The sequence below is a fragment of the Sulfurospirillum barnesii SES-3 genome (genome assembly GCF_000265295.1).
Taxonomy (GTDB): domain Bacteria; phylum Campylobacterota; class Campylobacteria; order Campylobacterales; family Sulfurospirillaceae; genus Sulfurospirillum; species Sulfurospirillum barnesii.
This window is the reverse complement of record NC_018002.1, coordinates 1,094,919-1,152,589: the sequence shown is the minus strand read 5'-3', so window position 1 is coordinate 1,152,589 and position 57,671 is coordinate 1,094,919. Positions and strand designations below refer to the sequence as shown.

Genomic DNA, 57,671 nt, shown 5'->3' with positions numbered 1-57,671 from the left:
ATAATCATCGGAATGCTAGGTGGAATTAAAATACCAAGTGCACCACCTGCCATAATTGTTCCCATCGCTAAACGTTTATCATAGCCTGCTGCTAACATCGGTTTTAGGGCAATACTACCTGAACTCATAATACCAGCCCCAATGATACCCACCATCGCTCCAATCATCGAACAGATAAACACAACGCTAATCGCCAATGAGCCACGAAGTTTACCAATGACCATTTGACTTGCTTTAAACATGGCATCGCCAATACCCGAATGGGTCAAAAGCTGCCCCATGTAAATATAAAGCGGGATGGCAAGTAAAATAAAACTAAAAAATGTTGACTCAACCGTTGTTGGAATCACATTAAAAATGCCCTCTCCCCACGTAAAATAGCCAATGAGCATGGCAATGCCACCTAAGGCTAATCCAACAGGAGCACCTAGGGCGAAAAAAATCAAGATAGAGCATAATAGAACAATCGTTAATAACTCAATACCCATTGGTTACTTCCTTTTCAAACAATTCTCGACCCGTTATTAAGTGATACAACTCTAGGATTATATCTTTCACTAACTGCATGATAAAAAGTGTACTGGCGATACATAACATGACCCAAAAATGCCACATGGCTGGAGCCCACTCACTTTCACGACGATAGTCATATTCTATAGCTTCATTAAATTTTCCAAAACTAACATAAAAAACGATAATAAGAAAAAAGATTCCCAAAGAGAATGAGATAAGATTAAAAATATTTTTAACATTTGGAGAGACGGTTATATAGAGAATATCAACATTGATATGCGCTTTTCGTTGTTGAGCGTACGCTCCACCAAGTGCAGCAATATAACCAAATAAAAAAAGAGAGGTGTCGTACGCCCATATCGTAGGCGCATTAAACAAATACCGTGCCGCTACTTCAAACACGACAATAAAGGCAAGAACGGGCATCATTACTGATGCCCCCTTGCCCAACCACATAATAATTTTATCGACCACGATGCAAAATAATTTCAAATTTTGTATCAACATGGTTGGCTCCTGTTCTCAAAATTGAATTATTGTGCTTGAGTCTTTTTAAGAATATCAATCAACTCTTTGCTGTATTTATCCGCAGCTGCGTATTCATCCCACAAGCCTGCACCTGCTTTTTTCCATGCAGCTTTATCCGCATCTGAAGGGGCAGGACTCCATTGTAAACCTTTGGCTTCCATTTGAGCAATCGCTTCACTTTCCCATTTTTTAGACATCGCTAATTGTGTTTTTGCATGCTCAACTGTGGCTTCTTGAACAGCCTTTTTTAAATTATCTGGCAATTTATTCCAAGCAGCCTTATTGACTAAAATAGGCAATACTTGCGCACCTGCTAGTGGTAATTTGTACATGTATTTTGCGACTTCTACGTGGTTACCATCTCTATGATCAATCATGTTACTACCGATTGAGCCATCAATAACACCCGTTGCTAAACTGGTATAAATTTCACTCCATGCTAAAGAGACAGGCGATGCGCCAAGGTTTCTAAGGAATTTACCATACGCTCCTGGTGCTCTAATTTTAAGACCTTTGAAATCTTCTACAGAGTTAATAGGTTTTTTGGTGATAATATAGACCGCTGGTTGAATGTAAGGCTCTAGCCAGACAAGTCCTTGAGAACCATACGCTTGTGTTAGGACTTTGTCCCAGCCATCATTATGAAAGAGCTTATACAATTCATCAGGATTGTCTGTTCCACCAGGTAAACCAATTTCCACAACACCTGCTGGTAATTCACCTGCGTGCATAGATTGGAACGGTGCTGCCATGGTAATTAAGCCTGATTTTGCTGCTGCGAGTAAACCTGAGGTACCAACGCCCTCTCCTGAATAAAGAACTTGAACTTTGATTTTACCCTCAGTTCTTTTCTCTATGTCTTTAGCAAGTCCTTCGTACAATTCACCAAAGGCAGTACCTCTACCATAAAGGTTTGCAAATCTCCAATTATAATCCGCTGCTGATGCAGTATCCACGATAGCCATAACTCCTAATAGCGCAATGACGGAAGTCGTCACTATGTTTTTCTTAATATTACGGATGAAATTCAACATTAATACATCTCCTTCTGTGTTATTGATTGTAATTTTGTATTCGCTCTAAAAAATAATGATGCGTCTAGAAGTACTGCTTCCTCCTTGTATGGTTTATTTTTGGACTACGTGTGCAAACAATTCACTAAATTTGTCTAAGCCTTCATTGGCAATAGCATCACTCATGGTAAGGGCAGGTAAGAAACGAATGACATTTCCATTAAAGCCGCATGAGAGTAAAATGAGTCCAAATTGCGTCGCATTGGCAATGATTTTTTGTGTCAATTCGACATTGGGTTTTGTATAATCACCCTCCATCATCAACTCTAAGGCTATCATAGCGCCTTGATTTCTTACATCGCTGATAAGCTCTGGGTATTGTGTTTTGAGGGCATTTAACCTTGTGTTAAACAATGCGCCAAGCTGATTTGAGCGTGTCAAGAGATCTTCTTCTTCCATGATTTCTAAAACGGCTAAGGCTGCAGCACATGCCACGGGTGAACCACCATAGGTTCCACCAAGTCCTCCAGGAATTGGGGCATCCATAATATCAGCTTTTCCCACAACGGCAGAAAGAGGATACCCTCCAGCAATACCTTTTGCCATCGTCATCAAGTCAGGCTCAATCCCAGAGTATTCGATGTTGAACATTTTGCCTGTTCTTCCAAATCCAGATTGAATTTCATCCACAATCATGACAATACCATGCTCATCACACAGTGCTCTTATGGCTTGCAACAGTTCTAAAGGTGCAGCATAAAAACCACCCTCACCTTGTACAGGCTCAATGATAAACGCGGCAATATCCTCAGGAATAATGTCAGATTTAAAAAGATTTTTGATAGCTTTAAGTGTATCTTTGACTGTGGTATCGGTTTGTACGCATGGAAAAGGTATATGATAAATATCGCCCGCAAAAGGACCAAAAGCTTTTTTGTAAGGAGCAGTTTTGCCCGTAAGTGCCATCGTTAAGTTGGTTCTGCCATGAAAACCTCCGTTAAATGCCACAACACCACGACGTCCTGTATAGGCTCGTGCAATTTTGACACAATTCTCAACGGCTTCTGCACCGGTTGATACAAAAATAGCTTTTTTTTCACTCGGTCCTGGAGCAATTTTAGTGAGTTTTTCTGCCAATTCTACGGCCACTTCATACGGGTTGACCATGACGCATGTGTGACTAAAATTTTCAATTTGTTTTTTGACCGCATCAATGATTTTTGGATGGCTATGCCCTGTATTACACACCGCAATACCTGTTCCAAAATCGATGTATCGATTCTCTTCCACATCCCATAACTCGGCATTTTTAGCACGTTTTACAAAAATAGGATACGCATTCCCTTGTCCTCGTGCAAATGCTTTATTTTTTCTCTCCTGAAGCTCTTTGTTCTTCATTGTTCCACCTTTTGTATTGGTTTTTAACTACCAATGATTTTTGAAAACTACTGGTAAGCTTTTTTATCTTGATTATAAAGGCACACAACAATTCAAATAACTTTAAATTGTCATACTTTTATAATTAACAACCCTATCATAATAAAATTGCAATACGCAAGAGTACCATATAAAAATTCCTATTTTTGCGTCACGAGTGATTAAAATGTAACCACGCTTCACAAGGAAAATCAAAAGGGAATCCTTAACTTTTGAGGAGATAATTTAAGAGATTTAGGAAGACTTTTTAAGCTTGAGAGTTTACATGTAAAAGCATTGGGTACATCAAAAATGTACCCATAAGAGATGGACTTAAGATTTAAATTTTGCTAATTCGTTATTGAGAGTTTCTGTTAGTTCATGGAGGTGTTCACTTGCCCCTGCAATCTCTTCAACACTACGTGTATTGGTATTGGTCAGTGCACTTATCGCTTCGATGTCTTTGGTGATTGCATCAATCTGCGTGGATGTGTCAATATAATCTTGCACGGTCTTTTTCGTATTGCTAATGGTTCGACCAAGCACACCCGTAACCTCTGAAACATTGGACTGAACATTAATAGAAATATCAGAAATTTTATTGATATTGAGCGAATTGGTATTCATCTCCATGCTCGCACCATTAATGGATTGTGTAACCACATTTATGGTTGCGTTAATTTCAACCAAAGACTTTTGGGTCCGCTCGGCAAGCTTTCGTACTTCATCGGCAACTACAGCAAAGCCACGCCCGTGTTCACCTGCACGTGCCGCTTCTATCGCAGCATTCAGCGCTAATAAATTGGTCTGATCAGCAATATCATTAATCACATTAAGAATATTTTTAACTTCTGTGGTGTTATCGCTTACCAGGGTGAGTTTGTTGGCAAGTTCAACCTCATTATGCGCTGTATTTTGGAGCAGTGTTGAGAGATTTGATACATTTTCTTCCACTCGTTTAAGACTATGTGTCACCTCTTCTAATTCATTTTTGGAAGCTTCAGCACTTGAGATAGAAGCTTGCAGATAATTTTTTAAAGCAAGTGCATCTGTGGTTGTTTTCCGCACAATCATCGCCTCTTCTTCAGCACGTTTACCCACATCAATAGCAGAGATAGAAAGCTCATGCGCTACGGAGGCATTTTCCGCACTGTTGGTTTTTGCAGTTGTGATGATGGTATGAATCTTATGAATGAACAGATTAATATTTTCACCAATTTTGCCCAATTCATCTTTGGAGTGAATGACAAGACGTTGCGTCAAATCGCCATCATTACTTGAGAGATTTCTAATAACATCATTGAGCTTTATCAAAGGTTTAAACTGAGCGTTGAGGATAAATTGCAATAAAAAGAGTGAAGCTACAACCATAATCAGACCTGTAAAAAGAAGGGTTATAAACATCTCTTGAATAGGTTTAAACGCTACATCTTTTTCTATTGATATAAAAACAATCCAGCCATTAACCAGTTTATTAAACGCTAAAAATTTCTCTTTTCCATCACTTGCAGTGTATTCGTATGTACCTGTTTCATTATTTTTCACTAAAGATTCAAGATTTTTAAGCGAAGCGGTAGCGTTATAAAGCACTTTGCCAATTAATTCTTTTTTGGGATGTACCGTTCGCTCTCCTAGTTCATTGATGGCAAAAGCATACCCACCTTCAAACTTAATTGTATTGATTTTTTCAATAACGTGTGTTAAATAGACATCGTTAGAGACAACGCCTTTAAATACGCCATCAACCATAACAGGTGTTGCAATGGAAATTGTGGGCTGCCCCGTAGTTGCATCGGTATACACATCGGTGATGACAGACTTTTTCTCCGCTTTCGCCTTGATGTACCACGGTCGTTTTCGAGGGTCGTACCCCTCTTTTGCTTTTGTCTCATCGCTATAGACCATTAAGCCCGTCTCTTCCACGCCCATATATGCCATAGCCGCTTTCGTCTTTACTGAGGCAGTTTTAAGGTAAGGCTTCATCGACGCTTCCGTAAAAACGTCTAAACGAGAGAGCGTTTCAGCTGTTGTCTCTAAGACGGCTTGTTGTTCACTAAACCATGCATTAATATCTATCTTTAAAGCATTGGCTTTACTTAATTGTGTTTGCCCTATTTCCGTGCGTAGCGCCTCTTTTGCATTGTTAAAACTAAAAATCCCTAAAATCAACAGAGAAATCCCTAAAAACAGCCCTGAAGAGAGGGCAATTTTTTGTTTAAATCCAACCTGCATAACACTCCTTTGTGTACCATGACAATATCAATGTTTCATCCAATCATGCAAGTATCATACTAAAGCAGCATTACCAAATTATTACTATATAAACATAGCATAGAACAATTTAGCTATGATACTGAAACGATAAACGTGCTAAGGGAGAGACAATGAGACGATTTTTGATGCGTATCTCTTTGGGGTTCATCTTTGCGAGCCTTGTGTTAAATGCCGTTCTGGTACTGCTGTTTTCATGGACGTACACAGCGCTTACTCAAGAGACACTCATCGCCACGGTTTCCTTTAGCAAACCTTATGAGAGCAGTGGGTTTCATATCGCTCATCTAAATGGCGAAGATGGCAAAGTGGTTGGAGACTTTAAAATCTATGGTGAGCAGTGGCGCATCGATGCTAAATTTATGAAAATGAAATACTGGTCAAATCTTTTAAAACTAGACTCTCGCTACGTTTTAGAGCGCTTTGAAGGACGTTACAAAAAGAGTGAAGACCAAAACACTCAGCAAAAACTCTCACACGATCTAGGCGAAAACACCTTACTAGACCGATTCACCCTATTTGGCTGGAATCCCTTCGTCGACATCGAATACGGAAGCTCCGTTTATCAAGAAATCACACTCAATCAACGCTTTGAAATCTACAAAACCCCAACAGGCTTTGTAGTGCGAAGAGCTTCTTTACCAGCGGATGTGAATACACTTCAGAAATGATTTTTTAGTTTTACATGTAAAGCTAATATTATCGAAGTAATGGACTTTTTTGATACAATAAAATAAAAAATTTAAGGAAAGAAAAGATGAGTGAAAAAGAGCTAATTTTGCAAAAATTATCTGTCTTAAAAGCTCAACTTGCACCCAACTATCATATCACATCACTTGCTCTTTTTGGTTCAATGGCAAGAGGCGAGGCGACAGAAAAAAGCGATATTGATGTACTCGTCGATTTTTCGCAAACTCCTGATTTATTGACTTTTATCGAACTCGAAGAGAAACTAAAAAGTGCACTGGGTAAAAATGTTGATTTGGTGCCCAAACGAAAACTAAGAGCTGAACTCTCCCAAACCATTCTCCAAGAAGCGATTGCGGTATGAAACGCAATTATATTTTATACCTTGATGATATTCTCAAAAGCATTCACAAGATAGAAACATTCACCGCTGGCTATGACTTTGAACGCTTCAAGGCTGATGATAAAACAGTAAGCGCTTGTGTTCGTGAAATAGAAGTTATCGGTGAAGCCACCAAACAAATCCCCGATGAAATAGCCTCCAAATACCTCCAAATTCCTTGGTCACTCATGGCAAAAATGCGTGATAAGCTCATTCATTGGTACTTTGAAATCGATGAAGAGATTGTTTGGAAAGTGATTACTGAGCAGTTTCCAACGCTTAAAGTTCAAATAGAGGTGATGAAAAAAGAGTTGGTGGCAAGATAAAAGTTAAAAATTTAGTTCCGATCCTTTTTGTTTTTTGTTATCAACTGCTTTTTGAAGCTTAGTGATGACAAAAAAGCTCTTCTGTTTAACTAACAGTTTGGGTTTGATAAATGTATTATCGAAGGAAAACAATGAATACATCGTATGAAGAAAAAACATTTGAAAATTATTTTAATGCAGAATTGGGTAATTTAAGTTCTGTCTATTTCCCTCTTGGTCAGACACAAGAAGGAGTCATAGGTGCAGATTCTGTAGCATATTCAAAAAATAGGCAACTATGGAAGATGTTCGGTTATCCTTGGTTTTGGTTTCAGCCACCTTACAGAGGTAGAAATTTACAGGATATTGCACAGGAGATGGAGTATCATACAAAAGCAAGTATTCACAATATACCAAAAATAAAAACCAACTTATTATTTCAGTACAAAAGATCTGAATATTTGATATTACCTTCGAGCGGACAATGGAGTCATTGGAAACAACCATATTTTAGATATGAAATATATCCAAAACAGCAAAAATTACTTGAGCATCTTGAAGGTCAGTTTGGACAACAAGCATTGGTTTTATATGCTGCACCTGCTATTAAAAATGTGGAAGAATTAGTAGAAGCAAGTATGAAAAAACAGATAATTGAAAAAACAAACTTTCAAAAAGTGTCAAACTTGTCAGGGCATCATAAAAATACATTTGTTCAAGCGGGAACAATCTCAAAAGCATTTAGTCAACCAGAAAAAATTGAAAATGTTGATTTACTAAAAACTTTAAACAATATAGATGGTCAAGATTTTAGTTTTGACAAATTAACTTCATTTACATCAACAGTCAATGAAGTTATGAGAGAAAGCAATGAGTATAATCGTTCATTCAATTTATTGATGGAGCAGTATTCAAATCTTCAAGAATATAGAACTTTTTATGGATTAATGCAAATGAAAGTTTTTAAAGAATTAACTGGTATTCAGTGGTCAATGAGTTTTGAATATTAAGAAAAATATTTATTTTCTTTGTTGATAAATTAAATCAAAGATAGGAGTCCGAGCTAAACTTTTAACTTTTTGTTAATCCATTTTCAATAATCTCTTCCATCTTAGAACTGTCAGCATATTGCACACACAAAATTGATGCTTCGATATAGGCATTATTTTCAATAGTCATGGAATAATCAATAAAATTATAACCATTGTAAAGGCAAAGCATATCGATGAAAAGGCGGAGTATTCGACCGTTTAGTTCATAAAAAGGATGCAAGGCTATCAGCTCACTTTTGTAGTATGCCAGTTTTTTTGCAAATTCTTTTTTATCTTTACATGTAAGAAGATAAGCGTCCTTTTTGAGTTCGGTAAAGATTCTTGTAGACTCGCTTGGAAGGTACTATGCTAGGCAAAATTGTGAGTCGCCTTTGCTCATATTGACCGTGCGATACACTCCTGCAAAATCGTACAAAGACTCAAATGTTTTTTTGTGAAGATTGATGAAATAGGTTTCATCGAAGAGTGTTTTTTCAGTGATTTGGGAGGGAAATTTTTCGTAGGCTTGAAAGAGAAGATTGTTTTCTATTTCGTGGATAATATCTGCATCAGCAATGCCTAGTTTGTTTTTAGGAACATCCGTTCCTTCAATGTAGATAGGACTCTCATCAAGCCGATATTTTGACATTGTACTTTGCCATAATCTCTTTAGCTTGTTGTTGCAAAAGTTTAGATGCAGGCTTGTAGCCTTCTATACTTTGGGAGATTGAAACAACTTTTTTGATCGTTTCTTTTGAAATTTCGCGTGATTTCATAACCCGTTACCTTTGTTTTACAGATGTCTAATTGTATCAAATTTTTAAATATATAGAGACAAATTTCGTTACAATACCTCCTCCAAAAATCTTTACATGTAAAGCAAGGAATTTAATTTTATGAATCCACTTATTCCCATTTTAGTCCAAAAAACAGGCATTGCCAAAGAAAATATCATCAACATTTTAAAACTGTTAGAAGAGGGCTCAACCATTCCTTTTATTGCCCGTTACCGCAAGGAGATGACGGGTGGGGCGAGTGATGAGCAGCTTCGTGTGTTTGAGAACATTTATGCCTATGCGAAGAAACTCCATGAGCGCAAAGAGGAGATTTTGCGGTTGATTGCGGAGAAAGCTCGGTTGAGCGATGAGGTGAAAAGTGCGGTGGAAAAAGCGCAAACACTTCAAGTCCTAGAAGACATCTACCGACCTTTTAAAGAGAAGAAAAACACCCGTGCGGCTCTTGCGATTGCGGCAGGTTTGACGCCTTTGGCGGACATTTTAGAGCGTGCCGAACTTGAAATAGAAGCGTTTGAGAAAAAGGCGCAGGGTTTTGTGAATGAGAAAAGGGGGAGTGTCAAAGAGGCGATTGCAGGGGCGCAAGATATTATTGCAGAGCGTTACAGTGATGATGCGAAAGAGCGAGAGTATTGGAGGGCGCAACTGCATGATTACGCCTCATTTGAGATCAAAGCAACCAAAACGCTCAAGCCTGATGGACTTTACGCCAAATTGGCAGGAAAAAGTGAGCGCATCGCCTCCATTCCCTCCCACCGCTACCTTGCGATGATGCGTGGTGTGAGCGAAAAAGAGTTACATGTAAAGATACTGCACGAGATGGAACGAGTGGAAAGTGCTGTTGATCGTTACCGCATACCACGCAATGCTAAAAGTTCCAAAAGCTATCTTTTGGAAGCCTATTTGGATGGGTTTAAACGACTTTTGTTTCCTTCATTAGAGCGTGAAATTCATGTCATTGTCAAAGAAAGAGCCGATACACAGGCGATTGCGACCTTTGGGAAAAATCTCTCTCAACTGCTTAACACACCACCCGTTACTAAGCGTGTGATTTTAGGCGTTGACCCAGCGTATCGCACGGGGTGCAAACTGGCTGTCGTGGATGAGCATGGCACGTATATCACGCATGCGGTTATCTACCCAACACCGCCCCAAAGTGACTATGAAAAATCCGCTAAAGTCATTAAAGAGTTTACGCAAAAATACCACATCACCGCCGTGGCGATTGGCAATGGTACGGGCTCTCGTGAGAGCCAAGAGTTTTTTGCACGTTTAAACCGTGAAGAAGGATTGAGTCTTGCCTACACGGTGGTTTCTGAAGCGGGTGCTTCCATCTATTCGGCTTCAAAAATTGCCACAGAGGAGTACCCGAACCTTGACGTGACCATCCGTGGGGCTATTTCCATCGCACAACGTCTGCGTGATCCTATGGCAGCACTGGTGAAAATCGACCCAAAATCGCTAGGAATAGGTCAATACCAACACGATGTCGACCAAAAACAGTTGGAGAAAAAACTGAATGAAGTCATCGAAGATTTGGTAAACCGCATCGGGGTTGATCCCAACAGTGCGTCCATTTCTTTGCTTTCGTATGTGGCAGGTGTGGGCGCAAAGCTTGCCAAAGCAATTGTTGAGCATCGTGAAAGCAAAGGAGCGTTTAAAAGCAAGTCGGAGCTTTTACATGTAAAGGGTTTGGGTGCGAAAGCCTACGAACAATGTGCGGGATTTTTCCGCATTCGTGAGGGCAAAAGCGTGCTTGACAACACGGGTGTTCATCCTGAGAGTTACGCCATAGCACAAAAACTTTTAGCACGTTCTGATTTGGCGACACTTTCTAAGGAGCAAATTATCGCTTTAGCAAAAGAGCAAGGCATCGGAGAAGTCACGCTTCAAGACATTGTGGCTGAGCTTTTAAAACCGGGGTTTGATCCTAGAGAAGAGTTGCCTCCCATTGCCTTTCGCTCGGATTTGACAGATATTAACGAACTTAGCGAAGGCTCTATCGTCTCAGGCGTAGTGCGAAATATCGCCGATTTTGGAGCGTTTGTGGACATTGGACTTAAAAACGATGGGCTGATTCACATCTCGCAGATGAGTGATAAACGCATCGCCCATCCTTTGGAAGTCTTAAGCATCAATCAGCAACTCATGCGCATTCGTGTGTTGGAAGTCGATAAAGAAAAAGGCAAGGTAAGCCTAAGCCTCAAAGAGAATTAGGCTTACATGTAAAGAAGAAGCGACGCTTTATCGCTTCCTTTTTTTAGGCTTTTGGGTGAATCATCTCGGATGGAATAACGTACTTATCAAAATCACTTTCACTTAAAAGTTCCAACTTCACGCACGCCTCTTTGAGGCTTAAACCCTCTTTATGCGCCAATTTTGCCACTTTCGCCGCATTTTCATAGCCAATGTAAGGATTGAGGGCGGTGACGAGCATCAGTGAATTATTGAGGTTATGCGTGAGTTTTTCCGTGTTGGCTTCAATTCCTTGCGCACAATGAATGCGAAACGAATCCATCACATCGCTTAAGAGCCTCACTTGCTGTAAGAAATTGTAGATGATGACAGGCTTAAAGACATTCAGCTCAAAATTACCCTGACTTGCCCCAAACGCAATAGCAGCGTCTGCTCCAAAGACTTGGCATGTCACCATCGTCACGGCTTCGGCTTGCGTGGGATTGACTTTACCTGGCATAATGGAACTGCCTGGCTCATTTTCAGGAATACTGAGCTCCCCTATGCCACACCTAGGCCCTGAGGCGAGCCAACGAATATCATTGGCGATTTTCATTAAATTGGCGGACAAACCTTTGTTTGCTCCACTGGCAAACACAAGGGCATCGTGTGAGGTGAGCGCATGAAATTTATTGGGGGCGGAGACAAACTGCTTTTGTGTCAGTTTTGAAAGCTCCACACTAACCATTTCACCTAGTTTTGGATGGGCATTAATACCCGTTCCCACCGCCGTTCCACCAATGGCAAGTTCTCGCAAAGACTCTAATGCAAGGCGAATATGCGAGGCACTGTGTTCTAGCATACTTTTATACCCGCTAAACTCTTGTCCTAAGGTCAGAGGTGTGGCATCTTGAAGGTGGGTTCGCCCTATTTTGATGATGGAGGCAAACGCTTTTTCTTTTTCCTCCAACACCGCTTGCAATTTGGCTAAGGATGGCAAAAGTTTCTCTTCCACTTCTATGACACTGGCAATATGCATCGCTGTGGGAAAGGTGTCGTTAGAGCTTTGAGACATATTGACATGGTCATTTGGGTGCACGAGTTTTTCCTTGCGAAAATCCCCACCTAAAATCTCCGTCGCACGATTGGCGATGACTTCATTAAGGTTCATGTTGGTTTGAGTACCACTGCCTGTTTGCCAAATGGCTAAAGGAAACTCTTCATCAAACTTCCCTGCTAAAATCTCATCGCACGCCTGAATAATCGCTTCGGCTTTTTTGGCATCAAGCTTGCCTAGGTTCTGATTGACCGTTGCAAGAGAACGCTTCAAATAAGCAAACGCACGAATCAATTCATGAGGCATTTTCTCCGTCCCTATGCGAAAATTCTCCAAACTACGCTCGCTTTGTGCTCCCCAATAACGCTCATTAGGAACTTTAATCTCACCCATCGTATCTTTTTCAATGCGATACTCCATGAAAACTCCTTTGATGAAAAAATAATCATAGTATCGTACAATAAAGATTATATTTTGATAAACATTTTCAGAAAAAAATAATTTTTATATTTTTAGAAACGATGGGGTATACTATCCGTACTTTTGTATAGTTTTGGAGCTATCCTTATGATATTACTAAGCTTAAAAGATGCTATGAAAATCTACCAATACTCGTTTATGAAACATCCAAAATTTGGTCTTGATTTGCATCGTGACAATGTAGACATCGATGGCGTTGCCATTTTAGAAAAAGATGTCAATTTACAAAAAAAGACCGCACTAAAATTTGACTTTTATGCCCTACTTTTGTGCCTTGATGGTGAACTTATACGCCACCTTAATCACTACACCTACACAATTACAAAACATACCTTACAACTCATTCCCCCCAATACCATCTACTCTTTTGAAAACATTACAGAAACAACAGAAATTTACATTTTACTCTTTAGTGAATCTTATATTAAGGCGTATCAAGAACATCACATTAGCCCAACAATTCAACAGCTCTTTGATTATCACCATAATAATCTAAGCCCCGTGCATCTTTCTACCTCTATGTATACACGTATTCTTAATTTATATATGGATATTAATACCGAATTGCATGAAAAACAAGAAGGGCATCATTTACTCATACGCCTCATTATTTTAAAACTGCTTATGCTTTTAAAACGTGAAAAAATGGCACAAAAAACGGCTATTGTCTTTACATCACGTGCACAACACATTACGCATTGCTATTTAGAACTGATTGAAAAACACTTTTTAGAGTATAAAAAAGTATCAGACTATGCACAATTGCTTCATATCTCATCCAAACATTTGGGCGAAACCATCAAAGAGACTTTGGGTAAAAATGCCCTCTCGTGCATTCATCATCGCCTTTTTAAAGAGGCACTTTATTTGCTAGAATATACCAATTTATCCATTGCAGCCATTGCTTCTATGCTTGGATTTCAAACACCTTCTGAGTTTTCACGCTTTTTTAAATCGTATCATACAATGACGCCCAAAGCATTTCGGTTGGGTCTTTTTCACTAAGGTTCTTCTTTCTCCATCTTTTTGTTTATAAAAACGACTTTTTGCGCTTTTTTTTTCGAATATTTAGTGATAACATTACTAAGTACTATATATTATTAGGAAGGAGAAAAGTATGAGTATTTCGAAACAATTGATTACAATGCTAAGCATTGCGATTTTGGGAATTTTAGCTGTCTTTAGCATAGGTTTTACAAAAATGGAGCAGGTCTATACACAAACCAATACATGTAATGTCAATTCTTTACCCAGTATTTTACTGCTTAGTGATTTACAACAAGCCATGTATCGCATGCGCCTTACAGGACTTCAACATATACTAGCAGAAGATCTTAAAACCAAAAAAGCCCTTGAAGAGACCTTTTCTAAGTACAAAAATGAGTTTGAACAAGCCAATAAACATTACGAACGCTTTTTAGTCGATGATAAGGATAAAGCCTTGCATGCAAAAGAACAAGAGTATTTCCAAAAATACACCAATCTTGTAGCAAAGGTTTTTGCACTCTCCAATGAAGGCAAAAAAGATGAGCTGAATAAATTTCTTGAAGAAACAGCAAATATTCCACGTACGTTAATGAATACCACAGATGAACATATGCAATACAACCAAAAATTAGCACAAGAAGATGCTATAGATGCCGTTAATGAAAAAAACAGTGCTACATTTATCATGATTGCGTTATCCCTTTTGGTTGCTATTGTGATTCTAATTTTAAGCTTTATGATTCGAAAAAATATTATGCACGGTGTTTCACTGATTCATGATAGCATTATTGGTTTTGTCACGCATAAAGATTTAAAATTTCGCATTCACTATGGTAAAAAAAACGAAATTCAAGAGATTGTCAATAGCTTTAATGACTTGGTCTCTGCCTTAGAAGGAATTATAGAAGATGTGAAACGCTCCTCAGCTGAAAATGCTTCTGTTTCACATGAACTAGGTACCACCAGTATGCAAATAGGACGCAATGCAGAAAACAGTACGGTCATTGTCAACAATACGATTGAAGAGATTGTCTCTATTAAAAAGTTTGTACAAGAAACCGCACTGCTTTCTGAGGAGATGAAAAAGAGCATTGGTATTGCAGGGAATAAACTAGAATCAGCTAAAAATGAAGTCATTAAGCTTAAAGATGAAGTCGAACTTGCTAGCGAAGAGGAGACGCTATTAGCAGGGCAGTTAGAGCAGATGAGCAAAGATGCAGAACAAGTGAAGCAAATTTTAACGGTGATTTCAGATATTGCCGATCAGACCAATCTTTTAGCGCTGAATGCCGCCATTGAAGCCGCACGAGCAGGAGAACACGGGCGTGGCTTTGCGGTGGTTGCCGATGAAGTGCGAAAACTAGCAGAGCGTACCCAATCTTCCCTTATTGAGATTAATGCGACGATTAATATCATTGTTCAATCCATTGTCAATTCATCTGATAAAATGAGTAAAAATGCACAAAATATTAGACGCCTTGCGGGGGTTTCAACCACGGTGGAAGAGACCATTATTGAAACAACAACGGTGATGGATGAGAGTGTTCAATCCGTTAGTATTAGTGCCAATAACTCCACAAAAATAGCCAAAGATACCGATAAAATTGTCGATTTAGTGACAAATATTAATACCATTACCTCAGAAAATGCAAGAAGTGTAGAAGAAATTGCCGCCGCTGCTGATCATCTGTCAAAATTAGCAGAAAATCTCAATATAAAACTCTCTCAGTTTCAATAAAATATAATCCTTTACATGTAAAGAAAAATTTCTTTACATGTAAACTCTTTTTAAAGCGTTTTGAGTGCTTCTTTAGCGTATTTAACGCCCAATTCATAAGCCTTATTATTGGCAGGATGTACTTTCTCAGGTACTTTTGAGAGCATGACTTCACGAACGAGTTCATGTGGAAGCACCTGTGTCATTTCAACCGTAATGGAAAGGGCAACAACTGATTGGGTGATGACATTTCCTACCTCTTCTTTGGCGATGGTAATGAGAGGAATTTCAATAATCTTCCACTTTTTGCGATCGTCCTCACTGGGTTTAACAAGATTGGGCTCCACGACGATGATACCACCTTCTTTCACACCCTCTTTAAATTGGTTAAAACTCACTTGTGCCGTGGCTATCATAAACTCAATTTCACCCTCATTCGCATAGGGAAATAATATTTCACTCTCATCGAGTAAAATATCAACCTTGGTAGGACCTCCCCTTACTTGAGAAGTGTACGTTGAGGCTTTCACACCATACCCACCTTGTTTAATCTTCGCAACGGCTAAAATCTCACCTGCTAAAATAACCCCTTGGCCACCCACACCTACAAAACGTAATTGTCTTCGCATCAAGGGCTCCTTATAACGCTACGGTTGTTTTATGTTGTGCTGCGTAAATGACTTTATCGTACGCTTCACAGTACTCGAGTCTGCCCTCTTCTTGTTTTAAGATGCCTGTTGGAAACTTACCTACACGCTCTTCTTCACTTAAAAGGTCAAACTTATTTTTACCTACAATACGGTTTTCAATCCACGCAAGATTTTGTACCGCTTCACCCATTTTATTTTTACGCCCTAAATTGATATGACAGTTGGAAAAAATATCAAAAAAGGAGTAGCCTTTGTGCGAAAACCCAGCAACCAATATTTTTTCAAGTTTTTGAGGGTCTAGTACGGATTCACGTCCCACAAAGGTAGCCCCTGCAGCATCGGCTAGTTTGGCGGCATCAAAACTAGGATCAACATTACCATAATGCGCTGTGGATGTCCACATACCTTGTGGTGTGGTTGGACTGGTTTGAGAATTGGTCAAACCATAAATAAAATTGTTAATTAAAATATGATTTAAGTCAATATTTCTACGACACCCATGAATGGTATGGTTACCGCCAATGGCTAAACCATCACCATCACCTGTCACGACAATCACATGCTTGTCAGGATTGGCAAGTTTAATGCCTGTTGCATACGCAATGGCACGACCGTGTGTCGTATGAACCGTGTTACAGTCGATGTAAGAGCTAAAACGCCCACTACACCCAATGCCTGAAACTACACACACATCGTTCATATCCCAGCCCATTTTATCAATCGCACGAATAACCGCTTTTAAAATCACACCATCGCCACACCCCCAACACCATAGGGTTGGCATTTTGTCCATACGTAAATATTTATCGTAATTAAAAGCCATTACATCATCTCCTTCACTTTAGCAACCATTTCAAGTGGTGCAATTGGTCGACCATTCGCTTTATGCAGTGTTGCAAAATCATCTCGTTTCATCACACGTTGAATCTCTTCGAGGTATTGTCCCATATTGAGTTCAGTTACCATAATTTTAGAAAAGCGTTTGCCTATCTCTTGTAATTTTGATGCGGGGCTTGGCCAGAGTGTAATTGGTCTAAAGAGTCCTGCTTTAATGCCCTCATTTCTAAGCTTCATCACAGCCTCTTTTGCTCCTCTACTGATGCTTCCATAGGCAATAATACATACCTCAGCATCCTCTAACATAAACTCTTCATACGTAACTAAATCATCCGTTTTTGTTTTAATTTTATTCATCAAACGCTCAATATTATACTCACACGCTTTTCCATCTTCTGTGGGGAATCCCATATCTCCATGATGAAGCCCTGTAACATGATAGTGATAGCCTTTGAAAAAAGGATTGAGTACAGCTGGCTCATTTGGCGCCGCTGCATAAGGTTTATAAGCATCAGGATCACCCATAAACTCTGCACGCTTAATAACACTTTTTTCGATTTCCACTAAATCAGGTAATATAGCCTTACCATGCATATGTCCTAGCGTTTCATCTAAAAGTAAAAATACAGGTGTCATATATTTTTCAGCAATATTAAATGCTCTAATCGTTTCGGTATAGGCCTCTTCTAAACTTCCTGGGCACAGTGTAATGGAAGCAAAATCACCGTGCGTTGGATACTTTGCCTGTCCAATATCGGCTTGTGAAACACGTGTTGGAAGTCCAGTAGAAGGCCCTCCTCGCATTACATTGACAATGACCAATGGAATTTCTGCAATAAAGCTATATCCAATTTGTTCCGCTTTTAAAGAGATACCAGGACCGGAGGATGCAGTCATGGCCTTTGTTCCACTCATTGATGCACCAAGGGCTACACAAATACCGCCAATTTCATCTTCCATCTGAATAAATTTACCACCAAATTTTGGGAGTAATCCACTTAAATCTTCTGCTATTTCACTGGAGGGGGTAATAGGATAGCCACCAAAAAATTTACAGCCACACTCAACGGCAGCTTTTGCAACCAGTGCATTACCGCTTGATATTACTTCTCTTGCCATCTCTGATTCCTTATGCACCAAGTTTTTGAAAGTGATTATTTTTAATAGCTTCTGCACGCTCTTTAGACGCTTCAGAGAGTTTTGCAAATTTAAATTCACTTTTATCTGCCACAAAAATTGCAAAATCAGGACAGTGTAATTCACAATCCCTACAGCCAATACAGGCATCAGGAACCACTACTTCTATCATGGAGCCTTGTGTTGAACTCGGGGCTGGCACCATTGCCAAGACCCCTGCTGGACACATACTCACACATATATCACATGCTTTACATCGTGCTATATTTACCCATACTGGTGTATGTTCAGGAGCACTCATTAAACCCATTGCTTATTCCCCTTTATCTTGATTCATCTTGCCAATTGCGCACGAAACAAAACTCTTCCCTTTTAAAAGCGCTCCCTCTAAGCCACCCAAATCTTCATGAATTGATGGGTATCCTAGAGACTTTAAAGTTTCCAACAAATAACGCTCTTCCTCATCGGAATGGATGGTTGCACTAACCACTCTAGGATCACTCTCAAGGCTCACCTCAATATCAGGAAAACGCTCTTTAAGTTTTGATTTAACTGTACCTGCGCAACCGCCACATTTAATGTTTAACACTTCGTAGTTCTTTTTCATTTTTTAAGTACCTCTGCTACTTTTTTACCAATATGTGCGGGTGATTTGACCACATGAACACCCACCGATGCTAAGGCAGTCATTTTTTCCTGCGCCGTACCTGAACTTCCACTCACGATGGCTCCTGCATGTCCCATACGTTTTCCCTTTGGAGCACTTTGCCCTGCAATGAATGCCACAATAGGTTTTGAAATATGTTCTTTAATAAATGAAGCTGCTTGAATTTCAAGATCACCGCCAATTTCACCAATCATCACAATGGCTTCTGTTTGAGGGTCTGCTTCAAACAGTGCCAACAATTCTTTATACGAAAGCCCAATAATAGGATCCCCTCCAATACCAATGGCGGTTGAAATCCCTAAGCCCTCATTACAGACTTGATTTGCACCCTCATAGGTCAATGTTCCTGATTTGCTAATTAAACCAATTGAGCCTTTTTTGAAAATAGAACCTGGCATAATGCCTATTTTGCACTCTTGCGCAGTAATAATCCCAGGGCAATTAGGCCCAATGGTTTTCATACCTTTTTTTGTGGCATAGGCTTTCACCCGTTGCATATCACGAACAGGGGCACCCTCTGTAATAATAACCGCCAGTTCAATACCCGCATCCGCCGCTTCCAAAATGGCATCTGCAACAAAGGCAGGAGGAACAAAGACCATACTCACTGTTGCGCCTGTTTTCGCAATGGCTTCTTTCATGGTATTAAAAACAGGCTTACCCAAATGAACACTTCCACCCTTACCAGGTGTCACACCGCCTACAATGTCTGTACCATATGCTAAACACTGTTCTGCATGAAAGCTTCCCTCTTTGCCTGTAAATCCTTGCACCACGACTTTGGTATTTTTATCAATCAAAATACTCATACCAACGCTCCTTTTGCGGCAGCAACTGCTTTTTGTGCTCCATCACTTAAATCTGTAGCACTGATAATATTTTTAATATTTGCATTTTTGAGAATTTCAACTGCCTCTTTGGCATTGGTGCCATCCAAACGAACAATCACAGGTACATCCACTTTTACCATTTTGGTCGCTTCTAAAATACCATTAGCAATGCGATCACAACGAACAATACCACCAAAAATATTCACAAAAATGGACTTCACATTTGGGTCTTTTAAGATAATCTCAAACCCTTTTGCAACGGTATTGGCATTTGCCCCACCACCCACGTCTAAGAAGTTTGCAGGCTCGCCCCCTGCATAATCAATAATATCCATGGTTCCCATCGCCAAACCTGCACCATTGACCATACACCCTACAGAACCATTCAACTTAACATAACTCAACCCATACTCTGAGGCTTCTCTCTCAATAGGATTTTCCTCACTCGTATCACGCATCGCCACAATTTCAGGATGACGAAAAAGAGCATTGTCATCAAAACTCATTTTCGCATCAAGGGCAATAAATGTTCCGTTTTTCGTTTTGACTAAAGGATTAATTTCTATCATTGAGGCATCATTGTGCATATATGCTTCATACAAAGCCTTAGCACAGTGAATAAAATTTTGTGTCTCTTCTTGCGGTAAATTTAAACCAAAGGCAAGCTCTCGTCCGTGATATGACTGAAAACCAATAAAAGGATCGATACTGACCTTGATAATTTTTTCAGGTGCACTCTGAGCAATCGTTTCAATTTCCATGCCTCCCTCACACGATGCCATCATGACAGGCAACTCTTGAGAGCGGTCTAAAACCATCCCTAAATAAAACTCATTCGCAATCTCCACACCCTCTTCGATATAGATTTTTTGGACACATGTTCCCAAAGCTGTTGTTTGATGCGTCACAAGGTTCATACCAAGAAGTGCTTGTGCGTGCGCTTTGACCTCGTCTAGGCTTCGTGCTAATTTAACACCGCCTCCCAAACCTCTGCCACCTGCGTGAATTTGTGCTTTGACTACCCACAGCGTGCCGCCTAGTTTCTGTGCATTTTGCACTGCTTCTTCAACACTGCTAGCAACATACCCACGTGGCGTTGGAACATTGTAGCGCCTAAAAATCTCTTTGGCCTGATACTCATGAATATTCATCATTCTACCTTTAGTGATTAAGTCCTTAACTCTATAATGAAGCTATCTTACAATCAAGAAAAATTTTAAACTACCTCTTTTTTTTGCTCTAATATTAAGTTCCAAAAAAATGGTTTACATGTAATGTTTCCAACAACGCATCCACGGATGCAATACTTTTAGCAAACTGAGCTTGTTCGTCCTCATTTAAAGGTAATTCTACAATTTTTTCAATCCCATTTTTGCCTAAGACAACAGGAACACCATTGACGGTATCGCAATAGCCATATTCACCCTCTAGTAGGGTTGCACAAGGAAAAATAGAGTGTGAATCACTTAAAATGGCTTCTATCATCTTTACCGTAGCATTAGCAGGCGCATAATAGGCGGATGTTCCCATACAACGCACAATTTGAGCACCACCATGACGGGTTTTTTCAATAATCTCTGCAATTTCACCGTGCGAAAGCAAATCTTTAAGGGCAACACCATTCACCGAAGAGTAACGAGGCAGAGGCACCATGTCGTCCCCATGTCCGCCCATAACGCTTGCAGTTACTTGTCCATACCCAAAACCCAATTTTTCAGAAATAAAGGTCTCCATACGTGAACTGTCCAAAATACCTGCCATCCCAATAACACGATTTCGAGGATAATTTCCCACTTTTTGTGCCACATAGGTAATGGCGTCTAAAGGATTGGATACCGTAATCACAATAGCCTCAGGTGCATACGTTTTTAGTTGTTCTACAATACCTTTTGTAATCTTTGCATTGATCAATAATAAATCATCTCTACTCATGCCAGGTTTGCGTGGACTGCCTGCAGTAATAACCACAATATCACTGTTTTCAATTGACGCATACTCACTGGACGCTCGAATTTGTGTATGACTGCCCTCAGGACTGGTGGCTTGGGAAATATCTAAAGCTTTTCCTTGTGCCACACCCTCAATTAAATCAATCATGACAATTTCACGGCAACTTTTACGCATCGCCAACCAATAACAGATGGTTGCACCTACGTTTCCTGCACCAATAATAGAGACTTTTTTTCCCTGTGCCAAAGAGACTCCTTTTTTACATGTAAAGACTAGATAGAAGCGTTAAATGTTTCCAATGCACGATTGAAAGTTGCACTTGGGCGCATTGCGTTGCTTGTTTTTTCACTATTAGGTTTATAATACCCACCCATATCGACCTTTTGTCCTTGGGCAGTATTTAATTCATGGACAATAACCGTTTCATTCTCTTCAAGAAAATCTGCTAAAGATTTAAATTCATCCGCAAGGGCTTTATCTTCTTCTTGCGTTGCTAAAGCTTGCGCCCAATACATTGCTAAATAGAAGTGGCTTCCTCTATTATCCAACTCACCAACTTTAGGTGAAGGAGATTTGTTATTATCCAAAAATTTTCCAGTAGCCACATCCAATGTTTTAGCTAAGATAGCAGCTCTTTTATTGCCCATAACGGCAGAAAGGTGTTCTAACGAAGCAGTAAGTGCCATAAATTCACCTAATGAATCCCAACGTAAGTGATTTTCTTGCACAAATTGCTGAACATGCTTAGGTGCAGAACCACCCGCACCTGTTTCAAACAATCCTCCTCCGTTCATCAAAGGAACAATCGAGAGCATTTTTGCACTTGTACCTACTTCTAAAATAGGAAACAAATCGGTTAAATAATCACGCAACACGTTGCCCGTTACGGCAATCGTATCCAGCCCTTTTACAATGCGTTCTAAGGATATTTTTATCGCCTCTTCTGGGCTCATAATCTTAATATCAAGACCACTGAGGTCATGCTCTTTTAAATATTTTTCTACTTTTTTGATCATTTGAGCATCGTGCGCACGCTTAGAATCTAACCAAAAAATAGCGGGAGTTTGACTGAGTCGTGCACGATTAACCGCTAGTTTTACCCAATCTTTAATAGGGGCATCTTTGGCTTGACATCCACGATAAATATCTCCTTTTTCAACACTATGCTGCATTAAAATTGTACCACTGCTGATTTCAACAACACGCACCATACCATCATAAGGAATTTCAAATGTCTTATCGTGAGAGCCGTACTCTTCTGCTTTTTGTGCCATTAAACCTACATTAGGAACTGAACCCATGGTTTTAGGATCTAACGCACCATTTTTCTTACAAAAATTCATGGTCTCTTCATAAATACGTGCATAAGCCCTATCAGGAATCAATGCCTTAGTATCGTGTAATGCCCCATCTTTTCCCCACATTTTACCAGAATCCCGAATACACGCTGGCATAGACGCATCAATAATCACATCACTGGGTACATGTAAATTGGTAATACCTTTGTCTGAATTGACCATGGCTATTGGTGGACGTTTGGCATAGCACGCTTGTATATCTGCTTCTATTGCCGCTTGTTGTGCCAATGGCAAGGTTGAGATTTTGCTGTACACATCCCCTAAACCGTTATTTGCATTAATGCCTAATGTTTCAAAGGTTGTGGCATATTTCTCAAATACATCTTTGAAAAACGTTTTAACGGCATACCCAAACATAATGGGGTCACTGACTTTCATCATGGTTGCTTTAAGATGCAAAGAGAGCAGAATATTTTGAGCTTTTGCCGCTTCCATTTGTGCTTCAAAAAAGTCTACCAACTTTTTTTTACTCATAAAAGTAGCATCAAAAATCTCACCTTCTAAAAGGGCTAAGTGCTCTTTTAGAAGTGTTGTTTTACCATCGTTTCCAATCAATTCTATGCGAATGGTGCTTGCTTTCTCCAATGTTATAGATTGTTCATTCTCGTAAAAATCACCCTCTTGCATATAGACAACATGTGAAGCAGAGTCGTGTGTCCATTTGCCCATGCGATGCGGGTTTTTGCGTGCGTATTCTTTGACACAAAGCGGCGCTCTTCTATCAGAGTTTCCCTCACGCAGTACTGGATTTACGGCACTGCCTAAAACTTTAGCGTAGCGTGCTTTTATCTGTGCTTCTTCTTCATTAAGTGGATTTTCAGGATAGGAAGGAAGTGCATAGCCTTTGTCTTGTAACTCTTGAATGGCTGCTTTTAGTTGGGGTAAAGAGGCACTAATGTTAGGTAATTTGATAATATTTGCCTCAGGGGTGTTGGCCAGTGTTCCCAAATAGCTTAAATCATCATGGATACGTTGCTCATCTTTTAAATACTCAGGAAAATTTGCCAAAATGCGCCCTGCTAATGAAATATCACGTGTTTCAATCTCAATCAGTGAGCTTTTTGTAAATGCTTTAAGGATAGGTAAAAGTGAAAATGTTGCTAACGCAGGGGCTTCATCAACCTGTGTGTAAATAATTTTGTGGGGTGTGTGTGCCATATCTTAGCCTTTTATGAAATTAAATTTTAAAAATGCTACCCATTTTTTTATTAAAAACCGTTGCGAATATTTTCTAAATGTGTCTCGTAATTTTGGGAAAAGTTATGCGTTCCACTTTTATTTTTTACAAAATAGAGATAATTGGTTGTTTTTGGGAAAATAGCAGCAAAAATAGCCTCTTTACTGACACTGCAAATAGGGTTTTGAGGTAAGCCTTTATGCATATAGGTATTGTACGAGGAGGTATCTTCACGAATACGCTGAGGCGTTACTTTTGTGTGAGAATACTCTCCATAGTTTAGTGTTCCATCCATCTGTAACTTCATATCTTTTTTCAAACGATTGTAAATCACCGATGAAACCAGAGGCATCTCTTCTACATTGGCTGCTTCTTTTTGAATAATCGAAGCAATAATAATAAATTTTTGCCATTTTGCCTCATTAAATTCACCAAATATTTTTTCAAAAACAGCTTTATGATATGCCTTTGCATGGGCTAGGAGGAAATGAATCAAATGCTTTTCGCTAATACCAACAGGGATATAATAGGTCTCAGGCACAATAAACCCATCAACATAAGGGGTTGCTAGAGCATACTCTTCGTGCAATTTTTCATAAGAAAGCTCAAATGCCAATGCAAGTTGTACAAATAAAAGCTCTTTGGTTTCGCCTGGAATATAGGTAATCGCCTTTAAAGGTGCCTTAGCCGTGCATAATTTATAGAGAAAATCACCCCGTGTTAACACTTCTTTGTTAATATTCACCCAACCTGCTTGAGGTTTACCAATGAAGCGTAAGAGGTATTTATCTACCTCAGGGTGCAGGTCGAAATTTTTATCCACCATATATGTTATAATTTGGGCTATTGAGCCTTGAGGTACGAAAGCAACGGAGCTTGAACCCATAGGTCTGCTTAAGTGAAAGAGAAGTGTATAGATGATAATTAAAGCAATATCGCATGCGATTAAAAATATTTGGAAATTTTTTCTGTTCATTGTTCTTTTTTTTGTAGTGTTAATTGGTACTCTTATGTATGGTATCTCGCTGGATTCTCTTGTCCTGCCCAAAATAAAAGTTGATCAATTATATATTAAACTAGATAAAAAATTGATTGTAACCATTCAAAGCCTTGAAATCAATGCCCACACACAAACCGATACCTCCCTAGAAGAGAGCACTCAAATTATCCAAAGCCTTCCGTATCTTAATCAATTTTTTAAACACATTAGCATTCAAAATCTCATTTATGCAAACGAGCGTATCGCCTTATATTATGCAGAGAATCAGTTTGAGCTCACCAGCCAACACCTTGATGTGAAGCTTATGCTCACCCCTTATTCCAAAACGGCTTTGGATGTCACCATTTTAGAAGCGAACTTTAAAGATTTCTTTTTACATGTAAAGGGAAATGCCCATCTTGATTTAAAAGCAGAAAATTACCGTTTTGAAGGAGCGTATGATACTTTTGGGCTTAAAGGTAGCACACGTTTAGAACTTCAAAAAAATCTTCTAAGCTACCACGTTCAAAGTGAACCTTTTACCAATCAAGCATTGAGTGATTTTATGAATTTTTTATCACCCATAGTCGAATTAGAACCTTTAGCTAAAGATTGGATTCATACCAATATCGTGGGGCAAGAGTATATTTTGGAGTTTTTAGAGGGACAATTGGACATTCAAACGCTTGATTATTTTCCAATGCAAATGAGAGGTCACGCTACTGTTAAAGATGCGACCATTAGCTTTGAGCCTAGTGTACCGCCTGCTTTTGCAAAGCAAATTGGGATTACCCTGCACGAAGATAAACTTCTTTTTGATGTGCTTGAGCCCTACTATGAACAAAAAGAGATTCAACAAGCAGATGTCTACATTTACAATCTTTTAACCAAAGGTACAGGTATTGTGGTGGATTTAAATGCGACCGCTACATTGGATGCTTCGATACATAAAATTTTACATGCTTTTAAGATTGATGTACCTATTACACAGACCTCAGGAAAAACAGAGGCTCATGTTAAACTTGATATTAAATTTTTACCCTATGATATTAATGCAACAGGCGAATTTAAACTCTCCCCTAGTACCTTTAACCTCAGTGGTTTACCAATGGCAACACGTTCTGGTGAGGTTTTACTCGATAATTACCGTGTGACATTAAATCGTGCTAATTTGCAATACAAAAACCTTTTTGACATTGATACTACAGGCATTTTTGAAACAAAAACTTCTGATTTTAATGGCTCCATTGATATTCGTTCACTGTTGTTAAAATTTGGAGAAATGGAACTTTTAAAAGGAAAAAACCTCAAACATCAAAAAGCCTCTTTTACAATTGATAAAAATACGACAACCATGCGTTTACCAGGACTTGAGACGAACATTATTTTTGAGCCTAAAAATAATCAATTTATTTTTAATGACCTTTCAAAAATTGCTCCTATTTCACCCTTCATGTATGAAAATGGAATAGAAAAAGGGAGTGTAAAGGTTACCACACAAGATTTTGAAAGTTTTTTGGCAAAACTAAATCTTTACGATGTCTCCACGCCTTTTCTTACCAATGGCATTCCTGTAAAAGATTTTGATATTACCCTTACAACCAACACTAAAACCCTTGATGCCTACACCAGTGATTATGCCTTAGCGTTGCATTTAGACAAGGAAATCGCTTTACATGTAAAGAATCTTGACCTCTTGGTCCCCAATAGCACTGAACCTTTAAATATTCCTATTAAAACAACACTTTATGGAGAGAATAGCTCTATTATAGATGCAAACAGTAGCCGTACAATACTCTCTAATCGCTACACCTTAAGTCTTTTTAAAGATACAGTTCATTTAGAATCAAAAAAAGGCACTGCCTCTTTTTCGTATCAAAAAAAAGACAATCAGCTGACGCTTCATGCACAAGCCATGGACGATGAAAGCATAAATGCTCTTTTTAACCACTCCTATTTTCATCAAGGCACTTTTGAACTTAGCCTAGAGCCTACAACACTCAAAACAACACAAGGTGTTTTTAAAATGCACAATACTTTTATTAAGGATTTAAAGTTTTTTAATAACCTTATGGCAACGATTAATACCATTCCTTCTTTGCTTGTTTTTAGTGACCCAAATTTTAGTAAAGAGGGCTATTTTGTTGAAACGGGTACCCTTATTTTTGAACAAAATGAAGACACCTTAAACATTAAAGAGTTTCAGCTTAGAGGGAAGAATGCAGATATTACAGGTAAAGGCAGTGTTGATTTGCACACCGATGCACTGGATTTAAAATTGCGTGTTAAAACGCTCAAAACCTTTAGCTCCGCTATTGATTTTATACCCCTTGTTGGTGGTCTCATTTTAGGTGAAGATAAACGTATTTCAACCAACGTGGATGTTAAAGGGACTTTAGATGAGCCTAATATTGAAACACACTTGCTCTTAGACACCCTAAAATCGCCTGTGAATATTCTCAAACGTACGCTTGAGGCACCCTTAGAGCTTCTTAAATAAGGGTGTTTAAAAGAAGGAGAAGTTCATGCACATTATGCGCACGAAGGTTTGAGGTTTGAGACTTGCCATATCCCCAATTGGCAAAAATAAACGACACGCCTGCGTTGAAAGCAGCTTGCTCGTCTTTAATACTATCGCCCACCAAAACAGTCTCTTCAGCCTTCGCTCCAAAGGTTTTCATTAACTCTTCAACCATCAAAGGGCTTGGTTTTGGTTCTGCTACATTATTTGCACCAACGATACCACCTGAAAAATAGTGCGCAATATCCAAAGCATCAAGCATATTATGCGCAAAGCAATCATGCGCATTGGTCGCAATGCCTAAATGTGCTTTTTGACTTAAAACCTCTAACATCTGACGTACATCAGGGTATAAACTAATATTAGAAGGAGCGTATTGCATATAATGCTCTTTAAAAAGAGCACGATGCTCAGGATGATAGGTTTCTGTATTATAAAAGATTTTAGGAAGCTGTTGGTCAAGCGCATTAATGTGATATTCTAATGCCTCTTTACTCACAGGCGTTTCAAGCCCTATCGCATTTCTTACATAATTAACACTCTGCGTCATTGCTTCACTGGAGTCAATGAGCGTTCCATCCATATCAAAAATAACCAATCTCTCTTTTTTCATACCCTACTCTTTTATGCGAAGTCCTAACACAAGAAGGTCTTTATCAACACCCTCAACACTTGCCACACGACTTAAATGCCCCCACTCTTTAAAGTTTAATTTTTTAAAGAGTTTAAGACTCACAGGATTATCTGCAAAAATAAGTGCCAACAAGGTCTTCATCTCTCCTGTTTGCGCTTGTTCAATCGCCTCTTTTAAGAATTGTTGCCCTAATTTTTTACCTTGAAAGTTTTTATCAATAAAAATGCTGATAAAACAACTGTGTGCATATACAGGAACATTCTCATAAAAAGGCTGAAAACTAATCCATGCAATAATGCGCCCACAATACGCTTTCACCAAAATAGGATAGGTCTCATTATGGGCATAAAACCATGGTAATTTCTCCTCAACACTGACCATTTTACTGTCAGCTGTTGAAATACCATCTTGAATGGCCTCGTTATAAATTTTAATAATTTCAGGCAGATCATGTAGGCTTGCGACTCTTAAATCATCTAACATAACATCTCTTTTCACAATAGATATTACACATTACATGTAAAAACTTATTTTACATTAAGATGACTTAGGCGCTGTTTACTCCATCTCTAAGTGCATTAAAAACATCTCTTCGCCATCAATAACACTAATCTCAGGACTTTGACATGCTGGGCAGAGAAATTCATTTTGGTTGAGGGTTGCCTCATGATGGCACACATTACAGTGAATGACAACCTCTTGAAGATGCATCTCAAGCTTGGCACCCATACAAATGCCCTCCTCTTTAAACGTATCAAAGGCACTCTCAAGTAAATAAGGCTCAATGCCGCTTAGTTTTCCTATTTTGATCTCTACTTTGGTAATTTTTGTAGCATTGTTCTCTTTGGCACTTTTTTCACACATCTCTAAAAGTGCATTTACAATAGAAAATTCATGCATTAACAAATCCTTGGAAGTAACTCACCTTTGGGCGGTTCTAAAAAGCGCTCTGAACCCCACGGCGTGTGTAAAATAACTTTACATGTAAAGGCCTGTGTCACCTTCCCAATAATGGTAGCGTGTGCTGTTTCGGGAAAGTGTTGAAGTACGTCAAGCGCTTTTAGTGCCTCTTCTTTTGGCAAGGCAATCACCATCGTACCCTCATTAGCGAACTCATAAGGCTCAAAGCCTAAAAGCTCACATATCCCTTTAACTTCTTTTGCCACAGGGATTTTAGCCTCATCCACTTCAATACACACCTTTGATGTCTCAGCCCATTCATTAAGTACCGCACTAAGCCCTCCACGGGTGGCATCGCGAAGCGCATGGATTTTTATACCTGCGTTTATGAGCGCTTCCACAGGTTTCCATAAACTTGCACAGTCCGTTTGAAGCTCACTCTCCAACTCAATCTCTTCACGAGTAGCTAAAATACACGCCCCATGATTACCCACTTCATGTGAAACGATAATGACATCATCGTTTGCTAAATGATGTGCAGAAATACCTTTATAAATAATTTCCCCAATACCCGTGGTATTGATAAATAACCCATCAACACCCCCACGAGGAACTACTTTGGTATCACCCGCTACAATTTTCACACCACTTTTTGCCATCTCATCACGCATACTAATAACAATTTCTTCCAATTTTGCGTATTCAAACCCCTCTTCAATCATAAACGAACAGGTTAGGTATTTTGGCTTTGCTCCCATCATACACAAATCATTTACCGTTCCTGCAATGGCAAGTTTACCGATGTTTCCTCCGTTAAAAAAAAGAGGACTTACCACAAAAGAATCTGTCGTAAAAGCAATGTTTGTGCTATTCATCACTAAACTTGCCGCATCTTCCATACGCAGTAAAATCTCATTCTCAAAGTGTTTAAAAAAAAGCTCTTTAATCAAACTTTGCGTCTCTTCACCGCCACCGCCATGAGAGAGAAGTATTTTTTTGCTCACGCTCTTGCTCCTTTGAGATTGAGTTTTCCATATTTGAAGTACGCTGAACACGCACCCTCACTTGAAACCATGCACGAGCCCATAGGATTGGTAGGCGTACAGGCTTTACCAAATACTTTGCAATCAAATGGCTTCGCACGTCCTTTGAGAATATCGCCACAAATACAAAGTTTATGGTCGTTCAACTCTGTTTTAGGAAGCACTTCACCAAACACAATTTCCGCATCATAGGCTGCATATTCGGCTTTAAGTTTCAAGGCACTTTTGGGAATATCCCCAATGCCTCGCCATCTAAAATGGTCTCTTTTTTCAAAATAAGTATTGATTAAAGCTTGTGCTTTAAGATTTCCCTCACGGGAAACAGCTCTAGCATACTCATTTTCTACCTCACTTTTACCTGCATTGACTTGACGTACAATGCGTAAAACTGACTCCATGACATCAGTAGGTTCAAAACCAGCAACAACAATGGGTGTGTGGTATTTTTCTGCAATTGGCTCATAAATTTTATAGCCTGTGATGACACTCACATGGGATGGTCCTAAAAACGCATCAATCAGTGCATCTCCGCTACTCATAATCGCTTCCACTGCTTCAGGTACCGTGACATGATTGATGTGAAAGAAAATGTTTTTTAGATTTAACGCAATCGCCTGTTGGATTAAAACCGCACTCATCGGCGTGGTAGTCTCAAAGCCAATGGCGAAAAAAACCACGTTTTTATCAGGATTTTCTTGCGCAATTTTAATCACATCCAAAGGAGAATACAACGAGCGAATCTCTTTACCCTCCGCACGTAGTTTTTGCAAAGAAGTTTTGCTCCCAGGCACACGAATCATATCACCTAAAGTGGCTAAAATGGTATTAGGCATCGAAGCCAAAGCGATGGCATGATCAATGCGCTCTTTAGGCATAATGCACACAGGACATCCAGGACCGTGGATAAAGTCAATCAGCTCTGGTAAAATCTGAGAAAGCCCAAATTTCATAATGGTATGCGTATGCCCACCACACACTTCCATAATGTTAATTTTGGATTTGCATTCTTTTTTAATCAGCGCCGCCAAAGCTTTCATATGTTCAGGGTCACGAAACCCCTCAATGAGATCCACTTCAGACATAATTACTGTTTCCCTCATCCTCACTGATCTCACCCTCTCGCATCGCTTCTGCAATCTCGTTATACGCTGCAATGCTCAATTCTGCCTCTTCCTTACTAATCTTATTCATGGCAAATCCTACGTGAATGAGTACATAATCACCCACATTCACAGGCTCAGAAATTAAATCCAGCGTCACTTGGCGCCTAACACCCATAGTATCCACCGTTGCATAATTGTTTTCGTCGATTTCAACGACTTTAGAAGGTATAGATAAACACATAGTTACCTCAATGCTTTTTTCATTTTTAAGTAATTAATCCACTGATCAATTCCTTTGCCAGACTTGCTGTCTATCTCGATGACATCCACTTTTGGATTAAGCTTTCGAGCTTCACGGATGGCTTTTTCAACACTAAAATCAAAATGCGGCAATAAATCGCATTTGGTAATTAAGAAGAGGTCTGCACTTCGAAACATCACGGGGTATTTGGCGGGTTTATCATCGCCTTCAGGAACAGAGAGCAACACAACATTGAGGTGGCTTCCCACATCGTAGCTGGCTGGACAAACCAAATTGCCCACATTTTCGATAAAGACAACATCAAGCCCTTCAATTGGGAGATGGTGAAGCCCTTCATGCACCATAAACGCGTCCAAATGGCATGCTTGTCCTGTGGTGATTTGATGCGCAAGTGCGCCTTTGGCGATGATACGATCGGCATCTTGATTGGTCTCAAGATCACCTTCAATGACACCAAGTTTTATCTCTTTTGTATCAATCGTCGCTTCCAAAAGCGTGGTTTTTCCACTACCTGGGCTACTCATTAAATTAATAGCAAGTACACCATGCTCTTCAAAATGTGCTCTATTGTGTCCTGCTTGTTTGTCATTGGCATCCAAAATTTTGGTGATGACTGCGATGGTTTTTTTATCGTTCAGTTGAGGATTGGCATGAATCTCATCATGCGTTTTGTGCTCATGATGAGCGTGGTCATGCGCATGAGGATGCTCATGATGGGTATGATCGTCATGATCGTGTGAATGGCTATGCGTATGACCATCGTGAGAGTGTTCGTGCGTATGAGCAGACCATTGAGTCGGAGTAATTGAACAACCGCAATCTTTACACATTTTAAATCCTTAGGCATATTTTTCCTCTATTATAGAACAACTCTTTAAATAGGAGCTAAAAAAAGAAGTTTCTTAGTTATTTTTAGGAAAAATAAGACGATGAAAACAGAACAAAACGTGTGTATTTTTTGCGGAGAACGCAAACTGTACAAAGTCTCTTCCACACAGTATCGTTGCGTTACATGTAAACGTACCTTTAGTCATGTAAAATACACTCAAAACATGCATATTATTGACTCTTTTATCGCCAATCACAGTGCAAATGAGTGTGCCATACGTTTAGGAGTCAACTACCCAAGCGTTAGCAAAACCTACCAAAAACTGCGCTTTTTACTCATAGAACACTCCCAAACCCTTTACACAGAGCAAACACAAACCTTTTCACAGTACGATGAGTACTATTATCTTCCTACATGTAAACGAGGAAAACCAAAGTATCTTTTCGATGCTATCGGTATTTTAGGGATGTTGTATGGTAAGCGTATACACACGCTTTTACTCCCTGATCAATTTGCCCATCTTAAAAATTTAGAAGAAAACTCCATTGAAAAAGAGACCTACGCACGCTACCTCAACCAACATAAAGTCGCGCACTACGAGAGTTTCAATAACGCTCTCATCGACTTTTGGCATTTTTTAGAAAGTTGGATGGAACATTTTAAAGGCATTAAAAAGGAGAATTTTATCTATTATCTTAAAGAGGCGGAGTTTAAATTTAACTACACTCAAGATGAGCAACGATCCATTTTAAGCCACAAACTCATTCAATAAAATTTGATATTTTGCTAAATTTTACCTTCTAGTTCGAACTACAATAGTGTTGTTTAAATATATGTTTTATACAATGATTATCAATTATATAAAATTCTTCTCAAATCACTTATGCAAGAATTCAAATAATTCCCAACAAACTATGCATTTAAATACATCAAGGAGTAAAATGAGCATTTTTAGGATCCAGTCTCGTCATGTCATAGGCACGTTATTAAGCTTAGCTACGGTGAGTGCACTTGCAGAGACAAACCTTATAGAAAAAGAGGATACATCTGTCCTTTCAAGCATTACGATTGAAGATATACGTGCCGATGGGCTGAGACCTGAAACGGTAGAAGCAGGAACATTTCGAGGAACCAACATTATGGATGTGCCCTCAACCGTGAATGTCATCACCAAAGAGGCTTTGGAGTTACAAGCAGCAACAGGCACGTATGACGCGCTACGCAATACCGCAGGTGTCACCAAACAGCAAAACGGTGGTGAGACATGGGATCAGTTGGTCATTCGGGGTATTGAAGTTCAAAACCGTACCAATTATCGACTTAATGGCTCTTTGCCACTGATGAACTTTAGTCAAGTTCCCCTTGAAGATAAAGAGCGCGTTGAAGTGCTTAAAGGAGCTTCAGCACTCTATTATGGATTTACGTCTCCTGCTGGTATTATTAATTACGTCACCAAACGCCCGACAAACGAGCCTATGGCAACCGTTGGTTTAATGATGGATCAGTATGGTTCAGCCGTTGGATCTGCGGATGTGAGTGAACGTTTTGGCGAAGAAAAACAGGTGGGTGTAAGGGTCAATGCCGCAGGAGGCACACTGGGTTCGTATCTGGATGATGTGGACAATGGCAATCGAAGCTTTGTCTCCATGGCGCTGGATTGGCACGTGAATGATCGCTTAATCATTAAAGCCGATGTCGAGCATGAACATCGTCAAGTGACGGAACAAGTAGGCATTGCTCTTCCCAAAGCGGTTAACGGTGTTATCACCTTACCTAAAACGGTTAATCCAACAACATTGGTAGGACCTGATTCGAGTAAGTTTGAAACCGAAACGACCAATGTTTTGCTCAGATCCGATTATGCGCTTAGCGATACATGGAGTCTTGGGCTTGAAGCAGGACGAGCAAAAACGGAGCGTGAACGTAACCTTGCTACCTTTACCTTTTCAAACCCTCAAGCGACCACGCTCAACACAGGTGCTGGAACAGTAAAAGTGAACCACCAAGAGTACGAGTACACCTCTGATCTGTTACGTGCGGAACTTTACGGCGTTGTGACTACAGGAGATATTCAACATGATTTAACCTTAGGTACCAGTTACACTGAGAAAAATCAAAAACCTCTTGGAAGTAGAACATCTGCCACAATGGCGCAAAATCTCTATACACCACACTCTATAACCCCAACGGTTTTCACGCAAACAACGGGTGTTTCGTATACCACAAAAGATACGGGTTTTTATACGATGGATCGTGTCACACTGGATCCGCAGTGGCAGGTTATCGCAGGAGTGCGCCATTCCAAATATGAGAGCAATCAAGATGTAACACGCTATAAGGCGAGTGAAACCACACCGATGGTAGCCCTTGTTTACAAACCTTTAGAGAGTGTATCGTTGTATGCTTCGTATTCAGAAGGATTGGAAGAAGGCGAAGCGGCACCCACAGGAACGCAAAATGAAGCTGAACGCCTAAATCCTGGTATCAGCAAACAGTACGAGCTAGGCGCTCATTGGCTGATACCAACGACAGGTACACTTGTCTCAGCAGCGGTGTTTGATATAGAAAGCCCTGGATATTACACCGACGCGGCGAACTATTATGTTGCGGGTGGGCATAAACGCTACAGTGGCGTTGAACTTTCCGCGCAGGGGAAAATCACCGAACAACTCAGTTGGCTTGCTTCCACACAATGGCTAGACCCTCGTTTTAAAGATATGAGTGGTAATGCAAGCGCACTCAATGGCAAATTGCCTGAAAATGCAGCACGCCGTACAGGCAGTCTATTTTTAAGCTACGAGTTGAGCAGCATTGCTGGACTTTCAATGAACGCAGGCGCTTACTATACAGGTCGTCGCCCTGTCAATGACCTGAACCAAGCGTGGTTAGATGCGGTAACACTCTTTAGTGTAGGTGGACGCTACACCACTAAGCTGTATGGTAAGAAAAATATTTGGCAAATCAATGTCGATAATGTCACCAATAAAGAGTATTGGGCAGCAGGTGGGACACGCCTTGCCTCAGGTTCTCCACGCACCATTCGCTTAAATTATAAATTAGAATTGTATTAACATAAAGGCATCACATCTTAAAGATGTGATGCCTTTTTAGAGAAATATTTTGATAAACTCTCTTTTCAATCTATTCAAAGTGAACCCCATGAAAAAACAGCTTAGCACCCTAACCCTTTCAGGCTTGATAATAGGACCTATTTTAGGCTCTGGTATTATTCTCTTACCACCCATTGTGTATCGTCTCGTTGGTCATTTTTCTATTCTTGTGTGGTGTGGTGTTTTAGCATTGGGCTTTGCATTTGCTTTGGTTTTAGGCAATTTAAGTATTAAATTTCCAGGGGATGAGGGTGTCACCAATGCCGTACAAGCCGCATTCAATACGAAACTAAAATACCTGACTTCTTACTATCTTATTAGCGCTGTTTTTTTTGGTCCTGTTGCTGTGTATCTTGTAGGCGCACAGTTTTTGCAACCCCTTTTAGGGCTTAATGTTCATCTGATTGCACTCCTTATGTTACTGTTTACCCTTTTTGCCCTCCTTCGCCCGATTCACTTTTTAGGCATCCTTTCGCTGGGTGTTACTACTATCATTGGAATCGTTTTAAGCCTTGGCAGTAGTCTTATTTTACTGGAAAATAAAATGATGGTTTCATGGGATACACCTTTGGATATGACTTTAATTTCAAAAGCCTTACTGCTTTGTTTTTGGTCTATTGTCGGATGGGAAGTCATAGGAAACTACTCAAAAGAAGTACATAATCCCACACAAACTATTCCAAAAGCAGTCAAGATAAGTGCTGTGATTATTTCTGTAATCTACCTTTTGGTTGTTTGTGCCATCCCCTTTGTCGCACCTAAGCATCCTAATGCCATGACTGCACTTATTTCTCCGCTCTTTGGTAGTATCAGTGATGAGGTCATGGGTATTTTAGTGATGCTCTTGTGTTTAAGCACGGTTTTGTTGTTTGTGGGTGGTGTCTCAAGGCTGATTTGTGGATTGGCTTGTGAGCATAAAGGTATCCTAAGGCTCTTAAGCACACGTCTGCAAAATGGCTCACCCATAAGTGCAACACTTTTTTTATCGGCTATCAATGCTCTGGTCTTAGGATTGGTCTGTGTGAACGTATTTCGGACAGAAGATTTAGTCGCTTTAGCCGATGGATTTTTTATCGCCAATGCAACCATTGCTCTCCTTGCAGCCTATAAACTAGCAACCAACAAAACAATGCGTTATGCAGCACTTTTATTAGCAATTGTATTTGGAGGTATTCTTATGAGTTCGCATTGGATTGTTCTGTGTATCATTGCAGTGTTAGCATGGAAAGTTTTACGCTAAATCTCTTTACATGTAAAAACGTATGAGCCACTACGTGAGTGACTCATAGTCTATAAAAGCTTATGAAGCGGGGATAGATGCTTCTACTAATTTACAAAATTTCACCCCTTTAAGACCACCGATTTTTTGAGCAAAATCTTTTACATCAGGCACTTTTCCTGTAACCATGACGGTTTCTAAACAATTTTCATGGCTCACATGCACATGGGTATTGCACATAATATGAATTTTTGCATCGTGTTGAATCTCTAATATTTTTTGAACCAACTCGTTTTGATGATGGGTGTAAATCATTGTTAAAACACCGATAACATCACTATTATCATCTTGCCAATCATCTTTAACAATCTTTTCACGAATCAAATCTCGTGTAAATTCACTGCGTGATGCATAGCCTTGCGCATCGACTTTTTTATCAAGTTCTTCGAGTAATTTTTCAGGCAAAGAAACACTAAATCGAATAATTTTATCCATTTTCTATCCTTCATTGATTTTTGTCTATTCTAATCTTACTATTCTTTAAAACCCAAAAGAAAAAAAGATTAATATTTTAATTCTCACTAATGTGTACGATTTTGTAACACTTTATAGAGTTGCCCCACGCAAATACCTCCATCATTAATCGCAATATGGTGTGGAAAGAAAAGCGTTTCGTGACTTTTTTGAATCAATTGTTCTAAAAGTGTGCGATTTTGAAACACTCCACCTGCCATCACTTTTTTATACGGATAGTGTTTTGTCACTTCAAAGAAGATATGCACCAGTGTATTGAGAAATTTTGAAGCAATTAAAATGGGCTCTTTATCATATAGCATCTCTACAAACATGGATTTATAGAGAATTTTTTTACCTTCAAGCGCTACTTCATAATATTCTTGAATGGTTTCATCATACAAGCTTTCAAGCAATAAACCACTCTCTCCATCATAACTAATACGCTCATGCATACCACACAAAACCGCTACGCCATCAAAAAGTCTGCCCACAGAAGAGCATAATGGGGCATTTATTTTTTTGGTATAGACCTGTTTGAGTCTTTTAAGCGATGGCGTATCAAAATAATTACACAACACAGCATCAGCTTCATCCCCTAAAACATCCCATAACAGTGACGCTAAAATGCGTTTGGTATCTTTAATGCTTGCATCGCCACCCAAAAGGTAAAATGGCTCAAAATAAGCCACCCGCTCATAGCTCTCTTTAGTGCATACCAAAAATTCTCCACCCCAAATACTACCATCATCGCCATACCCTGTGCCATCCCACGCAATACCCAAAACCGTTTCGTCCAATGCATGCTCACACATAACAGAGAGAATATGAGCATAATGATGTTGCACAAAGACACAGGGAATGGTCTGTTTTTTTGCCCATTGTGTTGAAAAATAATAAGGATGCATATCCGCAACAATGAGCTCAGGTTCAAAATCATAAAATTGCTTGAAGCGCTCTAGCATCGCCTCAAAAAGCTCACACGAGGCTATCGTGTCCAAATCACCAATATAAGGACTGATAATCATTTGATGGTTCAAATAAATGGCAATGGCATTTTTTTGATGCGCCCCAACACTCAAAATCCTACGCTCATCCGTGCTTTTAAGACGAAAACTTTGAGGGGCTATTCCCCTTGAAGCACGCATCATGATACGCTCATGTCCCACATATTGCACTAAACTATCATCGCTTGAATTGACAATCTCTCGGTTATAATCCAAATAGTACTCCACCACATGGCTTAGTTTTTCCACTAAGACATCTGATGCGTAAATAATAGGCTCACCTGAAAGGTTTGCACTGGTTGCAACAATAGGCTTTTTTAGGTATTCAAAAAGAATGACATGTAAAGGAGTATAAGGCAAAAAAACCCCTAATCTATCAAGTCTTGGAGCCACATTTGAGGCAATGAGTGTGCTCTCTTTTTTCTGCTTAGCCAAAACGATAGGGCGCAAAAGAGAACACACCCCCTCCTCTTCATTTGCACTTATCTCACACACCTCTTTAATGGCATCTACATTTTTAAACATCACCGCAAAGGGTTTAGAAGGGCGATGTTTTCGTTCCCTTAGGCGTGCCACAACCGCTTCATTGCTCGCATCGCATACCAAATGAAACCCACCCATTCCTTTAATAGCAACTATATTTCCTGCTCGAATCAGTGCACCTAAATGCACCAAGGCTTGTTCATTCGTTGCAAGCAGTTTTCCTTCAATGGAGCGTAAAAAAAGTGTTGGACCACACTGAGAACAACTAATGGGCTGTGCGTGATAGCGTCTATCTAGGGGATTAGTATATTCATGCTCACACGCTTGACACATCACAAAAGGAGCCATAGAGGTATTGGGTCTGTCGTAAGGTACCGTTCGTGTAATAGAATAGCGAGGGCCACAATTGGTACAATTGGTAAAAAAGTAGTGATAACGACGATTGTGTGGGTCGTGCAACTCTTTCAAACACGCATCACAAATCGACATATCAGGCAAAATAAGAGAAGATTTATTGGCACCTTCTTCGCTATGATGGATTTCAAACCCTCCATCATGTTTACATGTAAGCACCTCTTTGGAGAAAAAATCAATACGCGCTAAAGGGGGAAGTTCTTGAAACAAAGCCTTTTCAAATGCTTCTAGGCTCTCTTGTAAACCCTCCACCTCTATGTTTACGCCCTTTTCATTGTTTAAAACAAATCCACCTAATTTATAACGTAAGGCTAAGGTATAGACAAAAGGGCGAAAACCAACCCCTTGTACGATACCTTCAATGTGATAAAGCAGTCGCATATTACTGATCAATAGGCAATTCTCGATTAAAACAAATCGTATGATTGGGTTTTAGGTTTTTAAAAACCATTTCACTGAAACGCTTATACCCAAACAAAGCGCCTCCTAATGCACTATTTTTTGAAGAAAGATTTTCACGGTGTGCATCTGCTATATCCGTAATAAAATACGCCAAACTTTCCATATAACCAAAACTGAGCGTATTATCATCCGTGCCAGCAAGCTTATAACTCATCCCACTGCGAAACAAGCGCACATAATCAAAATCAGAGCTGAGTGCATCTTCTTTTTCAAGATAATAATCAATACGAGGGCCTTTTTCACCACCATAATCTTCCGCATTTTCAATAAGCCTCTGTGCACCATTTTCTATTGTTTTGCTTAAACCTAAAACCACAGCGACCATTCCCCATAAAGTATAGATGTTTTGAGGTGCTTTTTGTGGAAGTGGGGTATTCATTGCATGAGAAAACAGTTCAGGAAACTGCTCTTGATAGTTTTGCACCAGACGTTTTGCACTCGAACTGCTACGCTCAATCTGAGCAAACAATTCTGCAAAGGAAGAAGGCAAAGAAATTCCTACTAAATTAAGCATTCCATGCTCTTTTGAATAATGCATAATACGATCATCATGCGTTTTGCTCAAATAAAAACACGTTGATTCAACATCAAACAACTGGTGTTCTTGCATCAAAGAAGCAAAAGAGGCATGAGAAGGTTCATCAAATTTCTTTAAACTCTCTTTGAGTTCTCTTGAAGCGTAACGCATTCCTCTTAAAAGTAAAATAACCCCATTTTCTAAAACGCTTACATGTAAAGGCGCATTGTTGCCCTCAACCGCTTCACATACGACGCTATAGGGTGTAGGGCATGCATCTGTTCTAAAAAGAAAGAAAATACCTTTTTCAAAAAGTTTTTTACATAATGGATACAAAAATAAATCATCCGATAATCGCATAAAAACACGTTTAGCGTCTAAAATACCTTTTTGCTCATACAAAGCATTCACTTTAAAGCGAATGGCAGGACGCTCAAGAGAAGCCAATGCTTTCATTTCATTGTCGTGGCATACGACCATACGTTCCACAACACTTAAATCAGTGGCTATGACTTCAAAATCTTTGATGGCATGACTCTGTTCTATTTTTCCTATGACATAAGTGTTCGTCCCTGTTTCAATCCTAACACACTCGCCCTGGTCAATCAAAGTCGCAACCCGTTCATACATATCTTCTTGATCTCGTGCACTCTTTACATGTAAAAGCTCTTGGGTATTTTCACGTAAAATAAGCTCGTTGTCTTCTGCTTGGGCTAATCGCTTTGGGGTAAAGAGTACAGGTGCCTCTGTGGCTACGATATTTTCTTCACCCAAAGGCATGGACGCGACAACCTCAACACACGAAGATTTAAAGAAAATGGACAAAGGCAAAGCATTCGAGAGATAGTCTGCAAACTCTCCCAAACGATGTTCATCCGCTTCAACAAAAAATCTCACAGTATCATCTTGACGAAGTATTTTATGGCTTATTAAAAAATCATTGGCAATCTCTTTCAATAAATGTTCTAAAACGCCATTTTTTGAAATATAATAAAAATCAAAGGCTAAAATCATCGCTCCTCCAAACAAGACCCATCAGCAACACTTTGAATATCAAGACTTTTGATTTGCTGATATGAAAATCCTAACTCACTTAAATGCTTAAGCAGTGTCGCTTCCATCACTTCACTCCCCTTTAAAACCGCAGGTGTCATTTTAAGGGTTGTTATATCGACAACTTCTGGAATTATACCCACAATTTTCGTCGGAGGTCTATCACCTAGAAGATCCATCATGGATAAGGTCTGAAGCATCTCTACCTCATGCACACTTCCTTGCCATGTAATGGAACTTGGAACATTTTCAAAATCAAAAAAGTAAACATCCCCTATTTCTGCATCACGTGCATCCACACAATCTAAGACAACAAGGTAGTCATACTCTGCAATAATAGGGATTAATCTCTCAGCAAGGGTACCACCATCAACAAAGGTAATGGTATGTTCATCTGAAGAAAACGCATATTTTTGTTCAACAAGGCGGCACAGATGAACTCCGACACCTTCGTCGGAGAACATCACATTGCCAATGCCTAAAATCAATACATTCAAACCCAGACTCGCTTAATGTTTGTGGTCGTTTTTAAGAAACTTATACCCACTAATAATAGCATCCATTGCACCCTCTTTACCCATAACAGAGTTAAACATCGCTAAGTACATATGGATAGGTAAGAAAATTAAAATACCCCACATAAAGATATGATGAATCTGTCTTACCATTGCCAAACCACCCATCATTGCCTCAAGTGGTCGCATATAATCGTATAAAAACAGACCAATACCTCCACCTTGATACGAGTGTACATATAAAATCAGTCCTGTAAGACACAAAACAAAAATCATAAAATACAAACCTGCGTACGCTGCAAATTGCAAAGGATTATACACACCTTTAAGATGAGGATGTTCTCCCATAAAGAGGTAGTATTTAATCTGTTTAATCCATATGGTAGGACTTAAACAATCTTGCAATGAAATTCTCTCTTTTGAACTAATACGATCAAAAAAGAAGAGGTAGGTTTTATAGATTGTAATTGCAATCAATAAAAACCCAAAAATTTCATGCCACATTCTAAACTTTGCATTTAAAAATAAAATAGGCTCATCAGATGCTTCTGGTGTCACAAAAACATAAGCAATATAAAAACCAGTAGCGGTGAGCACCACCATAGCAATTGCTCGTAACCAGTGCGTCCAACGAAGACCCGCCGAGAATTCAAATTCCATATTTCGTTTCATTTTAGACTCCCTTCGGCTTTTAGCAAGATGCGCCGCTAACATTAACCTTATAACTGCTCATCTCATTCCCTTTTGTATCCATGACATGTACAGCACATGCTAAACACGGATCATAAGAGTGAATAATTCTTACAATTTCAAGCGGTTGAGAAAGATCTGCAATTTTAAGACCAATTAACGACTCTTCATAAGACCCTCTAACACCTTTAGCATCTTTTGGACTTGCATTCCATGTTGTAGGCACTACCGCTTGATAATTTTCAATCACACCGTTTTTAATTTTAACCCAGTGACTTAGAACACCACGAGGCACATTGCCAATGTAGCGACCTTTGTACTCTTTGTTCTTGTCAATTTTATAACTGGTGTAGGTTGAATCATCGACCTTTAAGTTTTGAATCAAGGCATTAAATGCTTCTAAACCATGATCCGCAATTACTTTTGTCTCAAGCATACGACATGCTGTACGTCCTAGTGTTGAAGCAACCGCTGTAATAGGCAGACCTGTATCTTTTAAAAACTTATCTACCACCGCTTTAACACGTTTATTTCCCATAGCGTAGTTCACCACAATATTTGCCAATGGTCCTACTTGAAGAGGTTTACCATCATAACGTGGTGCTTTAACCCATGTATACTTACCTTTTTCATCCACCACTTTTGTTGGAGCCAATACACCCTTGTCATTGATAGTCTGAGCATCTTTAAGCCCTGTATAATTTGGCTCTTGACGACCATCATACGGATGGTAAGCTGCATTATCTTTATACCATGCATGGGTTGCTTCTTCGGTAATTTTACTCTCATCTAAGGTTTGTACTTTAAATGGTTTACCTGTAACAAGAGCGATGACATCTTCACCCATCATTAAACCACTGTCAAACAAATATTCATTGGCATTAATTTGGAACTCTTTATGTGTCCACAAATTTGGGATACCAAGACCTGCAGTGACACTTGGTTCTTTTGCATACGCAAGTCCAGCCATCACAACATCAGGATAATACGCACGATTAACAAATTCTGCCATCTCTTTGAATTTTGTCATGTACTCACCCAAACGAGACGGTGTTTGTAGATCCATAACACATGTCACACCACCCACCGTTAAACTTTGAGGGTGCGGTTGTTTTGCACCAAAAACTGCCATCATTTGAGCTGCTGTTCGTTGCATTTCAAGTGCTTTTAGGTAGTGAGAGACTGCAATCAGATTTTGTTCAGGTGTTAATTTATACGTTGGATGTCCCCAATAGGCATTGGCAAACGGTCCAAGATTTCCTTTTTTAACAAACTCAGCGACTCTTTTTTGTGTTGCAACCAAATCATCAGCGCCACACGCAATAGGTGCATCGGTATATTTAAACGCTTCTTGCGCTGCTTTATGGGGATCTGCGCTTAGTGCTGAGACCACATCAACCCAGTCAAGTCCATGCAGATGATAAAAATGCACAGGATGATCGTGTAAGAAAAGTGCACAGTTCATAAGTGTACGGGTAAGTTTCGCATTTAAAGGTGGTTCAATGCCTAAAGCATCCTCAACAGCTGCAATCCCTGCTTTATAGTGAGAGTACGTACACACACCACAAATTCTTTGTGTCATAAAACCAGCATCACGGGGGTCACGACCTTTTAGGATGGTCTCAATTCCTCTCCATAAAGTTGAAGAAGCATACGCCTCTGTAACCACATTATTGTCATCAACAATGACTTCAACCCTCAAGTGTCCTTCAATTCTGGTAATTGGATCAACTACGATTCTTTTGCTCATTTAATCATCCTTCTCTTATTCTTCACTTTTTCCACTGCCCTTAACCGCAGCAATTGCTGCGTGAGCCGCAATACCTACTGCAGTCGCTGTTAGAAGCGCAACACCGACTTTATCTGCCGTTTTATCGGCACCCTCACCATAAACGGTATGGTAGAGTCTATCGCCTAATGGCTCTTCAAACGGTCCCATATTGTCCCAAAATCCAGGTTCAGAACAGCCAATACAGCCGTGTCCTGCTTGAACGGGCCATGAGGTATGTTGGTTAAATCGCTCACGAGAACAATTATTAAACGTATAAGGTCCTTTACAGCCTACTTTATAAAGACAGAAGCCTTTTTTAGCACCTGCATCACCGAACTCTTGAACAAACTCACCTGCATCAAAGTGACCACGTCTCTCACACAGATCATGAATTCTAAGGCCATACGCCCATTTTGGACGGTTGTATGCATCCAATGATGGAAGGGTTCCAAAAAGAAGATAATGAAGCACGTTGCCCACAATGTTTTTCTCACTTGGAGGACAGCCTGGTACATTAATCACAGGTTTATTGGTAATTTTACTCATGGGTTGCGCATTGGTTGGATTGGGGTGCGCTGCTTGAATACCACCAAAGCTTGAACATGAACCAATCGCAAAAATAGCGGCAGCTGCATCAGCTGCTTTTTTAGCTGTGGTTTGACCTGTATGCCCGTGTGGTCCAACCGTTAGGTAAAAATCACTACTGCCTGCTGGAATTCCACCCTCAACCATCAAGATAAATTTACCCTTGTATTTTTCAATGGCACTCTCTAAGTTATGCTCAGCTTGCCATCCACAAGCAACCATTAGTGTCTCATGGTATTCTAATGAGATATGATCAAAAATCAAACTATCAATCGTTGGTGCATCTGAACGTAATAAACTCTCACTACATCCTGTACACTCTGCCATGTGTAACCACACAACAGGTAAACGATCTGTAAGTTCAGCAGCTTGTGCCATCAATGGAGTAAAAGACGAAGGTAGAGATAACATAGCAGTAACGCCCGCTGCCCATTTCATAAAATCTCTACGGCTAATACCATTCTCCTCCATTAATGCCGCAATGGATTTACCCTCTTTGACACGAGGGAACTTCTCAAGACTGCTCAGTCTTTGTGCAAGTCTTTCATAAAGTTTCGCATGTTCCATATAGTTTCTCCTGTATAAAATTTCCAAGAACAATTTAAATTTTTAGTATAAGGCAAAAATGGTTTACCTCACTAAATCTTCATAGTCATAAAACCAAAGTTACTGTAAGAAGATGCTGTAAGACTACTTCATTTAGGGGTTTAAAGGCTATTGAGAGTAAAAAAGTAACAAAAAAAGAGGATAAAAAGTGTGTAGTATTAAAAAAATATAAATTATCATACTGACTTTTTTTTCTTAATTCATTGATAAAAGTAAACACATCTATACCAAATGCCATTTACCACTATTTACACTTTTTGACTATACTTTCAGGCGAAAATATATTAAGGAGCAAGCTGTGTTACTAATGAAACTATCATCTGAAGAAAAATTCGCTTTTTTACAATTGGCACAATATGTGGCAAAACTTGATGGAGAATATGGTCCAAAAGAGCGTGAAGTCATTGAAGAATACTGCACAGAAATGGGAATAGAAAATGTAGAAATTAATATGGAATTGTTTGATTTAGATACACTTTTATCAATTTTCAAATCGCCTAAAAGTCAAAAAATTGCTATTCTTGCTTTAATGGTACTGGTGCACATTGATGATAAATATGGTATTTATGAGCATAAAGTTATGTATAAAATTGCACAAATCTTTAAACTTGACGAAACGAAAATGCATCTTTTTTCCATGTGGGGGAAAGCAGGTTCAGCACTGTATGAGCAAGCACTGGTCTTTACAGAGAGATAAGGCTGGGATTTTCCCAGCCAAACGGTAGAGGCGTTTTTAGCAAAGTTTATTTACTCTTTTTAACACTTTTTCGTTTTTCCTCAATCAATTTACCCTCGAGAATTTTCTTTCCACTCTCAACACCTGGTTGGTCATAGGTATTGACATTCATCATTTGACCTACGAGTGATGTGAGTAACTCATAATAAAAAATTAGCTTTCCAATGTTTTCCTCATCAATGTGTTGAAGGGTAATGGTATCCACAGGAATATCTTTTTTATCCAACAAGGCTTCAATCGTAGAGTCCGCTTGCATATTAATCAAATCACAAAATGCAATGCCATTCATCAAATCGAGCCCTTCAAGCTCTTTGAGCGTAATAGCAGGGATTTTAATTTTATCGTCAAAATTTTCAATTTTAAGCACGGTGACACTCTTATCACGCAATCCCTCAACAATGAGCTGTAAGAAAGAGTGTTGATCTTTAGGACCAATGAGCCCCACAGGAGTTAGACCTACGTTAAAACTACTGTGACGCTGTTTTTTACCCAAACTCTCACCCCAAAGCTGAACATACCAATCCGTAAAGCTATCTAAACTCTCAGAATAGGCAAAAAGCGTGTTAATGTTGTAATTCATAGAATTTTTCGCATAATAGGTCGCTTTTTTAAGCAAAGTTTCTTTGATATAACCATCTTCAAAAAAACTTTGTTTAATCGCTTTTGCCCCATCCAATAAACGCTGAATATCCACACCTGCTAGAAAAAGTGGCGCAAGACCTGCTGCACTTAAAACCGAAAAACGTCCACCCACATTGACAGGAATATGCAATACAAAAGAGTTAAACGTCTTAGCGTGTGCCTCAAGTTTTGAACCATCATCCGTGACAAAGGTAAAACGATAATCCAATGAAATATCTTTTGCTTTTAAAAGTGAAAGAATGTATTTGTAAACCGAAATGGTTTCAATGGTTGTACCTGATTTGCTGATGACAAAAAAGTGGGTATTTTTAATGTCGAGTTTATTGAGGGTGGAACGAATGGACGCAGGGTCTGTACTTTCAAAAAGGTGCAAGCGTTTGTCAAAATCACGAATACCTTGTAACGCTCTAAAAATAGCTTTAGGCCCTAAAGAACTTCCTCCAATACCAATAATGGCAATATCTTTAATCGCATCATAATCATTTTTAGATTTAAACTCTTCTAAGTAATTTAACAAATAACTAATATCTTGTTCAGGCAGTGCGTAATAACCAATGCTCTTTTGTTCAGCAACGATTTTATCGAAGATGCCCTCTTCTACTTTAATGTTAAAATAGAGTGAATTTTTCAAACGTATCCTCCATGTGATAATTGTTGAGATATTACTATTAACAATCTTAAAAAAGCCAAAATATAGGGGTGCTGTGCTATATTAATCTCTATATTTATGACCATAGGAAAGCCATGTTTTTACCCACAACCCAAGAAGAAATGCACCAACGAGGATGGGAGCAACTTGATGTGATTCTCATTACTTCAGACGCATATATTGATAGCCCATATATGGGGGTTTCTGTTGTGGGGCGTATTTTAGAAAAAGCAGGATATACAGTAGGCATTATCGCTCAGCCTGATGTTACATGTAAAGAGGATATTTCACGTTTGGGTGAGCCAAAGCTTTTTTGGGGTGTAAGTGGCGGTAGTGTAGACTCCATGGTTTCTAACTATACCGCAACAAAAAAATTTCGCAATTCTGATGACTACACGCCAGGAGGCATTAACAACAAACGTCCTGATCGTGCCAGTTTAGTCTATACAAATCTTATTCGTCAATGCTTTAAAGAGACTGCGCCCATTATGTTAGGAGGCATTGAAGCAAGCCTAAGGCGTGTCACGCACTATGACTTTTGGAGCAATAAACTTCGAAAACCCATTTTGTTTGATGCCAAAGCCGATTATTTGCTCTATGGAATGTCCGATAAGAGCATTTTAGAGTTTGCCAATGCGCTTCAAAACGGTGAAAAACCTTTACATGTAAAAGGACTTTCCTACCTTTCAAAAGAACCAAAAGAGTCGTATATCGCTCTTCCAAGCCATGATGAATGTGTAGCAGATAAACTCAAATTTATGGATATGTTTGACCTTTTTTACCACAATAATGACCCTTTAAGCGCTAAAGGTCTTTGTCAAAAAGTCGATACCCGTTACCTCATTCAAAATCCACCCGCACTCTATTTGACCACGGAAGAGATGGATGAAGTAAGTGCTTTACCTTTTATGCGAGATGCCCATCCTTACTACAAAAAAATGGGTGCTATTAAAGCGTTAGAGACCATTAAATTTTCCATTTCAACCCATCAAGGCTGTTATGGTGAGTGTAATTTTTGTGCCATTAGCGTGCATCAAGGCAGAACCATTCGTTCCCGATCAACCGCTTCCATTGTCAATGAAGCCAAACATTTTGCAACGTATAAAGATTTTAAAGGAATCATCTCCGATTTAGGAGGTCCTACGGCAAATATGTACGGTTATGAGTGTGAGAAAAAGCTGAGCAAAGGAAGCTGTGAAACAAAAAGTTGTATGTTTCCAAAAATATGCAAAGCGCTTAAACCAACCCATAAAAAACAGCTCGATTTACTCCGCCAAATCAGAGCACTCCCGCATATTAAAAAAGCCTTTGTGGCATCAGGGATTCGGTACGATTTAATCAGTGAGGATAAAGCCTATGGCTATACGTATCTCAAAGAGATTATTGAACATCACACCAGTGGTCAAATGAAAATTGCGCCTGAACATATTGACGATGAAATCTTGAGCCTGATGGGTAAACCTGGTAAGAATGCGCTGGTGGAGTTCAAAGCCCTCTTTGATAAACTCTCCAAAGAATCGGGAAAAAAACAGTTTCTGACCTACTACCTCATTGCGGCACATCCAGGATGCGATGAGCGCCATATGCACTCGCTCAAACAGTTTGCGTCACAGGTTTTAAAAATCAACCCCGAACAAGCCCAAGTCTTTACGCCCACACCTTCAACCTACTCGACGCTCATGTACTACACAGGACTTCACTATAAAACACGCCAACCCCTCTTTGTGGAAAAAGAAATGCACAAAAAAGAGAAACAAAAAGCCATTGTGATAGCTAAAGAGTCTTCCTTTAAAAGTAACTTCAGCAGCTAATTTTTTTGCCGATATACGTTTCAACATCTATGAGGAGTTTCTATGCAAAACATTAGCGCAAGCACCTACAACTACAATAGCTTTGGCTTTTCATTGCAAACGAGCAGTGGTGATACGATTAATTTAAGCATGTACAACGAACGCTCTTCCGCATTTTCACAAACCACCGAGGGAAACACAAGAGCAACGACACTCTCACTCTCACATGCTTACGGATACAGCTTTTCCTATGAGGGGAATGGCATTGATGCGAATGATCAAAAAGAGATTGATGAGGCCATGAAAGTCATTCAACCGATGATGGATGAGTACCTCAAAAATGTTGAACAAAGCAACACAAATTCCGCAAAACTGACCAACACCGCATACGACATCAACGCACTTCTTCCAAAGAGCGAAAATCTTGACACCCAAAATTATGCCAATGGTTCTTTACTCAAAAGCTTAGATAAAATCTTAGAACAAGCGCAAAATCAAAATGAGAAAATGCTTCAAGAAGCACAAAAACTTTTTGATACGATTTTAAAGCAACAAAAGGGATTTGAGCTTTACATGTAACGCCTATGGAGTGTTTTTACCAACTAGTGAAAACTCTCCACCAATCGTTGTACCAGCAAGTTCCATCCATCTACCAACACAAAGATAAGCAACTTAAAGGGTAGAGAAATCATAGCAGGTGGAAGCATCATCATACCCATCGCCATCAACACGGAGCTGACCACCATATCAATAACCAAAAAAGGTAAGTAGAGCAAAAAGCCTATCTCAAAAGCGGTTTTAAGTTCGCTGATCATAAAGGCTGGCATCGCCACGGTTAAGGGCACATCTTCAATATTTTTAGGATTTTCAAGGTTTCGAATACGAAAGAAAAGTGCCAAATCTTTCTCACGGGTATTGCGAATCATAAACGCTTTAAAAGGTGCTGAGCCTTTCTCAAACGCTTCTTGATAGCTCATTTTTTCTGCTAAATAAGGTTTTACTGCCACATCGTATGACTCTTTCATAACAGGTTCCATAATAAAAAACGTTAAAATCATTGCCAAAGAGACCATAACTTGAGAGGGAGGCATTTGTTGCGTACCCATGGCTTGGCGTAAAAAAGAGAAAACAATTAAAAGGCGTAAAAAACTGGTCATCATAAAAATCAACGAAGGAGCGAGTGTTAGAATGGTCAGTACCAACACCAAATTCATGCTGGTCACAAGCTGTTGAGGAGTGTCTGGTGCACTTAAAGAGAGGTTCACGGTAGGAATGGTATCAGCACCAAATGCCATTGGTGTCATACCCATCACAAGTAAAAGTAAAATTCTCTTAAGGTTTTTCAAACAGCGTCCTTCAATGTAATTGCATGATTTTAGTTGCTTTTGCGTTAAAAACCATTTAATCTTTAAACAACTTTTCGTTAAAATGGGAACTATCTAATGCGCAGGAAAAGAATGTATGAATATTTCGATTGCAATTATGGCAGCAGGACTAGGCACACGGATGAAATCCACACTCCCAAAAGTCCTTCATGAAATCAGCGGCTTTGAGATGCTCTATCATATCATCAAAGAGGCACAAAAAATCAGCGATGACATTCATGTGATTTTATACCATCAAGCAGACCTCGTTCAAGAGAAGATGAATCGCTACTTTTCAGGAATTCACTATGTCATTCAAGACCATCAAAACTTTCCTGGTACGGGTGGTGCTATTCGTGGCGTCGTGCCAAAACATGAAAAAGTTCTGGTTTTAAACGGCGATATGCCTCTGCTTGAAGCGGATGATATGCAAAATTTTACCCACGTTGATGCAGACGTTGTTATGAGTGTATTTACATGTAAAGAGCCTTTTGGATACGGTCGCATCATTATGGATGCACATCAAAATGTACAAAAAATTGTTGAAGAAAAAGATGCGAGTGTTGAAGAGAAAAAAGTAACTGCGGTCAATGCGGGTGTGTACCTCTTTAAGACCGACTTTTTACAAGAGAATCTTCCTAAACTCTCCAACCAAAACAACCAAAATGAGTATTACATCACGGACTTAATCGCACTGGCGAATGTTGAAAACAAAACCGTTAAAGCCCTTTTTGTGGATGAAAAAACCTTTATGGGAGTGAACTCTAAATATCACCTCTCTCAAGCCGAAGAGCTGATGCAAGAGCGCATTAAACGCCGTTTTATGGAACAAGGTGTGAGTATGCGTCTTGCTTCAACCATCTACATTGAAGCGGATGTGCAAATGAGCGGTGAATGTAAACTCGAAAACGGTGTGAGCTTACTTAAAGGAACAATTTTAGAGAATGCACACATTAAAGCACATAGCGTCATTGAAAAAAGCGTCATCAAAAACTCCGATATTGGACCGATGGCACGTATTCGCCCTGATTCGTACATTGAAGATACACACATTGGAAACTTCGTGGAAGTGAAAAAATCAACCCTTAAAGGGGTTAAAGCGGGACACTTAAGTTATTTGGGTGATGCAAGCATTGATGAGGGAACCAACATTGGGTGTGGGACAATTACATGTAATTACGATGGGAAAGCCAAATATCAAACCATCATCGGTAAAAACGTCTTTGTCGGAAGCGATAGCCAACTGGTTGCACCCGTCACGATTGCGGATGATGTGATTATCGCTTCGGGAACAACCGTCACGAAAAACATCCCAAAAGGTGCCTTAGCCATCAATCGTGCACCTCTTAAAATCATGGAAGGCTTCTTCTATAAATTCTTTGGAAAAGACCATGCATAAAGAACTGCTACTAGGCAAAAAAATTCTCCTTGGTGTTACAGGAAGTATTGCGATTTATAAGGCATTAGAGCTGATTCGTCTGTTTGTGAAATCAGGCGCTGAAGTGAAGGTGGTGATGAGCGAAGATGCGAAAAAGTTTATCGCACCACTGAGCTTTGAAACGCTTAGTCAAAATAAGGTTTTACATGTAGAAACCGAGAGTTGGAGTGAAGAGCTGAGTCACATTCACACAGGCAAATGGGCAGACCTTTTTCTTATGGCTCCAGCTTCTGTGAATACCATCAACAAACTTGCTCATGGCATTGCTGACAACCTTCTTACTCAAACGGCGATTGCTTTTACCAAAACGATGGTTATAGCACCCTCTGCCAATACCAATATGATGCTCAATCCCATCACACAAGAGAGCTTAAATAAACTTGCACATTATGGCTATCGCATTATCCAACCTCAATCCAAACTGCTTGCATGCAATGATGAGGGAATTGGAGCCTTAGCCGATGTAGAAGAAATCTTTTACCAAAGTGCTAGAGCACTGCTTAGTGAGCCTTTTTGGCACGGTCGCAATGTCATTATCACAGGAGGAGGTACAAGGGAAAAGATAGATGATGTGCGATGTTTAAGCAACTTTTCCAGTGGTAAACAAGCTTCTGCCCTTGCCCTTGCTTTGTACCTCAAAGGGGCCAATGTTACATTAATAAGCAGTGGAGAAACGCCTCTTTTGCAAGAAATTTATTCGTTACATGTAAAGAGTAGTTTTGAGTTACAAACCGCTTTAATGCACCAGATGGAACAACAAAAACGCTCTGAAAAAACACCCTACCTTTTTATGGCAGCTGCGGTGAGTGATTACATTCCACTGCAAACACATACAGGCAAACTCAAAAAAGAAGCCCTTGGCGAGAACGTTTGCTTAGAACTAAAACGTAATACAGACATTCTTGCCTCCATTCCTAAAAAAGGCTATAAAGTTATTGGATTTAAAGCCGAACTGGATGAAAAAAATGCACTGAGCAATGCGCAAAAGATGCTTGAACAAAAAGAGTTAGATGCCGTATGCCTGAACATTCTCAAAGAGCAAAACGGTTTTGGAAGCAATAAAAATGAAATCATTTTTATTACAAAAACGCACGTTGAAACCCTCGCTTTATCGGATAAATTTCGTATTGCGCAATCTATTGCAGAGCAGTCACACCATCTATGATTTCATCCTTACAAAAGCTTGTAGGCATTGGTAGCGATATAGGTAAAACCAGTAGTTCTTCAGTACCTTTTAATTCAACCTTGCCCATTAGCATTGCAGTGCTCAAAAAAATAGATCCTATGCGTTATCGACTCAAAGTTGGACGCAAAGAGCTCACCACCAAAAGCCATAAAACTTTGAAAGAGGGACAAAGCTATTGGGGCAATTTTTTTGAAGGCAAAGGAGGAGTCTTAACCCTGTCTCACCTTTACAAACAGCCCACTTTGTTTGAAAATGCAGAGGCTTTTTTACCGATAGGTTTAGACAAGCTCTTTGAAGAAAAAACACTTTCATACACCCAATTTAAAACATTTTTACTCGAACAACTTTGTGATGAAACCTTGCCAAAAAATCTCTTTCAAACCTACACCTACATGCTTTTAGCTCTCAATAAACACGTTCTGCATGTGCCATTTTTACACGAAGGTAAGAAAATTTTACTCCAAATGCACTACGAAAATAGCGTCTTACATTTTTATATAGCCTTTGAACACCTAGGCCCTTTACAAGGCAGGATAGAAACAGGAAAACTCTTTCTCTTTTGCCTTTATGAGACAAGTTTTATTACCTTAAAAAAAGCCTTGCATCAAGCCAATTTATCGATTGAGTTAGGACTAGAACAAGAGATTGAGCCACTGTTTGATAGCAATGATTTAGTTTTAGATCTAAAGGGCTAGGAATGATTGAAACCGCTTTGATAACACTTTTTGGGCTTTGTTTTGGTTCATTTTTAAATGTTGCTATTCTTCGTCTACCCAAAGATGAAAGCATCGCTTTACCCGCTTCACACTGTCCACAGTGCAAACATCCCCTAAAATGGTATCACAATATTCCACTGCTTTCATGGCTTGCCCTGCGAGGAAAATGTGCCTTTTGTCACAGCCCAATTTCGCTACAATACCCCTTGATTGAGCTTGGGGTGGCTCTGCTGTATGGTATGGTCTATTTTCACCATCATGAATTCGTACAAGCGCTTCTGATTGGGTCTGTTTTTGCTCTTTTATTAGCGCTTAGCCTTATTGATTGGCGTTATAAAGCCGTACCTGATACACTTAGCCTACCTGCCTTATTGATAGCATTTTGTGTTGGGAATCCTTTAGAATCCCTCCAAAATGGACTTTTGTTGCTAGGAACATTTACCTTACTTCGTTTTTTAGTCTCTTTTATAAGCAAAAAAGAGGCTATGGGGGAAGCAGATAGTATCATTGCTGGTATTATGGGAGCAGTACTTGGCATTCAACTTGCGATGGCTGCCATTTATATTGCAGCTCTCATCGCACTCTTAGCCTTTATGATAGTTCGAAAGCGAGGGTATGCGCTTCCTTTTATTCCCTTTCTTTCACTAGGGCTTTTGATCACATGGCTTTTTAGTGAGCCAATTTTACATTTTATGGGACAGATTTATGAATAGAGCAAGTCGTTATCTTTTGAAACATTTTGGAGCCTTATTTAGCTCTTTATTTTTTATTCTTTTTTTTATTACATCCATTGTTTTTTTTATTAAGATTACAGCCCTTACCGCCATTATTCAAATGAATTTTTTAGAATTAGGAACCCTTTATGTCTATTTGCTTCCTAGAACACTGATTTATACCCTTCCTGTGACATTTTTTATCGCTCTTGTCATTACCCTTTTCAACCTCTCCAAAGAGAATGAAACCATTGTGCTCTTTACGCTTGGCTACAATCCTAAAAAAATTGCACACCTTTTTTTGAGCCTTTCTGTTGCACTTTCTCTTCTTTTAATGGTGACTATTTTTGTGTTAATTCCTATCTCAAAACAACTCAATAGCAATTTTATTGATTATAAAAAAGCAGAAGCAAAATTTAACATTAAAGCCAGTGAATTTGGTCAAAAATTTTCACAATGGCTGGTATACATTGAAAAAAATGATGACCAAAAACATTACAGCGGTATAACTCTCTACCAAACACCCACACCTAAAGAGAATGAAAGGCTGATTTTAGCAAGTCATGCCACGATTGAAAATGAGGGAGGCAAATTAAGGCTCAATTTGGAAGAGGGAAAAATTTTTGAATTTAGAAAAGATGAAATTGAGCAAATTAATTTTGAACGTATGCACATTAATTCCCAACCCAAATCAGCCATTGGCGTTATGCAGAGTGTTAAGGAGTATTGGAATGGCGTTTTTGTTGACGATAAACGGGCCTATGACCTCTCTTTCTTTTTATTAATTGCCCTCTTCCCTATTGCTTCGACATTAATTGCTCTAAGTATTGGTATTGTGACCTACCGTTACAACAAAGGAGGTATTTATGGTGCTATTTTTACCACCATTTTTCTCTATTTTGCCTCTGCCACACTTTTTTCAACATGGCATCCCCAAAGTGCGCCACTTGTGGTTTTTCTACTCAGCTTTGGTGTGGCATACAAAATTTATCAAAAACGTATTCAAGCTATCTTCTAAATTATCATGCGTCTTAAAATAACCCTTAGTTATGATGGAAGCGCTTTTTATGGCTTCCAACACCAAAAAAATGAAAACACCGCTTTTAAAACCGTTGCAGGAAGCCTTGAGCAAAGTCTTAAACATTTAAATATTCATACCCAAGTGGTTGGCAGTGGAAGAACGGACAGAGGAGTGCACGCACTTGCACAAGTCATTCACCTTGATGTGCCCCCATTATGGCAAACACAGTTGGAAAAACTCCAATACCTACTCAATCGTACGCTTCTTCCTCACATACACATTAAACACATCAGCCCTGTTACACAAGATTTTCATGCACGTTTTAGTGCTAAAAAAAGGCTCTATCGCTATGTATTATACGATGGAATGTGTCAGCCTTTTTATGCCAATTATGCTTTACATGTAAAGCCTTTAGATGTTCAAAAACTACACACTTTAGCACAGGTCTTTACAGGCTTTCACAACTTCGAATTTTTCAAAAAACAAGGAGGAGGTACAACCAAAAATGAACGTACCTTATTTCGGACAGGAGCGTATCGGTATAAAAATTTTATTGTTCTTTACTTTTTTGGCGATGCTTTTTTGCGCTCACAAATACGTATGATGTCTGATTTTTTGTTGAAAGTCTGCTATAAGGAACGAAGATTAGAAGATTTAGTCGCACAAATCAATAGGGAGAAAAGGATTTCCACTGCCCTCTTGCCCCCTCAAGGACTTTATCTTTCACGGATTTATTATTAATCCCTTATTTTTTCTTTGAATTTTAAAATACGTTTATAAGAGAGTTCTATACGTTTTTCACTGAGCTCTTTTTTGTGTATAGCATCTAAAATCGTTCGTTGTACAGTAAAAGGCATGCTGGCTTCATCCGCAAAATAATTAGGAAAGACAAAAATATCTACCCCTGCATTAATCGCACGAATAATACGCTCTTTAAATGCCACGTGATTTGAAATGGAATTGGTACGCAAATGGTTAGCAAAAACAACACCTTCAAAATGCATTTTTTGACGCAAAAGATGTTCAATCACTAAGGAAGAGAAAATCATAGGATTTTTTTCATCCAAATCATGAACCATCGCATGGGAGATAAGCACAGCATCTAGGCCACCAAATGCGATTAAATCATAATAAGGTTTTAATTGTTTAAAATGCCATGAAGAGAGTGTCGCTTCGGTTGAGAAATCATTGGCTATGTTCTCACCTGCACTTGGAAAATACTTTACAACAGGCATAATTTTCTCAGATTTTAGCGCACGAATAAATACATTTGCATAGCTTGTCACAACCTCTTCTAGTGAAGAGTAACTTTGGCTTCTACGCTTTTCTTGAAGATCAAGCACGGGAGCAAAATTAAGATTAATACCTGCACTGGCTAATTCTTGAGCACTTTTTTGATACACCAACTCCGCTTCCACAATATCATGTTTTTCAACCATGTCGTGGGCTAAAAGAAGTGGGCTAAAGCCTTGAAAAGGAGTCGTACCATCGTGTTCAACCGCAACAATAAGAGGTATTTTACTGCTTTGCGCTTTCAAATAATATGTTAATTTTTTAAGCTGAGAAGGATTTTGGATATTTTTTTGGCTAAGAATGACTCCGCCAATTTTTTCTCGTCTAATATCTTTTGCGATTTGTTCCACCCATTGATCGCCCTCTTTTTCACCATCAAAGCCAATAACAATCATTTGAGCAATCATCTCTTCTAACGAGGGTGCTTTTGCATACAAAGTGACAAAACATAAAAAGCAAGCGAGCACACTTTTCATCATCATCAATCCGCTAAAAGATCCCTCACGCTTTCACGAGGTTCCTTGCCTTTTAAAATAAGCGCAATCTCATGTGCGATGGGAACATAAATGGTATGTTTTAAAGAGAGTTCACAAATGGCTTCTGAGGTAAAAACACCCTCAGCCACTTCACCCAATGCAAGCAAAATATCCTCAAGCCTCTTACCCTCAGCTAAAAAAAGCCCTACGCGATAATTGCGTGAAAGTGTGCTTGAAGCCGTTAAAAAAAGATCACCTGCACCACTAAGTCCTAAAAATGTCTCATCAAGGGCTCCAAAATATTTTCCAAACCGATGCATCTCCACAAGCCCTCTTGCAATTAAACTTGCTCGTGCATTATTTCCAAGCTTTAGCCCATCACAAATACCACTAGCAATGGCTAAAACATTTTTATACGCCCCACACACCTCTGCGCCAATAACATCTTTGGAGGTGTATGTCTTCATAA

57 protein-coding genes (2 of these 57 cut by a window edge) are annotated in these 57,671 nt (G+C 39.3%); 20 read left to right on the top strand and 37 right to left on the bottom strand.

Annotated elements, in window-relative coordinates; translation table 11 throughout:
* The 5 genes from SULBA_RS05870 to SULBA_RS05850 all read right to left on the bottom strand — a co-directional run.
* Positions 1 to 488 carry the 5' portion of a TRAP transporter large permease gene (locus SULBA_RS05870; RefSeq protein ID WP_014769360.1) on the bottom strand. The gene continues 838 nt to the left of window position 1, outside the view, so only the first 488 of its 1,326 coding nucleotides appear in the window; its start codon is at positions 486 to 488; its stop codon lies beyond the left edge, outside the window.
* Positions 478 to 1,020, bottom strand: a complete 543-nt coding sequence (locus SULBA_RS05865; protein ID WP_014769359.1) for a TRAP transporter small permease subunit — start codon at positions 1,018 to 1,020, stop codon at positions 478 to 480. Before SULBA_RS05865 ends, SULBA_RS05870 begins: the two co-directional genes overlap by 11 nt.
* 26 nt (positions 1,021 to 1,046) lie before the next feature.
* Positions 1,047 to 2,075 (bottom strand): TRAP transporter substrate-binding protein, encoded by a 1,029-nt coding sequence (locus SULBA_RS05860; protein WP_014769358.1) that lies wholly within the window; start codon positions 2,073 to 2,075, stop codon positions 1,047 to 1,049.
* A gap of 93 nt (positions 2,076 to 2,168) precedes the next feature.
* Entirely contained in the window at positions 2,169 to 3,452 is a 1,284-nt protein-coding gene (gene gabT / locus SULBA_RS05855; RefSeq protein ID WP_014769357.1) for a 4-aminobutyrate--2-oxoglutarate transaminase, read from the bottom strand.
* A 351-nt stretch (positions 3,453 to 3,803) separates the two neighbouring features.
* Complete coding sequence (locus SULBA_RS05850) at positions 3,804 to 5,702, bottom strand: methyl-accepting chemotaxis protein (RefSeq protein ID WP_014769356.1); 1,899 nt, start codon at positions 5,700 to 5,702, stop codon at positions 3,804 to 3,806.
* A gap of 152 nt (positions 5,703 to 5,854) precedes the next feature.
* Between SULBA_RS05850 and SULBA_RS05845 the strand changes: the two genes are divergently transcribed.
* The 4 genes from SULBA_RS05845 (at position 5,855) to SULBA_RS05830 (ending at position 8,125) form a co-directional block, all read left to right on the top strand.
* The gene (locus tag SULBA_RS05845) at positions 5,855 to 6,412 is read left to right on the top strand and encodes a hypothetical protein (protein WP_014769355.1); all 558 of its coding nucleotides are present in this window, start codon (positions 5,855 to 5,857) and stop codon (positions 6,410 to 6,412) included.
* A 62-nt stretch (positions 6,413 to 6,474) separates the two neighbouring features.
* Entirely contained in the window at positions 6,475 to 6,792 is a 318-nt protein-coding gene (locus SULBA_RS05840) for a nucleotidyltransferase family protein (RefSeq protein WP_425353011.1), read from the top strand.
* Positions 6,789 to 7,136, top strand: coding sequence for a HepT-like ribonuclease domain-containing protein (locus SULBA_RS05835; protein ID WP_014769353.1), 348 nt, complete (start codon positions 6,789 to 6,791; stop codon positions 7,134 to 7,136). Before SULBA_RS05840 ends, SULBA_RS05835 begins: the two co-directional genes overlap by 4 nt.
* A 131-nt stretch (positions 7,137 to 7,267) precedes the next feature.
* A complete protein-coding gene (locus SULBA_RS05830; protein WP_014769352.1) occupies positions 7,268 to 8,125 on the top strand; it encodes a hypothetical protein in 858 nt (285 codons plus the stop codon).
* Between the two features lie 61 nt (positions 8,126 to 8,186).
* Here SULBA_RS05830 and SULBA_RS13155 read toward each other — a convergent pair whose 3' ends face one another.
* From SULBA_RS13155 to SULBA_RS13020, 3 genes are read right to left on the bottom strand one after another with little or no spacing between them, the layout of a single operon-like run.
* The gene (locus tag SULBA_RS13155) at positions 8,187 to 8,486 is read right to left on the bottom strand and encodes a Fic family protein (RefSeq protein ID WP_280938018.1); all 300 of its coding nucleotides are present in this window, start codon (positions 8,484 to 8,486) and stop codon (positions 8,187 to 8,189) included.
* Between the two features lie 24 nt (positions 8,487 to 8,510).
* On the bottom strand, positions 8,511 to 8,795 hold the full coding sequence (locus SULBA_RS13145; protein ID WP_245391446.1) for a hypothetical protein: 285 nt from the start codon (positions 8,793 to 8,795) through the stop codon (positions 8,511 to 8,513).
* Positions 8,776 to 8,922 carry a hypothetical protein gene (locus SULBA_RS13020; protein WP_014769351.1) on the bottom strand — a complete coding sequence of 49 codons (147 nt, stop codon included), beginning with the start codon at positions 8,920 to 8,922 and terminating at the stop codon, positions 8,776 to 8,778. The genes SULBA_RS13145 and SULBA_RS13020 overlap by 20 nt, the downstream gene beginning before the upstream one ends.
* Before the next feature lie 120 nt (positions 8,923 to 9,042).
* Between SULBA_RS13020 and SULBA_RS05820 the strand changes: the two genes are divergently transcribed.
* Positions 9,043 to 11,157: a helix-hairpin-helix domain-containing protein gene (locus SULBA_RS05820; RefSeq protein ID WP_014769350.1), complete on the top strand. Its 2,115-nt coding sequence runs from the start codon at positions 9,043 to 9,045 to the stop codon at positions 11,155 to 11,157.
* Between the two features lie 43 nt (positions 11,158 to 11,200).
* Here SULBA_RS05820 and fumC read toward each other — a convergent pair whose 3' ends face one another.
* Positions 11,201 to 12,592, bottom strand: a complete 1,392-nt coding sequence (gene fumC, locus SULBA_RS05815) for a class II fumarate hydratase (protein ID WP_014769349.1) — start codon at positions 12,590 to 12,592, stop codon at positions 11,201 to 11,203.
* Between the two features lie 147 nt (positions 12,593 to 12,739).
* Between fumC and SULBA_RS12730 the strand changes: the two genes are divergently transcribed.
* Together SULBA_RS12730 and SULBA_RS05805 are read left to right on the top strand one after the other, a co-directional pair.
* Positions 12,740 to 13,657: an AraC family transcriptional regulator gene (locus SULBA_RS12730; RefSeq protein ID WP_014769348.1), complete on the top strand. Its 918-nt coding sequence runs from the start codon at positions 12,740 to 12,742 to the stop codon at positions 13,655 to 13,657.
* 112 nt (positions 13,658 to 13,769) lie between these two features.
* Positions 13,770 to 15,377: a methyl-accepting chemotaxis protein gene (locus SULBA_RS05805; protein ID WP_014769347.1), complete on the top strand. Its 1,608-nt coding sequence runs from the start codon at positions 13,770 to 13,772 to the stop codon at positions 15,375 to 15,377.
* A 50-nt stretch (positions 15,378 to 15,427) separates the two neighbouring features.
* Here the strand turns inward: SULBA_RS05805 and SULBA_RS05800 are convergent, their stop codons facing one another.
* The 10 genes from SULBA_RS05800 to mltG form a co-directional block, all read right to left on the bottom strand.
* Complete coding sequence (locus SULBA_RS05800) at positions 15,428 to 15,985, bottom strand: 2-oxoglutarate:acceptor oxidoreductase subunit OorC (RefSeq protein ID WP_014769346.1); 558 nt, start codon at positions 15,983 to 15,985, stop codon at positions 15,428 to 15,430.
* Positions 15,986 to 15,995: 10 nt separating this feature from the next.
* A complete protein-coding gene (locus SULBA_RS05795) occupies positions 15,996 to 16,829 on the bottom strand; it encodes a 2-oxoglutarate ferredoxin oxidoreductase subunit beta (RefSeq protein ID WP_014769345.1) in 834 nt (277 codons plus the stop codon).
* Positions 16,829 to 17,962, bottom strand: coding sequence for a 2-oxoglutarate synthase subunit alpha (locus SULBA_RS05790; RefSeq protein ID WP_014769344.1), 1,134 nt, complete (start codon positions 17,960 to 17,962; stop codon positions 16,829 to 16,831). Before SULBA_RS05790 ends, SULBA_RS05795 begins: the two co-directional genes overlap by 1 nt.
* Positions 17,963 to 17,972: 10 nt before the next feature.
* On the bottom strand, positions 17,973 to 18,290 hold the full coding sequence (locus tag SULBA_RS05785) for a 4Fe-4S dicluster domain-containing protein (protein WP_014769343.1): 318 nt from the start codon (positions 18,288 to 18,290) through the stop codon (positions 17,973 to 17,975).
* Positions 18,291 to 18,293: 3 nt separating this feature from the next.
* A complete protein-coding gene (locus SULBA_RS05780) occupies positions 18,294 to 18,587 on the bottom strand; it encodes a heavy-metal-associated domain-containing protein (RefSeq protein WP_014769342.1) in 294 nt (97 codons plus the stop codon).
* Complete coding sequence (sucD, locus tag SULBA_RS05775; protein WP_014769341.1) at positions 18,584 to 19,456, bottom strand: succinate--CoA ligase subunit alpha; 873 nt, start codon at positions 19,454 to 19,456, stop codon at positions 18,584 to 18,586. The genes SULBA_RS05780 and sucD overlap by 4 nt, the downstream gene beginning before the upstream one ends.
* Positions 19,453 to 20,628, bottom strand: a complete 1,176-nt coding sequence (gene sucC, locus SULBA_RS05770; protein ID WP_014769340.1) for an ADP-forming succinate--CoA ligase subunit beta — start codon at positions 20,626 to 20,628, stop codon at positions 19,453 to 19,455. The genes sucD and sucC overlap by 4 nt, the downstream gene beginning before the upstream one ends.
* Before the next feature lie 94 nt (positions 20,629 to 20,722).
* Complete coding sequence (gene mdh, locus SULBA_RS05765) at positions 20,723 to 21,673, bottom strand: malate dehydrogenase (RefSeq protein WP_014769339.1); 951 nt, start codon at positions 21,671 to 21,673, stop codon at positions 20,723 to 20,725.
* Between the two features lie 26 nt (positions 21,674 to 21,699).
* Positions 21,700 to 23,943, bottom strand: a complete 2,244-nt coding sequence (locus SULBA_RS05760; protein WP_014769338.1) for an NADP-dependent isocitrate dehydrogenase — start codon at positions 23,941 to 23,943, stop codon at positions 21,700 to 21,702.
* A gap of 50 nt (positions 23,944 to 23,993) precedes the next feature.
* Positions 23,994 to 24,938 (bottom strand): endolytic transglycosylase MltG, encoded by a 945-nt coding sequence (mltG, locus tag SULBA_RS05755; RefSeq protein WP_245391445.1) that lies wholly within the window; start codon positions 24,936 to 24,938, stop codon positions 23,994 to 23,996.
* On the opposite strand from mltG, the gene SULBA_RS05750 reads away from it, so the two are divergent.
* Positions 24,880 to 27,441 carry a DUF3971 domain-containing protein gene (locus tag SULBA_RS05750; protein WP_014769336.1) on the top strand — a complete coding sequence of 854 codons (2,562 nt, stop codon included), beginning with the start codon at positions 24,880 to 24,882 and terminating at the stop codon, positions 27,439 to 27,441. The two genes, mltG and SULBA_RS05750, sit on opposite strands and share 59 nt — an antisense overlap.
* Here the strand turns inward: SULBA_RS05750 and SULBA_RS05745 are convergent.
* From SULBA_RS05745 to hypB, 7 genes are all read right to left on the bottom strand, one after another.
* Positions 27,434 to 28,075 carry an HAD family hydrolase gene (locus SULBA_RS05745; protein WP_014769335.1) on the bottom strand — a complete coding sequence of 214 codons (642 nt, stop codon included), beginning with the start codon at positions 28,073 to 28,075 and terminating at the stop codon, positions 27,434 to 27,436. The genes SULBA_RS05750 and SULBA_RS05745 overlap by 8 nt on opposite strands.
* 3 nt (positions 28,076 to 28,078) lie before the next feature.
* Positions 28,079 to 28,579, bottom strand: coding sequence for a GNAT family N-acetyltransferase (locus SULBA_RS05740; protein WP_014769334.1), 501 nt, complete (start codon positions 28,577 to 28,579; stop codon positions 28,079 to 28,081).
* A 75-nt stretch (positions 28,580 to 28,654) separates the two neighbouring features.
* Entirely contained in the window at positions 28,655 to 28,996 is a 342-nt protein-coding gene (gene hypA, locus SULBA_RS05735; RefSeq protein ID WP_014769333.1) for a hydrogenase maturation nickel metallochaperone HypA, read from the bottom strand.
* Positions 28,996 to 30,000 carry a hydrogenase expression/formation protein HypE gene (gene hypE / locus SULBA_RS05730; protein ID WP_014769332.1) on the bottom strand — a complete coding sequence of 335 codons (1,005 nt, stop codon included), beginning with the start codon at positions 29,998 to 30,000 and terminating at the stop codon, positions 28,996 to 28,998. The genes hypA and hypE overlap by 1 nt, the downstream gene beginning before the upstream one ends.
* Positions 29,997 to 31,121, bottom strand: a complete 1,125-nt coding sequence (gene hypD / locus SULBA_RS05725; protein ID WP_014769331.1) for a hydrogenase formation protein HypD — start codon at positions 31,119 to 31,121, stop codon at positions 29,997 to 29,999. Before hypD ends, hypE begins: the two co-directional genes overlap by 4 nt.
* The gene (locus SULBA_RS05720; RefSeq protein ID WP_014769330.1) at positions 31,114 to 31,383 is read right to left on the bottom strand and encodes a HypC/HybG/HupF family hydrogenase formation chaperone; all 270 of its coding nucleotides are present in this window, start codon (positions 31,381 to 31,383) and stop codon (positions 31,114 to 31,116) included. The genes hypD and SULBA_RS05720 overlap by 8 nt, the downstream gene beginning before the upstream one ends.
* Positions 31,384 to 31,385: 2 nt before the next feature.
* Positions 31,386 to 32,234 (bottom strand): hydrogenase nickel incorporation protein HypB, encoded by an 849-nt coding sequence (hypB, locus tag SULBA_RS05715; protein ID WP_014769329.1) that lies wholly within the window; start codon positions 32,232 to 32,234, stop codon positions 31,386 to 31,388.
* A 99-nt stretch (positions 32,235 to 32,333) separates the two neighbouring features.
* Here hypB and SULBA_RS05710 point away from each other — a divergent pair, with 99 nt between their 5' ends.
* The 3 genes from SULBA_RS05710 (at position 32,334) to SULBA_RS05700 (ending at position 36,583) form a co-directional block, all read left to right on the top strand.
* Positions 32,334 to 33,005: a hypothetical protein gene (locus SULBA_RS05710; protein WP_014769328.1), complete on the top strand. Its 672-nt coding sequence runs from the start codon at positions 32,334 to 32,336 to the stop codon at positions 33,003 to 33,005.
* A gap of 169 nt (positions 33,006 to 33,174) precedes the next feature.
* Complete coding sequence (locus SULBA_RS05705) at positions 33,175 to 35,304, top strand: TonB-dependent siderophore receptor (protein ID WP_014769327.1); 2,130 nt, start codon at positions 33,175 to 33,177, stop codon at positions 35,302 to 35,304.
* Positions 35,305 to 35,392: 88 nt separating this feature from the next.
* Positions 35,393 to 36,583: an APC family permease gene (locus SULBA_RS05700; protein ID WP_014769326.1), complete on the top strand. Its 1,191-nt coding sequence runs from the start codon at positions 35,393 to 35,395 to the stop codon at positions 36,581 to 36,583.
* 60 nt (positions 36,584 to 36,643) lie between these two features.
* Here the strand turns inward: SULBA_RS05700 and nikR are convergent, their stop codons facing one another.
* From nikR to SULBA_RS05665, 7 genes are all read right to left on the bottom strand, one after another.
* Positions 36,644 to 37,057: a nickel-responsive transcriptional regulator NikR gene (gene nikR, locus SULBA_RS05695; RefSeq protein WP_014769325.1), complete on the bottom strand. Its 414-nt coding sequence runs from the start codon at positions 37,055 to 37,057 to the stop codon at positions 36,644 to 36,646.
* Positions 37,058 to 37,143: 86 nt separating this feature from the next.
* Positions 37,144 to 39,372 (bottom strand): carbamoyltransferase HypF, encoded by a 2,229-nt coding sequence (gene hypF, locus SULBA_RS05690; protein ID WP_014769324.1) that lies wholly within the window; start codon positions 39,370 to 39,372, stop codon positions 37,144 to 37,146.
* The gene (locus SULBA_RS05685; protein ID WP_014769323.1) at positions 39,362 to 40,972 is read right to left on the bottom strand and encodes a hypothetical protein; all 1,611 of its coding nucleotides are present in this window, start codon (positions 40,970 to 40,972) and stop codon (positions 39,362 to 39,364) included. The genes hypF and SULBA_RS05685 overlap by 11 nt, the downstream gene beginning before the upstream one ends.
* The gene (locus SULBA_RS05680) at positions 40,969 to 41,508 is read right to left on the bottom strand and encodes a HyaD/HybD family hydrogenase maturation endopeptidase (protein ID WP_014769322.1); all 540 of its coding nucleotides are present in this window, start codon (positions 41,506 to 41,508) and stop codon (positions 40,969 to 40,971) included. Before SULBA_RS05680 ends, SULBA_RS05685 begins: the two co-directional genes overlap by 4 nt.
* 12 nt (positions 41,509 to 41,520) lie before the next feature.
* A complete protein-coding gene (gene cybH / locus SULBA_RS05675; protein WP_014769321.1) occupies positions 41,521 to 42,198 on the bottom strand; it encodes a Ni/Fe-hydrogenase, b-type cytochrome subunit in 678 nt (225 codons plus the stop codon).
* A 19-nt stretch (positions 42,199 to 42,217) separates the two neighbouring features.
* Entirely contained in the window at positions 42,218 to 43,966 is a 1,749-nt protein-coding gene (locus SULBA_RS05670; protein ID WP_014769320.1) for a nickel-dependent hydrogenase large subunit, read from the bottom strand.
* A 15-nt stretch (positions 43,967 to 43,981) separates the two neighbouring features.
* Positions 43,982 to 45,139: a hydrogenase small subunit gene (locus SULBA_RS05665; RefSeq protein ID WP_014769319.1), complete on the bottom strand. Its 1,158-nt coding sequence runs from the start codon at positions 45,137 to 45,139 to the stop codon at positions 43,982 to 43,984.
* A gap of 346 nt (positions 45,140 to 45,485) precedes the next feature.
* Here SULBA_RS05665 and SULBA_RS05660 point away from each other — a divergent pair, with 346 nt between their 5' ends.
* Positions 45,486 to 45,875, top strand: coding sequence for a tellurite resistance TerB family protein (locus SULBA_RS05660; protein WP_245391457.1), 390 nt, complete (start codon positions 45,486 to 45,488; stop codon positions 45,873 to 45,875).
* 46 nt (positions 45,876 to 45,921) lie between these two features.
* Here the strand turns inward: SULBA_RS05660 and SULBA_RS05655 are convergent, their stop codons facing one another.
* Positions 45,922 to 47,187 (bottom strand): glucose-6-phosphate isomerase, encoded by a 1,266-nt coding sequence (locus tag SULBA_RS05655; RefSeq protein WP_014769317.1) that lies wholly within the window; start codon positions 47,185 to 47,187, stop codon positions 45,922 to 45,924.
* Positions 47,188 to 47,300: 113 nt separating this feature from the next.
* On the opposite strand from SULBA_RS05655, the gene SULBA_RS05650 reads away from it, so the two are divergent.
* Complete coding sequence (locus tag SULBA_RS05650; RefSeq protein WP_014769316.1) at positions 47,301 to 49,016, top strand: YgiQ family radical SAM protein; 1,716 nt, start codon at positions 47,301 to 47,303, stop codon at positions 49,014 to 49,016.
* Between the two features lie 42 nt (positions 49,017 to 49,058).
* Positions 49,059 to 49,574: a hypothetical protein gene (locus SULBA_RS05645; RefSeq protein ID WP_014769315.1), complete on the top strand. Its 516-nt coding sequence runs from the start codon at positions 49,059 to 49,061 to the stop codon at positions 49,572 to 49,574.
* Between the two features lie 23 nt (positions 49,575 to 49,597).
* Here SULBA_RS05645 and fliP read toward each other — a convergent pair whose 3' ends face one another.
* Positions 49,598 to 50,305 (bottom strand): flagellar type III secretion system pore protein FliP, encoded by a 708-nt coding sequence (fliP, locus tag SULBA_RS05640; protein WP_041671942.1) that lies wholly within the window; start codon positions 50,303 to 50,305, stop codon positions 49,598 to 49,600.
* A 151-nt stretch (positions 50,306 to 50,456) separates the two neighbouring features.
* Here fliP and glmU point away from each other — a divergent pair, with 151 nt between their 5' ends.
* From glmU to truA, 6 genes are read left to right on the top strand one after another with little or no spacing between them, the layout of a single operon-like run.
* Positions 50,457 to 51,758, top strand: a complete 1,302-nt coding sequence (glmU, locus tag SULBA_RS05635; protein WP_014769313.1) for a bifunctional UDP-N-acetylglucosamine diphosphorylase/glucosamine-1-phosphate N-acetyltransferase GlmU — start codon at positions 50,457 to 50,459, stop codon at positions 51,756 to 51,758.
* Positions 51,751 to 52,962 carry a bifunctional phosphopantothenoylcysteine decarboxylase/phosphopantothenate--cysteine ligase CoaBC gene (gene coaBC, locus SULBA_RS05630; RefSeq protein WP_014769312.1) on the top strand — a complete coding sequence of 404 codons (1,212 nt, stop codon included), beginning with the start codon at positions 51,751 to 51,753 and terminating at the stop codon, positions 52,960 to 52,962. Before glmU ends, coaBC begins: the two co-directional genes overlap by 8 nt.
* Positions 52,959 to 53,678: a hypothetical protein gene (locus SULBA_RS05625; protein WP_014769311.1), complete on the top strand. Its 720-nt coding sequence runs from the start codon at positions 52,959 to 52,961 to the stop codon at positions 53,676 to 53,678. Before coaBC ends, SULBA_RS05625 begins: the two co-directional genes overlap by 4 nt.
* A 2-nt stretch (positions 53,679 to 53,680) precedes the next feature.
* Positions 53,681 to 54,412, top strand: coding sequence for a prepilin peptidase (locus tag SULBA_RS05620; RefSeq protein ID WP_014769310.1), 732 nt, complete (start codon positions 53,681 to 53,683; stop codon positions 54,410 to 54,412).
* The gene (locus SULBA_RS05615; RefSeq protein ID WP_014769309.1) at positions 54,405 to 55,430 is read left to right on the top strand and encodes an LptF/LptG family permease; all 1,026 of its coding nucleotides are present in this window, start codon (positions 54,405 to 54,407) and stop codon (positions 55,428 to 55,430) included. The genes SULBA_RS05620 and SULBA_RS05615 overlap by 8 nt, the downstream gene beginning before the upstream one ends.
* Before the next feature lie 6 nt (positions 55,431 to 55,436).
* Entirely contained in the window at positions 55,437 to 56,174 is a 738-nt protein-coding gene (truA, locus tag SULBA_RS05610) for a tRNA pseudouridine(38-40) synthase TruA (RefSeq protein WP_014769308.1), read from the top strand.
* Here truA and SULBA_RS05605 read toward each other — a convergent pair.
* The gene (locus tag SULBA_RS05605) at positions 56,171 to 57,205 is read right to left on the bottom strand and encodes a glycoside hydrolase family 3 N-terminal domain-containing protein (RefSeq protein ID WP_156790515.1); all 1,035 of its coding nucleotides are present in this window, start codon (positions 57,203 to 57,205) and stop codon (positions 56,171 to 56,173) included. The two genes, truA and SULBA_RS05605, sit on opposite strands and share 4 nt — an antisense overlap.
* A gap of 2 nt (positions 57,206 to 57,207) precedes the next feature.
* On the bottom strand, positions 57,208 to 57,671 hold the end of the coding sequence (locus tag SULBA_RS05600) for an NAD(P)H-dependent glycerol-3-phosphate dehydrogenase (RefSeq protein WP_014769306.1). Its footprint extends 466 nt past the window's final position; the window shows 464 of its 930 coding nt (coding positions 467-930); the start codon falls outside the window, past its right edge; the stop codon is at positions 57,208 to 57,210.

What these genes read in the sequence shown, in the direction of transcription:
- SULBA_RS05860 (WP_014769358.1), bottom strand. Translation starts at nt 2,075, where the DNA reads ATGTTGAATTTCATCCGTAATATTAAGAAAAACATAGTGACGACTTCC.
- SULBA_RS05820 (WP_014769350.1), top strand. Translation starts at nt 9,043, where the DNA reads ATGAATCCACTTATTCCCATTTTAGTCCAAAAAACAGGCATTGCCAAA.
- SULBA_RS05710 (WP_014769328.1), top strand. Translation starts at nt 32,334, where the DNA reads ATGAAAACAGAACAAAACGTGTGTATTTTTTGCGGAGAACGCAAACTG.
- nikR (WP_014769325.1), bottom strand. Translation starts at nt 37,057, where the DNA reads ATGGATAAAATTATTCGATTTAGTGTTTCTTTGCCTGAAAAATTACTC.
- SULBA_RS13145 (WP_245391446.1), bottom strand. Translation starts at nt 8,795, where the DNA reads ATGTCAAAATATCGGCTTGATGAGAGTCCTATCTACATTGAAGGAACG.
- SULBA_RS05605 (WP_156790515.1), bottom strand. Translation starts at nt 57,205, where the DNA reads ATGATGAAAAGTGTGCTCGCTTGCTTTTTATGTTTTGTCACTTTGTAT.
- SULBA_RS05830 (WP_014769352.1), top strand. Translation starts at nt 7,268, where the DNA reads ATGAATACATCGTATGAAGAAAAAACATTTGAAAATTATTTTAATGCA.
- SULBA_RS12730 (WP_014769348.1), top strand. Translation starts at nt 12,740, where the DNA reads ATGATATTACTAAGCTTAAAAGATGCTATGAAAATCTACCAATACTCG.
- SULBA_RS05720 (WP_014769330.1), bottom strand. Translation starts at nt 31,383, where the DNA reads ATGTGTTTATCTATACCTTCTAAAGTCGTTGAAATCGACGAAAACAAT.
- hypD (WP_014769331.1), bottom strand. Translation starts at nt 31,121, where the DNA reads ATGTCTGAAGTGGATCTCATTGAGGGGTTTCGTGACCCTGAACATATG.
- sucD (WP_014769341.1), bottom strand. Translation starts at nt 19,456, where the DNA reads ATGAGTATTTTGATTGATAAAAATACCAAAGTCGTGGTGCAAGGATTT.
- SULBA_RS05620 (WP_014769310.1), top strand. Translation starts at nt 53,681, where the DNA reads ATGATTGAAACCGCTTTGATAACACTTTTTGGGCTTTGTTTTGGTTCA.
- glmU (WP_014769313.1), top strand. Translation starts at nt 50,457, where the DNA reads ATGAATATTTCGATTGCAATTATGGCAGCAGGACTAGGCACACGGATG.
- SULBA_RS05660 (WP_245391457.1), top strand. Translation starts at nt 45,486, where the DNA reads ATGAAACTATCATCTGAAGAAAAATTCGCTTTTTTACAATTGGCACAA.
- fliP (WP_041671942.1), bottom strand. Translation starts at nt 50,305, where the DNA reads ATGGGTATGACACCAATGGCATTTGGTGCTGATACCATTCCTACCGTG.
- SULBA_RS05790 (WP_014769344.1), bottom strand. Translation starts at nt 17,962, where the DNA reads ATGGCAAGAGAAGTAATATCAAGCGGTAATGCACTGGTTGCAAAAGCT.
- SULBA_RS05650 (WP_014769316.1), top strand. Translation starts at nt 47,301, where the DNA reads ATGTTTTTACCCACAACCCAAGAAGAAATGCACCAACGAGGATGGGAG.
- coaBC (WP_014769312.1), top strand. Translation starts at nt 51,751, where the DNA reads ATGCATAAAGAACTGCTACTAGGCAAAAAAATTCTCCTTGGTGTTACA.
- SULBA_RS05845 (WP_014769355.1), top strand. Translation starts at nt 5,855, where the DNA reads ATGAGACGATTTTTGATGCGTATCTCTTTGGGGTTCATCTTTGCGAGC.
- truA (WP_014769308.1), top strand. Translation starts at nt 55,437, where the DNA reads ATGCGTCTTAAAATAACCCTTAGTTATGATGGAAGCGCTTTTTATGGC.
- SULBA_RS05850 (WP_014769356.1), bottom strand. Translation starts at nt 5,702, where the DNA reads ATGCAGGTTGGATTTAAACAAAAAATTGCCCTCTCTTCAGGGCTGTTT.
- gabT (WP_014769357.1), bottom strand. Translation starts at nt 3,452, where the DNA reads ATGAAGAACAAAGAGCTTCAGGAGAGAAAAAATAAAGCATTTGCACGA.
- hypA (WP_014769333.1), bottom strand. Translation starts at nt 28,996, where the DNA reads ATGCATGAATTTTCTATTGTAAATGCACTTTTAGAGATGTGTGAAAAA.
- SULBA_RS05785 (WP_014769343.1), bottom strand. Translation starts at nt 18,290, where the DNA reads ATGGGTTTAATGAGTGCTCCTGAACATACACCAGTATGGGTAAATATA.
- SULBA_RS05685 (WP_014769323.1), bottom strand. Translation starts at nt 40,972, where the DNA reads ATGATTTTAGCCTTTGATTTTTATTATATTTCAAAAAATGGCGTTTTA.
- SULBA_RS05760 (WP_014769338.1), bottom strand. Translation starts at nt 23,943, where the DNA reads ATGGCACACACACCCCACAAAATTATTTACACACAGGTTGATGAAGCC.
- SULBA_RS05625 (WP_014769311.1), top strand. Translation starts at nt 52,959, where the DNA reads ATGATTTCATCCTTACAAAAGCTTGTAGGCATTGGTAGCGATATAGGT.
- SULBA_RS05800 (WP_014769346.1), bottom strand. Translation starts at nt 15,985, where the DNA reads ATGCGAAGACAATTACGTTTTGTAGGTGTGGGTGGCCAAGGGGTTATT.
- SULBA_RS05745 (WP_014769335.1), bottom strand. Translation starts at nt 28,075, where the DNA reads ATGAAAAAAGAGAGATTGGTTATTTTTGATATGGATGGAACGCTCATT.
- sucC (WP_014769340.1), bottom strand. Translation starts at nt 20,628, where the DNA reads ATGAATATTCATGAGTATCAGGCCAAAGAGATTTTTAGGCGCTACAAT.
- cybH (WP_014769321.1), bottom strand. Translation starts at nt 42,198, where the DNA reads ATGAAACGAAATATGGAATTTGAATTCTCGGCGGGTCTTCGTTGGACG.
- SULBA_RS05750 (WP_014769336.1), top strand. Translation starts at nt 24,880, where the DNA reads ATGATAATTAAAGCAATATCGCATGCGATTAAAAATATTTGGAAATTT.
- SULBA_RS05615 (WP_014769309.1), top strand. Translation starts at nt 54,405, where the DNA reads ATGAATAGAGCAAGTCGTTATCTTTTGAAACATTTTGGAGCCTTATTT.
- SULBA_RS05670 (WP_014769320.1), bottom strand. Translation starts at nt 43,966, where the DNA reads ATGAGCAAAAGAATCGTAGTTGATCCAATTACCAGAATTGAAGGACAC.
- fumC (WP_014769349.1), bottom strand. Translation starts at nt 12,592, where the DNA reads ATGGAGTATCGCATTGAAAAAGATACGATGGGTGAGATTAAAGTTCCT.
- SULBA_RS05700 (WP_014769326.1), top strand. Translation starts at nt 35,393, where the DNA reads ATGAAAAAACAGCTTAGCACCCTAACCCTTTCAGGCTTGATAATAGGA.
- SULBA_RS05835 (WP_014769353.1), top strand. Translation starts at nt 6,789, where the DNA reads ATGAAACGCAATTATATTTTATACCTTGATGATATTCTCAAAAGCATT.
- SULBA_RS05740 (WP_014769334.1), bottom strand. Translation starts at nt 28,579, where the DNA reads ATGTTAGATGATTTAAGAGTCGCAAGCCTACATGATCTGCCTGAAATT.
- SULBA_RS05795 (WP_014769345.1), bottom strand. Translation starts at nt 16,829, where the DNA reads ATGGCTTTTAATTACGATAAATATTTACGTATGGACAAAATGCCAACC.
- SULBA_RS05665 (WP_014769319.1), bottom strand. Translation starts at nt 45,139, where the DNA reads ATGGAACATGCGAAACTTTATGAAAGACTTGCACAAAGACTGAGCAGT.
- SULBA_RS05865 (WP_014769359.1), bottom strand. Translation starts at nt 1,020, where the DNA reads ATGTTGATACAAAATTTGAAATTATTTTGCATCGTGGTCGATAAAATT.
- SULBA_RS05705 (WP_014769327.1), top strand. Translation starts at nt 33,175, where the DNA reads ATGAGCATTTTTAGGATCCAGTCTCGTCATGTCATAGGCACGTTATTA.
- hypB (WP_014769329.1), bottom strand. Translation starts at nt 32,234, where the DNA reads ATGTGTAAAGATTGCGGTTGTTCAATTACTCCGACTCAATGGTCTGCT.
- SULBA_RS05780 (WP_014769342.1), bottom strand. Translation starts at nt 18,587, where the DNA reads ATGAAAAAGAACTACGAAGTGTTAAACATTAAATGTGGCGGTTGCGCA.
- SULBA_RS05645 (WP_014769315.1), top strand. Translation starts at nt 49,059, where the DNA reads ATGCAAAACATTAGCGCAAGCACCTACAACTACAATAGCTTTGGCTTT.
- mltG (WP_245391445.1), bottom strand. Translation starts at nt 24,938, where the DNA reads ATGAACAGAAAAAATTTCCAAATATTTTTAATCGCATGCGATATTGCT.
- SULBA_RS13020 (WP_014769351.1), bottom strand. Translation starts at nt 8,922, where the DNA reads ATGAAATCACGCGAAATTTCAAAAGAAACGATCAAAAAAGTTGTTTCA.
- SULBA_RS05805 (WP_014769347.1), top strand. Translation starts at nt 13,770, where the DNA reads ATGAGTATTTCGAAACAATTGATTACAATGCTAAGCATTGCGATTTTG.